A 56,669-nucleotide genomic window follows, 5' to 3' on the forward strand; every position below is an offset into this window, starting at 1 on the left:
CAGTCGTTCGTCAATCTGCTCACGATGAACGGCGTGTACGATTGCTTCGAGACGATGATTTATTCGGAGCCGATCAAGGCGGAGAAGCCGAGCCCGCGCATGTTCAAGGCGGCGATCGGCGCGATGGATTTAAGCGAACGGGACGTCGGGCGCATCGTGATGCTCGGCAACAACTTAAGCCGGGACGTGAAGGGCGCGAACGCGATGGGCATAACGAGCGTGCATCTGGATTGGACACCACGGTATCCGAAGATTCCCGCCGACGCGTCGGAGGCGCCGACGTATACGGTGTCCGATCCGCTCGAGTTCGTGGAGCTGGTCGAACGGCTCGACGCGGCGCTGACGGCTTCCGAAGCGGGTTCCGCGAGCACGGCGTCTTGAAAGGAAGAGCGGCGCCGTGAGCAAAATCGACGAAGTGGCGAAGCTGGCTCGGGTGTCGAAGGGCACGGTATCGAACGTGTTCAGCCAGAAGCGCCCGACCAGCAAGGAAGTGACGGAACGCGTGCTGCGCGCGTCTCGCGAACTGAACTACGTGCCCAATCAAATCGCACGCAGCTTAGTGACGAAGCGGACGATGGCGATCGGGCTGACGATTCCGCACGGCCGGTTTTTCTTCAGCGCGTTCCATACGCAATTCATTAACAGCGTCGTGCTCGAGGCGGCCCGGTACGGCTATCGCGTGCTGCTGGACATGATTCCGGCGCAGGATATCGCGACGCCGTTCCTCGCCAGCTATCCGATCGACGGCGCGGTCGTCATGGACCCGCGGGAGGCGGACGACCGGATCGAGCTGATGCAGCGGGAGGGCATCCCGTTCGTGACGATCGGCCGGGTGCAGGCGACGGCGCCGACGCCGACGGTCGACAACGACAATCGGAAGATCGTGCGCGACATCTGCGATTACTTGTTCGCGCTCGGCCACGGCAGAATCGCGTTCCTGAACGCGGGCGTCTCGACGACGGTGGCGGCCGACCGCCGGGAGAGCTTCCTCGAAGCGATGGCGGGTCGAGGCGTCCGGATCGAGCCGTGGATGATGTTCCACAAGCCGGAGCTGTCCGACGAGCGGTATTCCAATTACGGCTACGAAGAAACCAAGCGGGTGATCGAAGACTCGGGCGGACGGGCGACCGCCCTCATCGCGGACGACGACCGGACGGCGTTCGGCTGCCTGCACGCGCTGAAGGAGCTTGGCCTCGACGTCCCGAACGACATCTCCGTCTTCGTCATCTGCGGCGACGATTCGATGCTGACGCGGTCGACGCCCGCGCTGACGAGCATGGATCTTCGGCCGGCGGACCTCGGCGCGCGGGCGGTGACGACGCTGCTGCGCATGCTGGGCATCGTCGACGGGGACGTCGACGAGCGATGCATCGTGGACAGCGGGATCGTCGAGCGGAGCTCTTGCGCGGCCGCTCCGAATCAAGGGAGGAATCGGGTTGAACGATAACGTAATGAGGATGCGGGCATGACGACGGGGACATGGTTCGTCGATTACGAAATCTACGTCCGCATTCTCGTCAGCGGACTGCTGGGACTGTTGATCGGCTTCGACCGGACGCATAAGCATAAGCCGGCCGGCGTGAAAACGTATATGTTCGTGACGGTGGCGTCGGCGCTGATCACGATCGTCTCGATCCAGAGCGTCTCGCTCTACGGGCATATGCACGATCGGACGATGATGGATCCGATGCGCCTCGCGGCGCAGATCGTTACGGGACTAGGCTTCCTAGGCGCCGGGTTGATCATGAAGACCGGCTTCGAGGTGAAAGGGCTGACGTCGGCCGCCATGATCCTGTTCGCGGGAGGCGTCGGGATCGGCATCGGCGCGGGCTTCTACGGCATCGTCTGCTTTACCGTCGCCGCCGCCTTCGTGCTCGTCCGGGTCGGGGGCTATATCGAGAAGAAGGATCACGAATGGACCGAGCGGAAGCGAGAGCAGGAGCGGGATCGCGGGACGGGGCAAGGACAAGCGCCGCACGGCTCGGAACGGGAATCGCAAGGGCAAAGGAGCGAGACGGCATGAAGCGGACGTTCATCGGGGCGCACACCGGCTGCGGCGACGCGCCGGACAATACGTGGGCGTCTTACTTGGAGGGCGTCGCTTCCGGCGCCGACATCGTCGAAGTCGACGTGCTGACGGCGCGCGACGGCACGCTTCTGCTGCTGCATGACGACAAGCCGGAGCTGAAGTCGCATGGGTTCGCGGAGCTGAACGAGCCCGGGCTGCGCGCGCGCGTCGCGCCGCATCACGGGGAGCATGAGCTGGCGAGGCTCGACGACGTGCTGCGCCATGCGGCCGCGCATCGGATCCGGCTCAACCTCGATCTGAAGAGCCCGGAGGCGATCGACCCGGCGATGGCGCTCGTGCGGACGTATCGGGCGGAAGGGCTGGCGTTCGTCACGGGCTGCTCGGCGGGCATGCCCGAGCGGTATCCGGACGTCCCGGCGCTGTGGAACGCGCCGACGACCGCGCCTTCCGCCGGGGAAGAAGAAGCGTACGCCAAGGCCGTCTGCGAGACGGCGGTCCGGCTCGGGTACCGAGGGATCAACCTGAACAAGGCGACGTGCTCGGAGGCGGTCGTTCGATCGGCGCAGGAGGCGGGACTGATGGTTTGGGTGTACACAGTGAACGATCCGGAAGAGATGCTCCGCTTCGCCGCGATAGGCGTCGACGCCATTACGACGAGACGTCCGGCAACGCTTCGCGCTTGCTTGACGGAGGAGCGGATGGACTCGAAGGAAAGCGACGATTTACGGCGTTAACGACAGCTTAGCCCCGATTCGGTACAATGGAAGCGGATGGGAAACCGAATATCGGGGAGGATCTGCGAATGGCGCAAATTCGAAGCAAGAGAGACGCGGAATCGTTTATGAACGCGTTCGAGGAGACGGCGGCTTGGGACGAAGCGGGAGGCAAGCGGTATTTCGTCTTCGCGGACCGCGAGAGGGGCGGCAGCTGGACGCTCATGCGTTATCCGGACGGCGCGTGGACGATTCACGGCAAGGGCGAGACGTATTGCGACGACGGGGAGACGAGGCTGACGGCGGAGGAAGCTTGCGCGTTCGTATGGAAGCACCGGGCGGCCGTCAATCGAGCGATAGGGGAAGCGGCATAACGGGAAGGAAGTTCGATCGAGGTCCAAGGCGTTCCGCATCGGCGGGGCGGCTTGGACCTTTCCTTTTCGATATAGGTCGTATGGCGCAGGTCGATAGAATCTCTTATAATGGAATGAAATAGAAAGAGAGGCTGGTGTTCGGAGTGGAGTTGGAGGAACGAGAATCGATTCAGCGATGCATGCAGGGCCAGGCGTATTGTCCCGTCAATCTTCCTCGCGCGATCTGGTTTTGGGTCGCCTTCGCGCTCGTATCGGCGGCGTCCGCCGCCGCGAACTTGATCTGGCGCGATCCCGCGCTGCCGACGTTGTTCGCCATTCCGGCGATCTACCTCGGCTTGATCCGAATTCCCGTCCCGGCGTTCGCCGCCGCCAACGCGGCGTCGTGCGCGCTGATCGCGTTCGTCGCGGAGCGGGACGCCGGCGGCATCGTAACCGCGGCCGCCTTCCTCGCGGTTTCGTGCTTGGTCAGGCGTGTCGCCGCGACGTCCTTCCGGCATTACAGCCAGAAGCGGCAGTACGAGGAGCTGTTCATGGATACGATGCTGTCGTTCGCGAAGAGCATCGACACGCGCGATCCTTATACGGCGTTCCATTCGCGCAACGTCGCGGGCTACGCCAAGCGGATCGCCGAGGAGCTGAAGCTGCCCGCCGCGCAGACGGAAGCCGTCTACTTGGCCGGGCTCATTCACGACATCGGCAAGATCGGCACGCCGGAGCATATCTTGAGCAAGGAGTCGCGATTGACCGAGGAAGAATACGAGATTATGAAGCGGCATCCGGAGGCCGGCTACGACATCGTCAAGAACATCGCGAGGCTGCAGGAGCTCGGCATCGCCGATATGGTGCGGCACCATCACGAACGCGTCGACGGCAAGGGGTACCCGCACGGCTTGCGCGGGGACGCCATCCCGCTCGGCGCGCGCATCTTGGCGGCGGCGGACGCGTTCGACGCGATGACGACGAACCGCTCGTACCGGCAGAAGCTGGCCGTAGAGACCGCGGCCGAGGAGCTTCGCCGCCACAGCGGCACGCAGTTCGATCCGGCGGTAGCGGAGGCGTTCCTGCGGACGCTCGCCCGCGACGGCAAGCTGCAAGCGCAGGAGTCGCCGCGCGGACAAGCGGCGCCGGCGCAGACGGCCGCGGGCTAAGCGTGCGGATGGTCGGGAAGGTCTGCTCGGAAGGGGCGAACGGGAAAACCTCCCGCTCATCCCCGGACAAAACCGTCGAAACGATCAACGAACGGGAAATCCTCCCGCTAATTGGGCGATAACGAGCCGTTGCCGCTCCTTTCCCGCAAATAAAATGGAGCTTTTCCCGTTCGATAGGCGAATACCGCCCCGATCCTGCCGATAAAAGGGAGGATTTCCTGTTCGGGAGGTGCGCTATCGAACGAAACGAATGCTCCTGACTGCTGAACGATGTCCCTCCCGAAGGGGCATCGTTTTTCTTTTTCCCGCATATGGATGGAGTAGGAACCTTAATAGATTGCTAGAGACGAAAAGGAGACTCCGCCCATGACCCCGCTAGACAAATCCACAAGAAACGCGTTACGGCTCGGCTACAACCTCGTCGTGACCGAGAGGCGTCCGGCGTACGTCCCGCTGCCGGACGCGGACCTGTTGTTTCTTCTCGCCGTCGCTCCAAGCACCGGAACGTTCCAAGCCGGCCTCGTTCGGCTGTCAGACTGCCGCTTCGAAGAAGGGAAGGAGGAGCCGACGCGATTGCCGGCGGAGAAGCTTTACGCGGCTTCGTTCGATTTCGTGAACGGGCTTCGCGCTTCCGTCGACGAGAGCCGCCTCGACGCGTCCGCGGCCGACGCGGTCCGCGGTGTACACGAGGAGCTGCAGGACATCTTCCGGCAAGTCGCGGACGCGCTGCTGAAACGGAGAAGCGAAGCGTAACCGCAGCTTGCGTCGATCGTTCGCGATGCTTGATAATGGGAGTAACTATTTTCGAATCCGAGAGGTACTTCCATGATCGCCCAACCGTTCACCTTACAATCGATCAAGCGTCTGTGCGGACGGTTCGCGTACGAAGACGGGGAAGCGATCTACGCCGCGGGACGCGTGCGCCTCGACCGCGACGATCCGGACGCGGCGGGCTTCGGCGCCGAGGTCGCCGGAATCGGCGGCGTCCGCCGCGTGTCCGTGTCGTTCGGACCGGACGGTTCGCCGATCGCGGACTGCGACTGCGAGCCGTTCCTGCGATACGAGGAGCCGTGCGAGCATATCGCGGCTGCTCTTCTACAAATCTATGAACTCCGCAGCGATCTCCGGTCGCCGTATCGGCCGATGCCGTCCGCGGAGCAGCGCGCCGCGGACGGGCTGCTGGCGCTCTTCGCGTCGGGGCCGCCGCCGGACGGCGTCCGCCGGACCGCGCTCGGCGCGCGGAAGGAGACGCTCGACGTCGAGTGGATCGTCAAGGCGCGCGAGTACGCGGACGGGAATCGCTTGTTCGCCGTCGAGATGAAGCTCGGTCCGGGGAAGACGTACGTCGTTCCGCGCATTCGGGACTTCCTGGACGCCTATGACCGAGGGGAGGCGTACGCGTTCACCGCCCGCTTCGCGTACGAACCGCAGGCGCATCGATTCGCGCCCGCGGATGAAGCGGCGCTGCGCGAGCTCGTCCGGGCGAAGCGCTCGGAGGAGGCGTATCGCGCGGCGGGAGCGGCGGGCCTGCCGGCCGCCCGGCGATCCGACGCGGACCGGTCGCTTCCGGTGCCGCCGTACGCCTGGGAAGCGCTGGAGCCGCTGCTCGCCGCGGCGCCTTCGGTCGCGCTCGAAGCCGGCTCGGAGCGATGGAGCGGCCTTCGGACGTCGGAGGAGCCGCTGCCGCTCAAGTTCGAGTTCGACGCGATCGACGCGGACGAAGCCGCCGCGTTCGGCGAAGGCGGAGACGATGCGTTCCGGCTGGACGCGGGCGGATTGGACGGCGTCCTCGTCATGGAGACGTACGGTCTCGCCCTGCACGACGGCAAGCTGGTCAAGCTGCCCGCGGCGTCTTGCAGACGGCTGGCGGAGCTGCAGCGGCTCCTGACGTCGCTGCGCGAGCCGCGCATCCGTATTCCCGCCGATCGGATGGAGACGTTCCTGCGCGAGGTCGTCCCCGGACTGCTGTCGCTCGGCGAAGTGCGCGTCGCGAAGGCGGTGTCGGACCGGATCGTGCAGACGCCGCTGAAAGCCCGGATATACCTCGACCGCGTCAGAGACCGGCTGCTGGCGGGGGTGGAATTCCAATACGGCGACCTCGTCGTTAACCCGCTTGAGGCGCGCGCCGGCACGGCGAAGTCCGGCCGCATCTTGCTGCGAGACGGGGAGAAGGAACGGCGCATCCTGGAGCTGATGGACGCCGGCGGGTTCGTGCAGACGGAAAGCGGCTACTTCCTGACCGACGAGGCGGACGAGTTCGAGTTTCTCTACGAGATCGTTCCGAAGCTCGAACGGCTGGCGGACATCTTCGCGACGACCGCCGTGAAAGTCCGAATCGTCCCAGGTCCGAAGGCGCCCGTCGTGAAGGTCGACGTCGACGAGCGGGTCGACTGGCTCGAGATCAAGTTCGACCTCGCCGGCATCCCGGAGTCGGACATTCGGCAGCTCGTGCGGGCGATCGACGAGAAGAAGAAATATTACCGGCTCCCCTCCGGCGCCTTGATGCCGCTCGAGCGCGAACAATTCCAACAGCTGGCGCGGTTCCTGAAGGAGACCGGCCTCACGCCGGCGGAGCTGAGCGGGGCGACGGCGCGCATCCCCGTCTCCCGGGGGCTGTACTTCATGGACCTCGCGGAGCACGAGAACCGCGCCGTGAAGCTCGGGAAGTCGTTCCGGCAAGTGCTAGAGAATATGCGGTATCCCGACAACCTTGACTTCCCGGTGCCGCCGTCGCTCGACGCCGTGCTGCGGGAATATCAGAAGCACGGCTTCCGCTGGATGAAGCTGCTGGCCCATTATCGGTTCGGCGGCGTTCTGGCCGACGACATGGGGCTCGGGAAGACGCTGCAGAGCATCGCCTTCCTCGTCTCCGTCCTGCCGGACATCCGGGAGCGGCGGGAGCCCGCGATCGTCGTCGCGCCGGCGTCGCTCACGTACAACTGGAGGAACGAGCTGCAGAAGTTCGCGCCGGACGTGAAGGCCGTGCTCGTCGACGGCGATCAAGAGGAGCGCGCCAAGAAGCTCCGCCTCGCGCGCGACGCCGACGTCGTCATCACGTCGTATCCGCTGCTGCGGCGGGATATCGCGTCGTACGCCAGACGCCGGTTCCATACCGTGATCTTGGACGAAGCCCAAGCGTTCAAAAACTACGCCACGCAGACGGCCCACGCCGTGAAGCGGCTGCAAGCGAGCCATCGGTTCGCGCTGACCGGAACGCCGATCGAGAACGGCATCGAAGAGCTGTGGTCGATCTTCGACGTCGTCTTCCCGACGCTGTTCCCCGAGCGGCGGCTGTTCCGGGACATGTCCCGAAGCAGCGTCGCGAAGCGGGTGCGTCCGTTCTTGCTGCGCCGTCTCAAATCCGACGTGCTCGGCGAGCTGCCGGAGAAGATCGAGACGGTGCACGCCACGGAGCTGTTCCCGGAGCAGAAGCGATTGTACGCCGCTTATCTCGCCAAGCTGCGCCAGGAGACGCTGAAGCATCTCGACGTCGACAACTTCCACAAGAGCCGCATGCGGATATTGGCGGGCCTGACGCGGCTTCGCCAAATTTGCTGCCATCCGGCGCTGTTCGTCGAAGGGTATGAAGGCGGCTCCGGAAAATTCGAATCGCTGCTGGATTTGCTCGAGGAAGGGCGCGGCGCGGGGAAGCGAATGCTCGTGTTCTCTCAATTCACGGGCATGCTGGAGTTGATCGGACGGGAGCTCGGGCGGCAGGGCGTGCCGTATTTTTACTTGGACGGCGACACGCCCGCCGCGGAGCGCGTCGAGCTGTGCGATCGATTCAACGACGGGGAACGGAGCTTGTTCCTGATCTCGTTGAAGGCGGGAGGGACGGGACTGAACCTGACGGGAGCCGATACCGTGATTTTGTACGATCTGTGGTGGAATCCCGCCGTGGAGCAGCAGGCCGCCGACCGGGCGCACCGGATCGGGCAGACGAACGTCGTGCAAGTCATTCGGCTCGTCGCGGGAGATACGTTGGAGGAGAAAATCTACGAGCTGCAGCAGCGAAAGAAGCATCTGATCGACGACGTCGTGCAGGCGGGACCGGCGGCGTTCGGCTCCTTATCGGAGGCGGAGCTTCGCGAGCTGCTGTCGATCTAAGCCGTTATCGCAGCGCGGACAGCAGCGCCGCGTTCACCGCGTCCATCTCGTCGACGACGGAGCCGTGTCCGCTGTTATACAGCGGCTGCAAGGTCGAACCGGGGAGACCCTGCTGCAGACGCTGCGCGATCGGATACGCGACGACCTTGTCGTGTACGCCGTGGAGGATCGACGTCGGCACGCGGATCGCGCGCAGGTCGTTCGTCACGTCTTCGTCCCGCAGCGCGACGAGGAATTGGATCGTAGCGTAGGAGGCCGCTTGCATGCCCATGGAGACGAACCAGTTCAGCAGTCCCGGTCCGACGTTCCGATTGAAAAACTGGAGGCTTAGATCCTGCAGCATCTTCGGGCGGTCCGCCGCCGTCTGCCGAATGAGATCGTCGATCTGTTCGACCGGCATGCCGTACGGATTGTCGGGCCGGCGCGCGAAGGCCGGCGCGGCCGGATCGATCAAAACCAGCTTGCGGATGCGGCTCCCTTGATGCGCCGGGTGACGCGCCAAGTACCGGAGCGAGATCGGTCCCCCGATCGAGAAGCCGACTAACGCGGCATCCTGCAAGTCGAGCGCCTCCGCGACAGCGGCGACGTCGTCGCCTAACCGGTCGTACGTATAGCCGTGCCACGGCTTGTCGGATTCGCCGAATCCTCTCAAGTCGATGCCGATGCAGCGAAACCCGTAAGCGGGAAGAACGTTGAATTGATACTCGAACATCCGGTGATTCAACGGCCAGCCGTGAACGAAGACGACCGGGCGGCTGCCGCTTCCCGGGTTTATATCGTGAACGTTGATCCGCACTCCCTTTTCCACATCGATATACATGGAACATCCGCCTTCCTTTTTCTAAATACAAATATATATGCGGAGCCTAGCCGCGGTAGGAGAGATTCCCGACATGAAGGTGCAGGGCTTGAACCACTTATGCTTTTCCGTATCCGATCTCGAGCGGTCGATCGCATTTTATCGCGACGTCTTCGACGCGAAGCCGCTGGTCCGCGGGCGGAAGCTCGCATACTTCGATCTGGCCGGCCTCTGGGTGGCGCTCAATCAAGAGGACATCGACCGCGGCGAGGCGGGGCGCACGTACACGCATATCGCCTTCGCGGTGACGGAAGCGGACTTCGACGCGTTCGCGGCGAGGCTTCGGGCGCTCGACGTTAAGGTACTTCCGGGTCGCGAGAGGGACGAACGGGATCGGCGTTCCGTATACTTCCTGGATCCCGACGGTCATCGATTCGAGTTCCATACCGGTACGTTGAACGATCGATTGGCGTATTACCGGGAAGAGAAGACCCATATGCGATTTTACGAAAAGGACGCCCCCGCGTCGTCGGATCCCTCGGTCGCCGTCGCCGAAATCCGGAGCGTCGAGGGACCCGTCGCGGAACAACTGCGAACGCTCTTGATCGACGTCGTGGAAGACGGGGCGTCGGTCGGCTTCTTGCCGCCGCTGTCCGAAGAAGAAGCGGAGCGCTACTGGCGCGGCGTCGCGGGCGACGACACTGTCCTGTGGATCGCGCGTCTCGGCGAGGAGACGGTCGGCACGGTGCAGCTGCAGCTGTGCGCGAAGGCGAACGGCGCGCATCGAGCCGAGATCGCGAAGCTGATGGTAGCCCCGGGCGCGCGCCGCCGCGGGGTCGCCCGCTTGCTCATGGCGACGGCCGAAGCGCGCGCGAGGGCGGAGGGCCGAAGCTTGCTCGTGCTCGATACGAGGGAAGGGGATCCGTCGAACCGGTTGTACGCATCCATGGGGTACGTGCAGGCCGGACGCATTCCGTGTTTCGCGAAATCCGCCGACGGTTCGTTGGATGCGACGATCCTTTATTATAAAACGCTTGACCTTGACGTAACGTAAAGGTGTACCCTAAGGCTGCAAGCCGCAAGGAGGGGAACGCGCGATGGAATACACGGTGCAAAAGCTGGGCCGGCTCGCCGGCGTCAGCCCGAGAACGCTTCGGTTTTACGACGAGATCGGTCTCTTGAAGCCCGCCCGCACGAATTCGTCGGGGTATCGGATCTACGGTTCGGCGGAGGTCGACCGGCTGCAGCAAATCTTGTTTTATCGAGAGCTGGGGCTCGATCTGGATCGGATCAAGAGCATCATGACCTCGCCGTCCTTCGACGGCTCGGAGGCGCTTCGGACGCACCGGGAGCAGCTCCTCGCCAAGCGGCGGCAATTAGATGTGCTTATCGCGAACGTGGAGAAAACGATCGCGGCGGCCGAAGGGAGCATCGAAATGTCGAACGAAGAGAAGTTCGAAGGGTTCAAGAAGCAGCTGATCGAAGACAACGAGAAAAAGTACGGCGCCGAAGTGCGAGGGAAGTACGGCGACGACGTCGTCGACAAGTCGAACGCGAAGCTGGCGAATATGACGCAAGCGGAATACGAAGAAGTCACGCGTCTTGCGGAAGAGGTGACGGAGACGCTCGCGGAAGCGTTCCGACAGGGCGATCCGGCCGGGGAGCTCGCCCAGCGGGCGGCCGAGCTGCACAAGCGGTGGCTCATGTTCTACTGGCCGCAGTACAGCAAGGAGGCGCATGCCGGCCTCGCCCAAATGTACGTTGACGACGAGCGGTTCCGGGCATACTATGACGCGAAACAGCCGGGAACGGCCGAATTTTTAAGAGACGCGATCCATATTTATACCGGAACGCGGACATAGACGGAGGGAAGCGTATGGAACGCAGCGTCCGGTCGGTACCGTACGGACACGTCGAAGAGGCGAATCCGTTATCCGGGAAAGGGACGATGGTGTATTACGACACGTTCGAGGACGTAACGGACGGTCAGCTCGAGATCGCGGTCGCGACGGCGAAGTCTCGTTCGTTCGCGAAGATCGTCTTGTACCCGCTGCACGAGGAGACGGCGAAGCGGATGTGGAAGCGATCGTTCGCCCCGTATTATAAGCGAGAGGATCGCCTGTTCGACTGGCGAAGCGAGCGGGGGCTGGAGGAAACGGTCACCGTCGAAAATTGGGAGGGCAAGCGGAAGAAGTATACCCCGATCGACGCGGCGCTGCGCCATATCGCGGATATCTACCCTTCGCCGTTGTTTCTGTACGTATCGCCGGAAACCGCGAACGCGTTCGCGTCGTTCTCCTCGTTCGAGGAGTGGATCGGCAAGCTTCGGCTCATCTTGAACGATCCGCCGACGGACGTCCACCCGAAGCTGGAGAAGTTTCGCCACCGCTGGGACACCTTAGAGAGCAGCTGAGACCGTCGGCTGCTCTTTTCTTTTGCTCCGGGGGGCGCCATGAAACATCCGAGCCGCGGACGTCGTCAGAGAAGGAAAGCGGAAAGAGGAGGGGACAGCCGATGCGACGATTTCGAATCGGAATGGGGCTTGCGATGCTTCTCATATCGCTGATCGGTTTATGGACGTTCGCGCCGCCCGCGGCGAAGGCTTGCTCCTGCGTGGCGCCGGGGACGCCTGCGGAACATTTCGAACGCGCCGACGCCGTCTTCGCGGGGACGGTCTCGGAAGTGAAGCAAAATGCCCAGGGCTACATTACGAAACGCGTGTTGTTCGAGGTGGAATCTACTTGGAAAGGCGTAGACGAGACGAAGGTCGTCATCGCGACGGGCGGCGGCGGCGGAGATTGCGGCTTCGACTTCAAGGAAGGCGAGCAATATCTTGTGTATGCCTCGAACTCGAAAATGTACGGGGACGAAGAACAGCTCGTGTCGATCATATGCGATCGAACGGCGTCCTTGGGGGCTGCGACCGCGGATTTGGATTTCTTGGGCGAGGGGCGTCCGCCGGCGACGAAGGTCGATTTCGAAGGAGTATCGACGGATTCGACTCCGCGACTAGCGGTGTTTGGGGTCGTCGGGATCGTCTTGGCGGCGATTTTCCTCTATTTTGTTTGGAATCGGCGAAAGGCGGGAAAATAAAACAAAACCGCCAAGGAGCTCACTCGCATGATGAATTGGTTCGCGCTGCTTCCGTTATCGATGTCGCTTTCGCTCGCCCCTCCGCCTCCCTTCCCGCCTGCCGAGCCGGTCCTCGATCCGGGCTCCTGCTCGGCGTCGTTCGCCGATTGGATCGACGAAGCGGGGAAGGCGGCGAGAGCTCGTTATCCCGGGGCGACGATCCAAGATTACTTATATGTAGGCTGCAAGCCGCTCCCGTCGCTAGATAAAGAGTACGTCTATAAACTATGGATCCGCGAGGGCGGGCATCGTTTCGGCGCGTACGTCGCGGTACGCGTCGACGCGGCTGCCGGTCGGTCCGAGGGCGCGTCGGTCGAAGAGGTCGGTGCCGCGACGGCGCCAGCGTACGAGAAGTGGAGGAACCTGGCGATCGCTGCGGCGCGCGCTTTCGCCCCGTCGATGACCGTCGTCGATCTGCGACCGTGCTTATGCGAGGCGACGGCCGGCGGCGAGGGGACGCTGACGTACAAGGTGTGGCTGCAGGGGGGAGGCGCCTCCAAGCTGACGGACGTCACGATTCGATATCGGATGTATACCGAACGCGTGACGTCGACGAACGTCGCCGTCATCCGTTCGTGGTAGGAGAACATATCGGGAATCGCCTGACGGGCCGCGAAGCAGCGGCCCGTTTTTTCATATTCATCCGGACATGAAAATCATGTAAAATGAACCAGAGCGCTTATTGAATTGGAGGATGTGCCCCATGAGCATCGAAGTGTTGGTACAAGCCGCGTCGAGCGGCGATTTGGATACGATGAAGGCATTGCTCGAGACGAACCCGAAGCTCGCCGAGGAGACGCTGCCGAACGGCCTGAGCCCGTTGATGGCGGCGATGTATTACGGCAAGCAGCAGGCCGTCGAATGGCTGTTGGACCAAGGCGTGACGGTTACGATTCACGAAGCGGCGGCGCTCGGGGACGACGAGACGTTGAATTACATGCTCAACCTGGAGCCGTCGCTGCTGATGCAATACAGCTTCGACGGATGGACCCCGTTGCATCTCGCGGCGTTCTTCGGCGGCTTCGAAGCGGCGAAGCTGTTGATCGAACGCGGCGCGGACGTGAACGCGAGATCGACGAACGGCATGAGCAATATGCCGATCCACGCCGCTTCGGCCGGCAGCCGGACGAACCTGGTCGCCCTGCTGCTGGAGAAGGGCGCCGACCCGAACGTCCGGCAAAGCGGCGGATGGACGCCGATTCATCAAGCGGCGGACCGGTGCGACGCGGAGATGGTTCGCTTGCTGCTGCGCTACGGCGCGGATCCCGACGCGGCGCAGGACGACGGGCGGACGGCGCGTTCGATCGCGCGGGAGAAGGGGTATACCGAAGTGTTGGACGTTCTGCCGTAACGGCGGAAACCGAATCGAGGAGGCGAAGGTTGCGATGGAGAAGTTCGGACTGATCGGGAGATTGATCGCGGTTCCCGGGAAGCGCGACGAGTTGGCCGCGCTGTTGTTGGATGCGGCCGCGGCGGCGGAAAGCTTCGACGGCTGCGAGCTGTACGCGGTGCACGTCGCCGACGACGACCCGGACGGCGTATGGGTGACCGAGGTGTGGCGGGACGCGGCGGCGCATCAAGCGTCGCTTCAGCTCGAGTCCACGAAGGCGATGATCGCCCGCGGGCGAGCGTTGATCGCAGGCTTCGGCGAATCCCGGAAGCTGCGAACGCTGGGCGGCAAGGGGTTGTCATGAGCGCGAACGAACCGATCCTCCTGGATTTTCCGGAGCGCTTCGAATCCGACCGGCTGATCATTCGCTGCCCGCAGTGGGGGGACGGTCCGGCCGTGAACGAAGCGACCGTGGAAAGCTTGAACGAGCTCCGTCCTTGGATGCCCTGGGCATCGGCAGCGCCGTCCGTAGAGGAGACGGAAGCGAATTTGCGGCATGCCCGGCTGCAATTTTTGAAGCGGGAGGATTTGCGCCTGCTGCTCTTCCTGAAATCCGGCGGCGCGTGTATCGGCAGCAGCGGACTTCACCGGATCGACTGGACGGCTCGGAAGTTCGAGATCGGGTATTGGATCCGTACGTCGTATGCGGGACGAGGCTACATGACCGAAGCGGTCGAAGCGATCGCCGCCTTCGCGGCCCGCGAGCTTGCGGCGAATCGCATCGAAATCCGATGCGACGTTCGCAACGCAAGGAGCGCCAAGGTCGCGGAGCGGCTGGGGTTTACGCTGGAAGGCGTGCTTCGGAACGATTCGGCGGGCGTCGACGGCACGCTGCGCAGCACGAACGTCTACTCGAAGGCGCGCGGCGTCGAATTTACGTAAAGGCGGGATCGAGATGCGCACGGAGCAAGAGATGATGGAGTTGATCCTGTCCGTCGCGGCGGCGGACGAGCGGGTACGCGCGGTAGCGATGAACGGATCGCGGACGAACGCGAACGCGCCGAAGGATCGGTTCCAGGATTACGATATCGTCTATCTCGTCGACGACATCGAGCCCTACCTGCGGGAACCGGAATGGATCGACGTCTTCGGCGAGCGGATCGTGATGCAGACGCCGGACGACAACGCATTGTTCCCTCCGGAGCGGGAATCTCGATATGCGTATTTGATGCTGTTCGCGGACGGCAATCGGATCGATCTGACGTTGATTCCGGCCTCGGAGAGCGACGCCTATCTCGCGGAGGATAAGCTGACGGTCGTCCTTATGGATAAGGACGGGCGACTGCCGGCGCTGCCGCCGCCGAGCGACGAGGACTACCGGGTGCGGCGCCCGGGTCCGGAGCATTTTCGAGGGTGCTGCAACGAGTTCTGGTGGGTATCGCCGTACGTCGCGAAGGGCGCTTGGCGCCGGGAGATGCTGTACGCGACGGAGCATCTCGACATCGTCCGCGACATGCTGCTGAAGATGCTGGAATGGCGGGTCGGCTGGGATACGGAATTCCGCGTAAGCATAGGCAAGTCTTACAAATATTTAGAGCGTTACGTCTCGGAAGACGTCTGGCGGCGGCTGATGCGTACGTTCCCGGACGGGACGTACGAAGGCGTGTGGGCCGCGCTGTACGAGATGGGGGACTTGTTTCGCGAGACGGCACGAGAGGTGGCCGGGCTCATGAACTTCGTCTACGACGAGGAGGAGGATCGGCGCGTCTGCGAATATTTGCGGCGCGTCGAATCCATGGGGCGCGAATGAAGCGGAGGCGGTACGCGTCGGCGGTCGCAGCGCTCTTGATCGTCGCGCCCGTTGTCGTCAGCTTGCTCCATTACGGCTTCACCCGCGTCGACGACGCGTACGAGTCGCCATTCCGCAGGAGCTTGGCCGAAGCGGCGAGCGGTGGCGACGTCCTCGATATGGCGACCGTCGCACCATTCGATTGGGATCGCATGTACATGTTCCCGCCGTATACGACAAGAGATCAGATGGAGGATACCGTCGGAACGAAGTGGACGCCGCCCGTCGGATACGTCGGCTATCTGATCCATCGATCGGAGTTCGGCCGGCATGTGCTTAACGACGATTCGGTACATAAACTCGTCTTCGTTCATGGGGACGATGTCGTGCTCGATATCACCCTGGATCGTACGGTCGACTTCGCCTCGAGCCGGGGCATGGTCTTGCGAGACGAGGCGAGGTACACGCTCGAGCGAATGGAGGACGGGCGCGTCGTCGCCCGGAACACACCATAGGAGCAGGAGACTATTGAATTATGAGCGAATCCGCTGCGAAGCTGAAAGAAACGTTCAAGAACGCCCCCTATAAGTTAGGGGCGCATAGCGACCGAACCGTCCAAGTGTTGATGGAGGCGTTCCGGAACGTCGAGGAGGAGCTGGAAAGCGACATGTACGGCGCCGGCGCGGCGATCGAGGATTTCCAAGGGAAGATGGCCGCGTTCCTCGGGAAGGAGGCGGCCGTGTTTTTCCCGAGCGGCACGATGGCGCAGCAGATCGCCCTGCGCATCTGGTGCGACCGGCGAGAGCTGAAGCGCGTCGCGTATCATCCGCTATGTCATCTGGAAATCCATGAGGAAGACGGATTGAAGAAGCTGCACGGCATCGAGGCGGTGTTGTTGGCGGATCGAGACCGCGTCGTCGGCGCGGACGACGTATTGGGGATGCGGGAGGAAGTCGCCTGCGTCTTGCTCGAGCTGCCGCAGCGGGAAATCGGCGGGCAGCTGCCCCCGTACGAGGAGCTGGAAGCGATCTCGGCGTACTGTCGGGAGCGGGGCATCCGGCTTCATCTGGACGGCGCGCGATTGCTGGAGTCGCTGCCGTACTACGGCAAGACGGCCGCCGAAGTGTGCGCGCTGTTCGACAGCGTGTACTTGTCCGTCTACAAGGGAATCGGCGGCGTCGCCGGGGCCGTATTGGCCGGCGACGCTTCGTTCGCGGCGGAGTCGAAGGTGTGGAAGCGCCGGCACGGCGGCGATTTGATTAGTCTGTACCCGTATGTCCTGAGCGCCGACTATTATTTCGAGCGTCGGAAGGACGAGATGGGGCGCTACTACGAAGAGGCGAAGGAGCTGGCGGCCCGCTTTAACGCGTGCGAAGGCGTGTCGACCCGGCCGGAGACGCCGGTAACCAATATGTTCCATGTGCATCTCGCGATGCCGAAGGAAGAAGCGGAAGCTTGGCTGACGAGCGTCATCCAGGGCGCCGGCGTCGGCGTTACGTCTTACGCGAAGGAAGCGGGGGACGGAGCGAGCTATTTCGAAATCAGCATCGGCGACCGATACGGTACGATTCCTCCGTCCCGGTTGGACGGATTGTTCGAACGAATGAAAAAGGGGCTGCCCCACCAGTCTTCATGACTGGGGGCAGTCCCTTGGTTTTCGTTACCCTTGAATCGCGCTCGGATCCATCCACATGACTTCCCACAGATGGCCGTCGAGGTCCTCGAAGCTCCGGACATACATGAAGCCGTGGTCTTGCGGATCGTTCGACGCCTTGCCTCCGGCGGCCAGCGCTTTGTCGACGATCGCGTCGACCTGCTCTCGACTTTCGGCGGAGAGGGCGAGGATGACCTCCGTCGTCTTGTGCGCGTTCGCGACATCCTTCTTCGTGAACGTCGCGAAGTACTCCTCGACCAACAGCATCGCGAAGATGTTGTCGCCGATCACCATGCATGTCGCTTTCTCGTCCGTGAATTGCGGGTTGAACTCGAAGCCGACGCTCGAGAAAAATTCCGTCGTTCGTTTCAAATCTTTGATCGGTAAGTTGACGAAAATGTTGGATGTACGCAATGCCATGCTCATGCACCTCTTCATTAGATTTTTTTGGCTTTCGTTAGGTGAGTATCTGTCTTGAACATAATATACCCCATTAGGAATATTCCTGTCAAGGAATACTCATTGATTTTTTTTGCATGCGATTGAATCGCGACCTGATGTGTCCTATACTTAACTATATGGTTGAACAAAATAGCGAACGACTGGACAACGTCTTTCATGCGCTGGCGGATCCGACGAGGCGGGAGATGATCCGGCAGCTGGCCGACCGGGAGCGTACGGTCACCGAACTGGCCGCGCCGTTCGATATGTCGCTGGCGGCGGCGTCGAAGCATATCAAGGTCCTGGAGGAGGCAGGCTTGCTGAGCCGCACGGTTCGCGGACGTACCCATCTTTGTCGGTTGGACGCGGAATCTCTCGCATCCGTCTACGAATGGATCGGATTTTACGAACGGTTCTGGACGAAGCAGTTCGACGCGCTGGAGCGCGTATTGCGGGAACAAGATCGAAAGGGGGGCGATGCCACATGATTTCTTACTCGAAGACGAAAGCGGAAATTACGCGCCGGTTCGACTTTCCCGCGGAGCGGGTGTTCGACGCTTGGTTACGACCGGAGACCGCCGGGCTGTGGCTGTTCACGTCGGAGGGGAGCGATCCGTCGGGACGCATCGTCGAAATGGACCCTCGCGTGGGCGGCAAGTGGAGGATGGTCGACCGCCGCGGGGGCGTAGACTACGAAGCCGACGGGGAGTATCTCGAGATCGATCGGCCGCGCCGGATCGTCTTTACGTTCCGGATGAAGATGTTCAGCGACACGACGGATACGGTGATCGTGGAGTTCGCGCCTTCCGCGAACGGCGGCTGCGCGATGCGCTTTACGCAGGAAATTACGGTGCCGCACGACGACGATTTGTCGCCGGCGGACGTCGAGCGGATGCTTTCGGAGTATAAGGCCGGTACCGTACACGGCTGGAACGAAATGTTCGACGCGTTGGCGAAGAAGCTATAGGAAAAGGAAGTTTCCATGGGGAAGAGGCCGTCCGCGAAATATCGCGGCGGCCTTTTCGCTGTATCTGCATTAGGAGTTACTTCGCCAGATTCAATTGCCACGACACGCCGTAACGGTCCTGCACCCAGCCGAACTTGGCGCTTACGGGCGTCGGGGAAAGAGGCATCAAAGCCGCGCCGCCGTCCGTCAGCGAAGCGTAAAGCCGATCGATCTCGGCTTCGGAGTCGCATTCGACGAAGAGCGAAATCGAAGGGGTGAAGGTAAAGGCGTGCTGCGCGACGCTGTCGATGCACATGAACGTCTGCCCCTTCAACGCGAAGGTCGCATGCATAACGCTGCCTTCGGGGCCGGCTTCGTTCGGACCGAACCGATGTACGGCGCGGATTTCGGAATCGTCGAATAAGGATACGTAATAGTTCATCGCTTCTTCGGCTTGGCCGGTAAACATAAGGAACGTTGAAATTTTCGGCGTAACGGTCGTCATGATCGTCATCCTCTCCTAAAATTAGAATGTTCTATCGAATAGTTAACTGATCGGTTTAATTATAGCGAAGAAATGTCTGATAGTCAACCGAATGGTTGAATATTATTCCGAAAAGGGAGACCGCCGTCGGCGGTCTTCCGTTAGCCTTGCGTCTCTTCCATCCATCGGAGCAGCTCTTCGTCGAACGTCTCCGGCTCCTCGAGCATGGCGTAATGGCCGCTGCGTTCGAAAATTTTCTTCCTAGACGTCGGCGAGACGAGATAATCGTACGCTCCTAATCCGAGGAACACCGAGCGATCGATGAAGCGCAGCTCCTCCGTCAAGTCGACCCGGGCGAATCGTTCGTCCCACAGCCGGTCGATGATCGGAGTCGATCGGAAAACAATCTCGGATAAAACGTCTCGCTGCCGACGACGACCTGCGGCCCTTCGCCTTCGATTCGGCAGCCGAGCGCGAAATCTTCTACATACAATATTCCCTATGGGAACATGTTTTTATGTAATCTCCCTGTTCCTATTGCCTCGGAAGCCACGAATCGGCAATATTCGGTAACAGGGTGAAGCATGCCGCGGCGGATCGTCAAGCATCCATCGATTCAAAAACCGCCGACCGATTCTGCATTTACAGGCGGCATACTTCCAACGGGCAAGGCGATCCGGTCGGGCAATTGCACATGCCGCGAAGGTCGTCGATGCGGAGGATGCGAAGCTTGCCGTCGACGACGTCCAAGGTGCCGGCGTCTTTCCATTCGCTCAGCATCCGGTTGACGCTCTCCCGCGTCGCGCCGATCATGTCGCCGAGCTCGGCGTTCGTCAGCTTCAGGTCGATACGGTACGAGCCGTCCTTCTGCTTCGTGCCGCAGCTGTTGGCCATGCGGATCAACGTGGAAGCGAGCGCGCCCGGTTTTCCGTACAGCAGCAAGTCTCTCAGCTTCGACTGCACGACGCGCTGCGACAAGCCGAGCCAATACATGAATTGCAGCGACAGCCCGTCGTTGCGGGAAAACAGGGTCGACAAGTCCTTCTTCGAGAGGATGCCGATCTCGGCGTTCTGCATCGCCTGGGCGCTGTAGCCATGCTTCGAATCTTGGAAGCCGCCCATCTCGGCGATCAGGTCGCCCTTCTGGAGGACGGAGACGATCAAGTCCTTGCCTTCCTCGGTCGACTTCAGCAGCTTCACTTGGCCGGAGCGCACGTAGTACAGCTTGTCGGCCTCGTCGCCTTCCCAGAACAAGTATGTGCCCTTGGCCGCTTTCTTCCATTGCATCATCGCTTCCATCGATTGTAGCTGCTCTTCCGTCACGTATTGCGCGAAGCCTCTCGCTTGCGGCGCTGCGCCTTGTTGTTCTTGCTTCGGTTCGATATATTTAAGAGCGACTGCCATCGTTCATTCCCCCGCGTTCGTTTTCGTTACCTTAACTATAAAGCCTCGAGGCGCGGAATGTTATCGGGGAACCCTCGGAATATGGAGCGAGCGTTCCCTGATCTTTCAGTGAGAAAAATCACACCGAAGCCCCCGAACGGGCGAGGGAAATCCCCGAACCGCAAGATCAGGGTATTCCCTGAGTTACAGATCGGAAGCTTCCCGTTACAATATAAGGAGAGCGTAGAAGCGCGGAGAGGAGGGGGGAGTCGGTGTCGGACATCCCGAGCATGGAACGAGTGTTGGCCGCGCTGCGGGCTTCGACCGACAGCGACTTCTCCGCCGTCGCCCGATACGAACATGAAGTGCGATTGATCCGCTGGATCGCGGCTTCGGGACAGCGCAGCGAGCGGTACCGGCATATGCGCAAGCGGCCCGGAGAAGGCGTCGCCGGCGAGGTCATTCGATTCGGAACTGCGGTCGTTCGCGGCTACGGACCCGATGACGAGAAGCGGAGCGACGATTTCATGATGCATGCCGAGAAGCTGCTCGTCGCGGCGGCGGTGCCGATCGAGGCCGAGGACGGTCGACAAGGCGTCTTGCTGATCGGACGACGAACCCCGATTCCATATGCGGATCGGGAGCTGAATGTACTGAAAGACGCCGCCCGAGACATGAAATTACCCGTGGAAGCACAATCCTGATTGATGGGATTGTGCTTTTTTACTATGATGGTAGTAGTGTGGGATGGGAGTGAGGGAATCTATGGTACGGTTATTCATCGTTGACGATCACGCCGTCGTGCGGTCGGGCCTGAAGTCGCTGCTCGGCGAGGACCCGCAGATGGACGTGATCGGAGAGGCGGCCGACGGCGCCGAAGCGGTGCGGGATTGCGAGCGGCTGCAACCGGACGTCGTGCTGATGGATCTCAGCATGCCGAACGGAATGGACGGAATGACCGCCACGGAGCAGCTCAAACAGCGGATGCCGAATATCGCCGTCCTCGTGCTTACGATGCACGACGACGAGCAATACTTATTCCGTGCGATCCAGGCGGGGGCGTCGGGGTATGTGCTCAAGAGCGCGCCGCACGAAGAGCTGCTGAGCGCCATCCGGTCGGTCGCGGCGGGGAACGCGTATTTGACGCCCACGGCGACGAAGCGGCTTATGGGCCAGTACCTGGATAAGATGAAGCCCGGCGGGGAAGAGGCCGACTTGTTCGCGACGCTCTCCGAGCGGGAGAAGGAAGTGTTGTCCTGGACGGCGAAGGGGTATGCCAATAAGGAGATCGCGGAGATGCTGGTCGTCAGCGTCAAGACGGTGGAGTCGCATAAGGCGAACTTAATGGAGAAGTTGGGCCTGAAGACGCGTCCCGATCTGATAAAGTACGCGATGAAGAAGGGATTGCTGCAATTTGAATAGAGAGCATGGCAATTATCCGCTGGTCATCGGACAATACGCGCGCTCGCTGCTCGACCGGTTGGACGAAATCATTCAGGACGAGACCGTCCGGGAAAACTTAAGCGATTCGCTTCGGCAGCTGACGGACATCCGGTTCGCGTTGGACGAGTCGTCGATCGTCGCGGTCACGGACCGGAAGGGCAAGATTTTGTACGTGAACGACAAGTTTTGCGAGATTTCCAAGTACTCCCGCGAGGAGCTGCTCGGCCAAGATCATCGGATCATCAATTCCGGACATCACGACAAGGCGTTCTTCCGCGAGTTATGGGAGACGATCTGCTCCGGCGACGTATGGCACGGCGAAATCAAAAATCGGGCGAAGGACGGAACGCTCTATTGGGTCGACACGACGATCGTCCCGCTGTTGGACGAGAGCGAGCAGCCGATTCAATTCCTGGCCATTCGGCACGAAATCACTCGTCTGAAGCACGTCGAAGAAGAGCTGAAGTCGATGATGGTCGGGGTCATGGAAATTCAAGAGGAGGAGCGCAAGCGCATCTCCCGGGAGCTCCACGACGGGATCGGGCAGAGCCTGTTTTCGCTCCTCATCCGCATGGATAAGCTGTTGGTGGCGACCGGCAAGGAGCCGTCGACGCCCCCCTCGATCGAGCGCGAGCTGACCGAAGCGCGCCGGAGCGTCTCGCACATTATCGAGGAGGTGCGAGGGCTGGCATGGGAGCTGCGGCCGTCCGTCCTGGACGACCTGGGCGTCGTGCCGGCGGTTCGGACGTATATCGAGAATTTCACGTCGCATTACGGCGTCGAGGTCGACTTCCGCTGCGAGCTCGGCTCGCGGCTCGATAACGTGAAGGAGACCGTTATTTACCGGGTCATCCAAGAGGCGTTAACGAACGTCGGAAAATATGCCGGCGTCGATACCGTCGAGGTCGCGTTGCTCGAGCGCCCCGATCGCGTCGAAGCGGTCGTCGCGGATCGGGGCGACGGCTTCGAGGCCCGCCGGGATCGCAAAGGCGTAGGCTTGTTCAGCATGGCCGAGCGTGCGAGAGGCGTCGGCGCGAGCCTCGAGATCGATTCGCGCCCCGGCGAAGGAACGGTCGTGCGGCTGATCGTGCCGAAGTAAACGAGTCGCTGCGGAAGCAGGGACGGAGGAGAGGAGGGGAGCCGCCTGAACAAGAAAATCGTGCTCGCCGGAGGAACCGGCTTTATCGGGAACGACTTCCGGCGACGGTTCGAGCTTCTCGGCTATGCGGTCGTCGACATTTCGCGCCGTCCGGGGCATGTGTCTTGGGATGACGAGGCCGGCATCGCGAAGGCGTTGGAGGGGGCGGAAACGCTCATCAATCTGGCCGGACGTACGGTGAATTGCCGGTATCACGCCAAGAACCGGGAGGAGATCGTTCGCTCCCGCACCGAGACGACGGCCATTCTCGGGCGTGCCGTCGCCGCTTGCGCCGTTCCGCCGAAGCTTTGGATCAATTCCAGCACGGCGACGATCTATCGGCATGCGGAGGATCGGCCGATGACGGAGACGGACGGGGAGATCGGCGAAGGCTTCTCCGTGGAGGTCGCCAAGGCGTGGGAGAAAGCGTTCTTCGACTTCCGCCCGTCGCATACGCGCCAAGTCGCGCTGCGGATCGCGATCGTGCTCGGACCGAACGGAGGCGTCATGACGCCTTATCTGAATCTCGTTCGATTCGGACTCGGCGGGGCGCAAGGCTCGGGGAACCAGATGTTCAGCTGGATTCACGTGGAGGATTTATTCCGCATCGTTCGATTCGTGCAGGAGAACGAGCGGATCGAAGGCGTATTGAACGCTTCCGCGCCGCATCCGGTGACGAACCGCGAGCTGATGCGTACGATTCGCAACGCCATGGGACGGAGGTTCGGACTGCCCGCGTCGCGCCCGATGCTCGAGCTCGGCGCGCTGCTGCTCCGAACGGAGACGGAGCTGATCTTGAAGAGCCGTTGGGTCGTGCCGGGCCGACTGACGAAAGAAGGCTTCGAATTCCGGTACGGCACGTTGAAGGAAGCATTGAAGGCGATATTGCCGTAAGAGAGCCCGGGGGTCCCTAGGGCTCTTCTTTTTCTTCCGCTGACCAATCAACGAACAGGTTTAGGTAAACCGGAGAACTGATATACTGGCTAGACGGTGGATATGAAGACGGATGCGCAAAAGGTAACATAATTCCGAGTGGAATCGCGCGGACTCCGCCTTTATCGGCAAAATGTCGAATATTTCATATCTAAAGCCGACGCAGCATAGAAAATAAATGAACTTTTGCGCATATTGTCTTCTGGTCCGGGTACAGTTGAACGAATATATGACATTTTGCCGATCTTACTTTTTCCCTTTGCCCAGTTAGTTCGGACAGCCAACAAATGCAAAAATGCAGCAAATTCGTTCACAGCTTTCCTCTCGCGAGGCGGGAACTGCGAATCCGCAGTTATTTTTCGCTCCACCGCCGGTTCACTGGCCGATTACCTGCATATTCGCAGGTATTATGCATTTTCGGGCCTTTTACCGCGTATTTTACCTGCAGATTTACATTTGTATGCCTCTTCGCGTGCGCCGACCTCGCCATACGCGGACCCATTTGATAAAAAGGGAACACGACATTTCTCTATTTCCCCGGAGACGGCCTGTTTCGAACGAAAAGGAGCCGATGACGGGCCGGGGGAACGAATCTTTCCGACCGCCTTTCCTTCTGCGACGCCCCGCCGCCGAATACACTGGGTATCAATACGGTAGTAGGGGGAGGTCATCCTCAATGCAGACGTTCTATACCGTCAGACCCGGGGATACGTTGTCTTCGATCGCGAAGCGTTGGGAGGTGCCGATCGCCTCGCTCGTCGCCGCGAATCGGATCGCGTCGCCGGATGTCATCTATCCGGGACAGCAGCTGTCCGTTCCGTCCGGCGTCGCCAAGGTTCGAGTCAAGGCGGGGGATTCCGTCTATTCGCTCGCGCAGGCGTACGGCGTGCCGACGTCGGTCGTCATCGGTGCCAATCGGCTGCATCCGCCATATACGATCTACGTCGACCAGCAGTTGGCGATTCCGCCCGGCGTACCCTATTACACGGTACAGCCCGGGGATACGTTGTATGGATTAGCGGGTCGGTACCACGTATCGACGGATGGCGCCAGAAGACCGGAGCTGATTCGGGAAGCGAACCGGCTGCCTTCCGACCGGATCGTCGTCGGCATGCGATTGGTGATCCCGTACGCGCCGCCCGGCGGCTTCGGGCAAATCGCCTACATCTCGGATCGCGAAGGAACGTTCGACCTGTGGTTATACGATCCGACGAGCGGGCGATCCGCTGCGATCGGCGGCGGCCGCGCGGATCGTCATTCGGTCCCCTATTGGTCGCCCGACGGCCGACACATCGCCTACGTAGGCAAGCAAGGCGTACTCTTCGTCGTCGACGTGCAGCAAGGCGTCGTTCGGCAGATCGATCAGATCGAGCCGTACACGGGGATGTCCTGGTCGTCCGACGGGACGCGACTCGCCTACGTGAAAGGCGACGCCATCGCGATCTACGACGTCGACTCGTTCGCGCACAGGTCGATTCCGGTTCCCGGCATCAAGTCCGCGCTTTGGTTCCCGTCCGCCGACGATCGATTGTTGTACGCGGCATCGGAGCCGACGGGGAACGACGCGTTCTATGAAATCCGCGCCGACGGCACGGCGCGGCGCCCGTTGCCGGTTTCGGCCGCCGGACCGAAGAACGAAGTGTCGCTGTCGCCGGACGGCGCCTATGCGGCGTTCACGTCTCCCGGCGCAAGCATCTCGATCGTGTATGTCGCGAATCTCGCGACGGGAGGCGTCTACGCCCTGACAGGCGGTCCGATGGCTAAGAACTACGATCCGAGCTGGTCGCCCGACGGCTCGGCAATCGTCTACAGCTCCAACGAGTACGACGACCGCAAGGGCTACTATTCGACGGTTCGCATCGAACGACCGACGGGAGGCGCTCAGCGCATCGTCGCCGCTTCCGATTGCTTCGCGACCCCGGTGTCCTGGTCGCCCGACGGCCGGGCGATCGCTTACTTGTCGGGCTGCGGAGCGCGAGGGCTCGCAAGCGAGTTGTGGGTCGTGCGGCTCGACTTCCCCGCTCCCGTACTTGCCGCCGGCGGCGCCGCGGCCGGCGAGGGGATCGCGATCACGTCCGCGCGTTGGTCGCCAAAGCCGATGCCGCCGGGACCGGTCGCCGTCTACCGCAACGAGAGCTACAAGGTAAGCTTCTCGTATCCCGCGGCGTGGCGGCAGACGAGCGACACCCGGTACGAAGGAGCGGACGGCTTCTTCGAAATTTCCGCCGTCGCGAGCGAGCTGCCGTTCGAAGCGCTGTGCCGCGAGATCGCGAACCATCCGTTGCAGCCGTTCGGTTCGGCTCCGCGCATCGTGCCGGGCCGCGTGCAGGGAGAGGAGGCTTGTTACATTTTCGCATCCGACGATCAGTCTCCCGAGCTCCGCCGACAGTCGGCGCTGCTAGCGACCTATCCCGAGCCCGTCGTCATCGGCGAAGTCGTCTACCCGTACTTCATCCTGTGGGCGGATCGGGAGCATCTCGTCTCGATCGCTTCGAGTTTGACCTTCCTTAAATAGAACGCGAGCCGCCTTCGGGCGGCTTTTCCTTTGGCGTCGGAACGGATAAGCCCGGGACGATTGTGTAAAGCTGAGGGAGGGCGAGTTTTCTATTTATTAGCATAACTAATGGTTCCTATAAAATGATTCTCATTGCTTGCAGACGCCACCTGTGGTAGCTTCAAGAGAGCGAAAAAATCTTAGGGAAATACTCGGAATTCATTCGTATGCGACGAGAGGGTGTTTTTGGTTGGTACTTCAGGTGACGAACAGTCCATTCCATCAAGAGCAAGTCGATCTCTTGAACCGGCTGCTCCCGACGTTGTCGGAATCGCAGCGCATCTGGCTCAGCGGCTACTTGTCCGCGATCCAAGGCGGAGCGGTCGCTTCCGTTCCGACCGGCGCGCAGGCGACGGCGGCTCCAACGGCTCCGACGGCCGGCGCGATCTCTAAGGAGGTCACGATTCTATACGGCTCCCAGACCGGCAACAGCCAGCGGCTGTCGAAGAAGCTGGGCGAGAAGCTGCAAGCGCAAGGGTTCCAGGTGACGCTCTCCTCGATGGGGGACTTCAAGACGAATAATTTGAAGAAGGTCGAGACGCTCTTGATCGCGGTCAGCACGCACGGCGAAGGCGATCCGCCCGACAACGCGATTCCGTTCTACGAATTCCTGCACAGCAAGCGGGCGCCACGGCTGGAAGGAATGCGATTCTCCGTGCTGGCGCTCGGCGATACGTCGTACGAGAAATTTTGCCAGACGGGCAAAGATTTCGACAAGCGTCTCGAGGAGCTCGGCGCGAGCCGTCTGACGCCGCGCGTCGATTGCGACGTCGATTACGACGAGCCGGCCGCCGAGTGGATGAATCAAGTGACCGAGGCGCTGAACGCGGCATCGGGCTCGAGCTCGTCCGCCGCCGCGGCGGCCGTCGCGCTCTCGGGCGCGGGCATTCCGGGCGCGGCGGTATCGGAATATTCGCGGACGAATCCGTTCGAGGCCGAGGTGCTCGAAAACTTGAACTTGAACGGCCGCGGCTCCGATCGCGAGACGCGCCACATCGAGCTGTCGCTCGAGGGCTCGAACCTGGACTATGAGCCGGGCGATTGCCTGGGCGTCTACGCACAAAACCATCCGCGCCTCGTGGAACAATTGATCGAGGCGATGGGCTGGAACGCGGAAGAACTCGTTCCGGTGAACAAGAACGGCGATCAACGTCCGCTCCGCGAGGCGTTGTCCAGAAATTTCGAAATTACCGTGCTGACGAAGCCGCTGCTCGAGCAAGCCGCGAAGCTGAGCTCGAACGGCGCGCTGCAAGAGCTCGTCTCCGAGGGCCGCGAGGCGGACCTTCGCGCCTATGCCGCGGAGCGGGATTTGCTCGACTTGGTGCAGGATTACAATCTTAAAGGAATTCCGGCGAAGGAGTTCGCCGCGATTCTTCGGAAGCTGCCGGCTCGCTTGTATTCGATCTCCAGCAGCTCGAAGGCGAACCCGGGCGAGGTGCATCTGACGATCCGGAAGGTACAGTACGAGGCGCAAGGCCGGGAGCGTTACGGCGTCTGCTCGACGTACGTCGCCGAGCGGCTTGCGCCGGGCGATACGGTGCCGGTGTACGTGCATCAAAATCCGAACTTCAAGATGCCGCAAAACCCGGACGCCCCGATCATCATGATCGGACCGGGGACCGGGGTGGCGCCGTTCCGCGCGTTCCTCGGCGAGCGGGAAGAGATCGGCGCCTCCGGCAAGTCGTGGTTGTTCTTCGGCGACCAGCACTTCGCTACGGATTTCTTATATCAGACCGATTGGCAGCGGTGGTTGAAGGACGGCGTGCTGACCCGCATGGACGTGGCGTTCTCCCGCGATACGGACAAGAAAGTGTACGTGCAGCACCGGATGCTCGAGAAGAGCAAGGAGCTGTACCAATGGCTTCAGGAAGGCGCCAGCGTGTACGTATGCGGCGACGAGAAGCGGATGGCGCACGACGTGCACGCCGCGCTCGGCGCCATCATCGAGCGGGAAGGCGGCTTCAGTCCGGAGGAAGCGGCGGAATATCTCAGCCGCATGCAGCAAGATAAGCGTTATCAGCGGGACGTCTACTAATCGGGTTCCCGTCCTTCAAATCGCGAGAGGAGTACGAGCGACATGTCAGAAAACAACTTGCTGTCACCGAACAGCGCGCCGCATAGCGACGTAGAGGATATCAAGCGTCGAAGCAACTACCTGCGGGGCACGCTGGAGGCGACGCTGGAAGACAGAATCACCGGGTCGATCCCCGAAGACGATAATCGATTGATGAAGTTCCACGGCAGCTACATGCAGGACGACCGGGACCTGCGCAACGAGCGGAAGAAGCAGAAGCTCGAGCCGGCATACCAATTCATGCTCCGCGTCCGCGCCGCGGGCGGCGTCGTGACGCCGCAGCAGTGGCTCATGATGGACCGCGTGGCGCAGAAATACGCGAATGGCACGATTCGCCTCACGACGCGCCAGTCGTTCCAGCTTCACGGCGTGCTCAAGTGGAACATGAAGTCTACGATCCAAGAAGTGAACGAAGCGCTGCTCAGCACGCTCGCCGCTTGCGGCGACGTCAACCGGAACGTCATGTGCAACCCGAATCCGCATCAATCCGAGATTCACGGCGAGGTGTACGAATGGGCGAGCAAGGTGAGCGCGCATCTCGACCCTCGGACGCGGGCGTATCATGAAATCTGGCTGGACGAGGAAAAGGTGTTCGACAGCCGCGAGCACGAGCCGGTCGAGCCGATCTACGGTCCGGTCTACTTGCCGCGGAAGTTCAAGATCGGCATCGCCGTGCCCCCGTCCAACGACGTCGACGTCTTCTCGCAGGACCTAGGCTTCATCGCGATCGTCGAGAACGGCAAGCTGGCCGGCTTCAACGTAGCCGTCGGCGGCGGCATGGGCATGACGCACGGCGACGCGAAGACGTATCCGCAAGTGTCGCGCGTCATCGGATTTATCAAGCCGGAGCAAATCGTCGACGTCGCCGAGAAGATCGTTACGATCCAGCGCGACTACGGCGACCGTTCCGTGCGCAAGCACGCGCGCTTCAAGTATACGATCGACGACCGCGGGCTCGAATGGCTCGTCGGCGAATTGCATGCCCGCCTCGGGTATGAGCTCGAAGAAGCGCGTTCGTACCATTTCGAGAGCAACGGCGATCGGTACGGATGGGTGAAGGGGACCGACGGCAAGTGGCACTTCACGATGTTCATCCAGAACGGTCGGGTCAAAGACTTCGAGGGCTACGAGCTGATGACGGGGCTGCGCGAGATCGCGAAGGTCCATACGGGCGACTTCCGATTGACGGGGAATCAGAATCTGATCATCAGCAACGTATCGAGCCAGAAGAAAAAGAAGATCGAAGACCTGATCAAGACGTACGGTCTCCACGACGGAGCTCATCATACGGCGCTGCAGCGCAACTCGATGGCATGCGTCGCGCTGCCGACGTGCGGACTCGCGATGGCCGAAGCGGAGCGGTACTTGCCGGAGCTGCTCGGCAAGATCGAGCCGATGCTCGACGAGAACGGCTTACGCGAGGAGGACATCGTCATCCGCATGACGGGCTGCCCGAACGGCTGCGCCCGTCCGATGCTGGCGGAGCTCGGCTTCATCGGCAAGGGGCCGGGCAAGTACAATATGTACTTGGGCGGCGGCTTCGCGGGGCAGCGGCTGAACAAGCTGTATCGAGAAAACATCGGCGAGAAGGAAATTCTCGACGAGCTGAAGCCGATCTTCAAGCGCTACGCGACGGAGCGCGAGGACGGCGAGCGCTTCGGCGACTTCGTCATCCGCGCGGGTTACGTCAAGGAAGTGCGCTCGGGATTGGATTTCCACGAATAATCATAGAACGAGAAGAGTCGGCCTTTCGGGGTCGGCTCTTTTTTTTGTGCGAGCCGAGCCTAGTCGTCATTTTCCAAGGAAACGATTGACACCTACGGAACGAGACGTTATTCTAATAAAAACCGACTGGTCAGTCATTTTAAACGATTGCGGGGGAGACGCGATGCCGAAAGTCAGCGACGCGTACAAAGAGAAGAAGCGAGCGGACATTCTGCGGCATGCGCTGGCCTGCTTCGGCGAGAAGGGATTTCAGAGCGCGACGATCGACGAGATCGCCCTCCGATGCGGTATGAGCAAGGGCGCGATCTACGGTTACTTCGCAAGCAAGGAAGAGATGTACATCCGCTTGATGGAGTCCGGCACGGAGGAGATGTTCCGGATGCTTCGCGACGATTTCGCCGGCTTGCCGGCCGTCCATAAGCTCCGGACGCTGATCCGCCATTATCGGAATCAGGAGCTCACGAGCGAATGGGTCGGCGCGGGCAGGGTGCATATGGAGTTCTGGATTCATTCGGCGCGGAACGAGGACGTGAAGCGCGTGATGGTCGACCGCTACGAACGATTCGTCGCGCTTGTGGAAGAGATCGTAGAGGAAGGCAAGCGGGAGGGCGTCTTCGGGGACGTGCATGCGCGGGAAATGTCGGAATTGTTCTGGGCGATGGCCGACGGCATCTTCCTGCGGATCACGGTGTTGGATCGGCAAGAGCTGTACGAGAAATTATGGGACGACGCGGAGGAGATGTTCCTCCGAACATTGTCGCGGAACGGAGACGGAGCGGCGTTATGAAGATTCTAGTACTAGGCGGGACTCGGTTCGTAGGCAAGCATATGGTCGAGGCGGCGACGGCGCGGGGACACGAGGTGACGCTGTTCAATCGGAATCAGCGGCCGGGCGTCTTCCCCGACTTGGAGACGCTCGTAGGCGATCGGGACGGAGACTTGAAGGCGCTGGAGGGAAGAACATGGGACGCCGTGATCGACACGTGCGGGTACGTGCCTAGAATCGTGAAGAAATCGTTGGAGGCGCTTGCGAGCCGCGTCGGTCATTACACCTTCATCTCCACGTTGGACGTGTACGACCAGCCCGATGTCGTGGGCATCGACGAGAGTCATCCGCTCGCGCCGCTGTCCGACGAATCGGTCGAGGACGTTCAAGACGCATACGGCCCGTTGAAGGCGCGTTGCGAGCAGGAGGTCGAACGAGCGATGCCGGGGCGAAGCCTGATCGTCCGCTGCGGCTTGGTCGTCGGCCCGGGAGATCTGTCCGATCGATTCACGTACTGGCCTACCCGTATCGCGAGAGGCGGGGAGACGTTGGCTCCCGGCAACCCGAACGCTCCGATCCAATGGATCGACGCCAGAGACTTGGCCGGATGGGTCGTACGCATGATCGAACGGCAAGCTCATGGCGTCTACAATGCGACCGGGCCCCAACCATGGGCGACGGTCGGAGACGTCCTGAGTCGGAGCAACGCAGCGCTCGGGTCGCCTGCGGACTTCGTCTGGGTGGAGGAACCGTTCTTGCTGGAGCGGGGCGTGGGCTTCTGGATCGAGTTGCCGCTCTGGCTGCCGGAGAAGGAAAACTTAGGCGGCATCATGACGCTTAACGTCTCGAAGGCGGTCCGGGAGGGATTGACGTTTCGTCCGCTGGAAGACACCGTTCGAGACACGTTCGCGTGGGACCGGGCGAGGGGCGCCGACGTCAAGCGCGTCGCGGGACTCGACGCGGAGAAGGAGCGGCGGCTGCTCGACGAGTGGCGCCGCTTCTTGGACGCGCGGATGCAGGGGGCTTGATCGATGATAAAGATGAACCTGACTCTCGAACGGGCGACCGCTTCCTCGCTCCTCGTCGTTCACGCCTTATGGGAGGACGCCTATCGGTTCATGGCCGCGAACGGCATCGAGCAGTGGCGTCCCGAGCAAGTGACGTTGGCAGCCGTAACGTACGCCTTCGAGCGTAGCGAGATGTTTCTCGTCCGCGACGCGTCCGAGAACGTCTTCGTCGGCACCTTCTTTCTGCTCCGTTCGGACCCTCATGTCTGGAAGGGCGACGAGCGGCCGGACGCGGCGTACTTACACCGTCTCGTCGTCGGACGCCGCTACGCGGGACTTGGGCTCGGGAAGCGGATGCTGGAGCTGGCGGAAGCGTACATGCGGGACCGCGGGATCGCTTGCTTCCGGCTCGATTGCATGGCGGACAACGCCAAGTTGAACGCCTTCTACCGTTCGGCGGGCTTCGCGTACAAGGGCCGCGCGGACGGCGCCGGCTGGAGCGCGAGCTTATACGAGAAAGAGCTGAGTTCATCATAGTAAATCGATCAATCACGGCGGTCCGCCCATAGGCGGCACCGCCTTTTTTTCGTTGAACGGGAAAGGAAAGTAGCATAAGATGGAAGGAAAGGAACCAAATCCATCCAGCTGCTGGCAAGGAGGCGCGACGAGGATGACGTCTTTCAAACCGACGATGAACGTCGAGCAAGCCAAGGCGGCGCTGCAGCGTATCGAAGGCGTTCCGGTCGAGGAAGCGACGCCGATTGAGATGGGCGAGATCAGCCGCGCGTTCCGCTACGCCGTCGGCGGCGAGGAGCGCATCGTCCATTTCAAATTCGACATGTCCGGCGTCGAGAAGACGAGATATATGGCGGAGCGATACGGGCCGATCTTGGGACTGCCTCGCGTGCTGAAGACCGGTTCCGTCGACGGCATCCCGTACACGGTGTCCGAGCTGCTGCCGGGCAAACCCCTGAGCCGGCTTCGCGAAGAGGAGCTGCTTGCGGCGATGCCCGATCTCGTTCGCCGGTTTCGCGAGCTGAACCGCATCCGGGGTTCCGAGGCGGACGGATACGGCTGGATATCGGCCGGGGGGAAGGCAGTCTACCCCAGCTGGGGAGCGTTCGTCGCATCGCTGTTCAGCGAGGAGCAAGAAGGGTTCTATGCAGGGTGGACGGCGTTGTTCGATCAAGGCATTCTGGAGCGGGACGTCTTCGACGCGGTATACGCCGCGATTCGCGAGCTTCTGCCTTACGCGCCGAAGGAGAAATATTTGGTCCATGGCGATTTTCACTTCTGGAACATGTTGTCCGACGGCGCGGCGGTGACGGGCATCGTCGATTGGGAGATGGCCATGTACGGCGATTTCATGTTCGACGTAGCCGTTCTGCATCTCTGGCATCCTCAGGCGCGCTTCCCGGAGCGCGTGCGCGAAGCGTGGGAAGCGGAAGGAGAAGCGATCCCGCGGTTCGAGGAGCGGTTGCGCTGTTACCGGTTGATCAAAGGGTTGGACGGGTTACGGTTTTACGCCAAGAAAGGGGACCGGCCGGCATATGACTTTATGAAGAGCGAGCTGATGCCGCTGCTTTGAACGGGAGCGAGGTCTGTGGAGGCGAAACAGGAGCGGGAGCACCGCCATACCGGCGTGTATGGGGTATGCGTGTCGGATCAACGATTGCTGGTCATTCGGAAAAGGCTGGGTCCGTACTCAGGGCAATACGACTTGCCGGGCGGGAGACTAGAGCCTTCGGAGTCGTTGGAACAAGCGGTGATGCGGGAGTTCCGGGAGGAGACGGGGACGGCGGTTCGAGTCGTCTCCAGCATCGGCGTCTGCGATTTCCAAGTGTTGTGGACGCTAAAGGATCGCTCGACGGAACGATTGCATCATATCGCGATGCTCTATCAGGTGGAGGTTGACCGTCGGGCGGAGGTTCATCCGATCGAGGCGTTCCCCGAACAAGATTCCGACGGGGCGGTCTGGTTGCCGCCGGAGGAGATCGAGCCTCGCGCCGCCTCGCCGGCGGTCCTTCAAGCGGTCGAATGGCTTCGCTCTCATCGCTTGTCCGTCGCTAGAAGCTTGTTCGATTACAGAACGTAGAGAAAGAGAGCGCGAGTGTTCTCACGCTCTCTTTCCCTTATTGCAGGATTTGGAGAATGTTTTGCGGCGGCACGCGGGTGCTTCGAATCGTCTCGATCTGCGCGTCCGTCAAGCGTCGCCCCACGACGATGAGCGAGGACATCCGGTCGTTGTAATCCGCCAAGTCCGCGACATTCGTATTGCCGCGGAACACGCGCATCGTGCCTCGGAAATCGGTTCTCGAAAACAGCAGCAACGTCACCAGCCTGCTGTTCACGACGTTCCGAAGCCGGAAGCTGGACAGTTGCCCGTTGAAGCCGAGCGCGCGCGCATCGCGGATGGCGACGCCTCCGCGTCTCAGCTGGATGCGTCGGCCTGCGAAGTTAACGTCGGCGAACATCTCCAGTCTGACATCGCGATTGACCATAGTAGACATAACCCCTTCCCTATGAGGATATGTAGTAGTCTATGACAGCCCGGAAGGAGTGGCATGGGTAGATGCGAGGCGATAGATGACTATTTCTAGCCCGTCGGCCGATAGAAAGGGGAGGGTTCGAAGTGAAGGCGATGATGTATACCTCTTACGGAACCGCGGAACGACTCGCGCTGCAAGAAGCGGAGAAGCCGATTCCCGCTTCCGGCGAAGCGTTGATCCGAGTGTATGCCGCATCCTTGAATTCATGGGACTGGGATTTGTTAAGAGGGAAGCCGTGGTTGACCCGCCTTGAGGGGCTGAGAACCCCGAAGTACAGCATATTGGGAGCGGACATTGCCGGACGGGTGGAAGCGGTGGGCAGCGGCGTCCATGCGTTCCGTCCCGGGGATGAAGTGTTCGGGGACCTCTCCGGCTGCGGCTTCGGCGGATTTTCCGAATACGTTAGCGCTCGAGCGGACGTTTTGTCGTTGAAGCCGGCCGGCATGTCGTTCGAGGAAGCCGCGTCGGTTCCCCAGGCGGGCGTCCTTGCTTTACAGGGTTTGAGGGTCAAGGGAGGCATCAAGAGAGGACAGAACGTATTGATCAACGGCGGGGGCGGAGGCGTAGGAACGTTCGCGGTGCAGCTCGCTAAGATGTACGGTGCAGACGCGACCGTCGTCGACGCCGCCGGGAAGCTGGATAAGCTCGTCTCGATCGGCGCGGATCGAGTCGTCGACTACGCGGCGGAGGATATTTCGAAAATGGGAGAAACCTACGACCTCGTCCTAGATGTAGTGGGCAATCGATCCGCGCTGGATTTCATCCGGATCCTGCGCCCGCAAGGCTCCTACGTCATGGTCGGAGGGGCCGTCCGTCGATTGGTTCAGCTGCTTCTCCTCGGCCCGCTGCTTTCGATGGCGACCCGCAAGAAATTAAGCATCTTGATCCACAGACCGAACCCGCAGGATCTGCGGCTGTTGGGCGAGTTCTATGCGGCCGGAAAGCTTGCGCCCGTCATCGATCGATGTTACCCGCTGCGGGAGGCGGCCGAAGCTTTCGAATATTTCGGGAGCGGACGTCATGTCGGGAAAATCGTCATTCGCATGGAACCGGAGAGTTAATAAATAGGAAAATCTATTGCCAGGTCCGCTTCGCTGACCAATAATGGAGGCATTACCATTTTCAAAGCATAAGGATGATGAACCTTGGATTTCACGCCGCTGTCCCGATTTATCGACCATATCACATCTTGGCGCATTCCGTGGGCGGAGGTGCTGGTCATACACCGCAACGAGACGGTGTTCCGTTACCGGAACGGCTGCGCCGACTTGGAGGAGAAGACGCCGATCGACGACCGGCGGATCATTAACCTGTATTCGTTGACGAAGATCATGACGTGCGCCGCAGGGCTCCAACTCGTCGAGAAGGGCGCCGTGCTGCTGCAGGATCCGCTGTCGGCCTATTTGCCGGAATACGCCGAGATGACCGTGAAGAAGACGCTGCCCGACGGTACGGTCGCTTTGGAGAAGGCGGAGAGACCGATCGCGGTGCGCGATCTGTTCGCCATGACGGCCGGCTTCTCGTACGATCTCGGTGCCCCTTCCATTCGGGACGTCGTCCGACGTACGGAAGGCAAGGTGCCGACCCGCGAATTCGCGGCGGCGCTCGCGAAAGAGCCGCTGCTGTTCGAACCCGGCACGCGATGGAACTACAGCCTCTGCCATGACGTGCTCGCCGCATTGGTCGAGGTCGTGGACGGCAGGACTTTCGGCGCGTACGTGCGGGAACAGATCACCGAGCCGCTCGGAATGCGCGATACGGGCTTCGATCTTTCCGGCGAGCAGCTGAGCCGCCTGGCTCCGCAGTACGAATATAACGATGCGCTGGGGAAGCCCGTTCGCAAAGACGGGAACGGATTCCGGATCGGAACGTCGTTCGAAAGCGGCGGAGCGGGACTGCTGTCGACCGTAAGCGACTACGCGCTGTTCTTGAACGCGCTGACCAACCTGGGCACAAGCCCGGACGGCGTTCGCATTCTGTCGCCGGTGTCGGTCGAGTTGATGCGAACCGATCATCTCATCGAGGAGATGCGGGGCGATTTCTCCTGGGTGCAGCTGGCCGGCTACGGCTACGGGCTGGGCGTCAGAACCCATATCTCGAAGGCGGAGAGCGGATCGTTGAGCCCGCACGGCGAATTCGGGTGGAGCGGCGCCGCCGGATGTCTCGCCATCATCGACCCGGCATCGCGATTGACCGTCATGTATGCGCAGCATTTGCTGAATAATCAGGAGCCCTACGTCCATCCGAGGTTGAAAAACATCGTTTACGGATGTCTGTAGGCTTACACCGAAGAGGAGGAAGTCATGAATTATTACTACGCGATCGTAGCCGGAATTCTTGCGGTCGTCTCCTTCTTTACCGGCGAAATCGTATCGTACGTACTGCTCGGATTTATTCTCTTGGCGTTAAACAATATTCATAAGGTGTTGCAGGACATCTCGAGAAAGATGGATAAGAAGGACTGAACCGGAGGAGGGGAGCGACGCCTTGGACATTCCGGACTTGAATCTCTTTATGATGTGCGGCGCCTTGAACCCGGCTGCGCTTCGCGGCATGCCGCCGCCGTTCCGCATCCGAACGTGCAGGAAAGAGGAGTTGGACATCTGGAAAGCGATGCCATTCGACGATGCGGATACGGCCGAGGCCTATCGCGGCTATATGACGAATTTTTTTCAAGACGTATACGCGGGCGAAGGGGATTCGTTTTTCGAAAAGTGCTTATTCGTCTGCGATGCCGACGATAAGCCGATCGCCACATGTTTTGTATGGAAAGCCTACAACCGAGTCAACACGCTGCATTGGTTTAAGGTGTTGAAGCCATACGAAGGAAGAGGCATCGGCCGGGCGTTGCTTACCGCGGTCTTGCAGGACCTTCAGCCGGAAGATTACCCCGTCTATCTCCATACGCAGCCTGCCAGCTATCGTGCGATCAAGCTGTATGCCGACTTTGGGTTCGTCGTCTTAACCGACCCCGTCGTCGGGAGTAGACGCAACGACGTAGAAGCGTGTTTACCCATTCTCGAACGGTTCATGCCCCCGGAAAATTTCGCGAAGCTGCGATTCGCCCAAGCGCCGAAGGATTTCTTGGAAGCGGTGCATTCTTCCGAAATCCATGAGTTTTAAAAGAAGAGCGGCAGTCCGGACGTTGCCGTCCGGGCTGCCGCTCTATTCTTTTATAAAATGCCGCTCAAGCTGCCGCCGGAGGCGAACAGCCGGTCGATCCGCTTCTCGACCGACGGGTCGGGGACGAGGGGCGGGGCGTGATGAGGCTTCGTCCGCGCGTCGATGACAACGTTGTCGCAGCCCCAATGCTTGAACGCGTACCCGGCGTTCACCCCGTATATATCATGGGACGGATTGCTTCGGGTGAAGGTCGTCCATAAGAAGTTAGCCAGCGACGCGCTGACGAAGGAGCTGTCGTCGCATAACACGATCAAGGGGCATTCCGGCATCGCGCCGCGTGCGCCGAGCGCGTCCGTCAGCTCCCGCAGCTGCCGTTCGGCCTCCGTATAGCCGAAGAAGGCCGGTCCTTCCAACGCGACGACCCCCGGCAGGGCGAGCCGCGGGTTCCCGAAATCGCGCAGCTCCTTAAGCTGCTCCGGAACGTCGGCGCACAGCTCGCGCTTCTTGTCGCCGCAGGCGGCGAAGATGACTTTGCTTCCTTGGTTGAGGCCGGTACCGGAATAGTCCAGCGTGTCGATCGTCGTATTCGTCTGGAAGTGGAGATCTCGCTTCAGGTCGATCCTCTCCAGCACGTACTGTAAGAACTCCGCTTCGCGATGCGTGCTAAGCGGCTGCCTCTCCTCGGCGGCGATAAACAAATATTTGGCAAGACTCAGTTGGCCCGTGCCGAGGATCCGATTCGCGATCGTAAGCAGCTCGGCCGGTTGTCTCACCGCGGCGTAAGGGGTATATCGTTCGCTGCCGATGGCGAACAGCAGCGGGTGAACGCCTGCGGCGTCGACGGCGTGAACCTCCTTCACGCCCGGCACCTCCTGCTTCACGGCGTCGCCGGTCAACTCGTGAATGAGCGCTCCGAACGCCGTATCCTCTTGAGGCGGTCTGCCGACGACGGTGAACGGCCAGATCGCGTTGCGCTTCGCGTACACCTTCCGGACGCGCATCATCGGGAACGCATGGACTAAGCTGTAGTACCCGAGATGGTCGCCGAACGGTCCTTCCGGCTTCGTCTCTCCGGGATGAATCTCGCCCGTAATGACGAAGTCGGCGTCGCCGCTGACGCAGTAGTCGTCCACATAACCGTATCGGAAGCGGCGTCCCGATAACAGGCCGGCGAACGTCAGCTCGCTTAAGCCTTCCGGCAGCGGCATAACGGCCGACAACGTATGCGCCGGCGGTCCGCCGATGAAGATGCTCACTTTGAGCGGTTCGCCCTTCCGGTCGGCTTTATGCTGGTGAATTCCGATGCCACGGTGAATTTGGTAATGGAGCCCGATTTCTTGATTCGCCGCATACTCGTTCCCTGTCAGCTGCACCCGGTACATGCCCAAGTTGGCGTTCATAACGCCCGGCTTGTCCGGATCTTCGGTATACACCTGCGGCAGCGTGACGAAGGCGCCTCCGTCCATCGGCCAGTGCTTGATCAGCGGAAGATCGGTAATCGCCGCTTCCTCGAATCCGGCCGAGGCGTTGCCGAGTTTCAAAGGCAGCGCCTTCGTCGCCGCCGTCGCCGCTCGAACGTTCCGGAACGGCTGCTTCAACGCCTTCATCGGATCGTTGCGCAGCGCGATGACGTTTTGCGTCGCTTCCCACGTCTGCCGGAACATAAACTTGCTTCGTTCCAGCGTGCCGAACAGGTTGGAGACCGCTCGATAACGAGAACCTTTCACGTTTTCGAACATGAGTGCCGGCCCGCCCGCCTCGAATACGCGAAGATGGATCGCGGCCATCTCCAGTTCGGGATCTACTTCCTCGCGGATCCGAACGAGATGACCGTGCCGTTCCAGATCGATAATGCAAGATTCCAATGTAGAGTACATCTTAAGTTGCTCCTATCGTTAGGCAGCGGATCGCTGCGAAATATCGTAAGATGGCGTAACCTTATTTTACATGTTTGCGCCTAGCTTTGAAAGAACGGCAGGCCCGCTCGTCCTGACCATATGGGAATATTTACATGAATAGGGTATGATGGAGGAATCGAAAGTCGTAGTCGGCGCAATTAATAGATTGTTACGCAGGTCGGAGGCGAATCGACGCGGCTTTGTCCGAATTGGTCGCAGAGCGGCTATCCTCGGGCGGGGATAACGGCGAGTCTATTGAAAGCGTACCCATGAAAGAGTCGGCTATGGAGCTATACGCGGACTAATCCGCTACGCCAAAACAAGCGAGATCGCGGATTTCGAAATCATATAAGTCGTTATGACGATGACGTAGAGGTGAAGTATGGCTACTGAAAATGACATTGCAAAAGAGATAGACGTAGATCGTCTGCAGGCGATCTCTAACCGGATCTTAACGGAAGAGAGCGCAGTCCTCATGGACTGGAGCTGCCATCCGATCGGCCCGCGCGCTAACAATTTCGTAACCGCGGGGGTTTTCAGAATATCCGGAAATACCAGGTTGCGGAACGGGGCGGTCCGGGCTTGGTCGGTCATTGTTAAAGTCGTAAGAGAAGATCCTCGACGGGATGACCCCGCCCATTATAATTACTGGCGCCGCGAGATTTTGGTTTACGATTCAGAACTTCTTCGCAATTTGCCGGCGAACATCGTTGCGCCGCAATGCTATGGGATCGACGGACAGGTCGACGGATCGGTATGGTTGTGGTTGGAAGATATCCCTCATGAGCGGAGAACATGGGGATGGGACGATTATCGATACGCCGCGGGAAAGCTGGGAGAGTTCCACGCTGCTTATCTGACAGGACATCCGCTTCCCGAAGCTCCTTGGTTGAATAAACAGTGGCTGCGCTCGTGGATCAAGGAATGTATCCGTTACCGGGATGTACCGGATCCGCAAGCTATGGCATCGCTATTATCCGATCGAAGATCGGCCTCCCTGATTCAACGGTTTACTCGGTTGGAAGGTTCGATCGGCGCATGGTTACAAGCGCTCGAGCAGCTTCCAAGGACACTCTCCCACCAAGATGTTTACGAGCATAATACGATGTTGGACGCCGCCCGACAAGAGGAAGGGAAGCTTGCGGTGATCGATTGGCAATTCGCGAGTATTTCCGGAATCGGAGAAGATCTCGGCCGTTTCCTAGGGTTGGCCGTAAGCCGTGGCGATGTGCCTGTCGAACGATTTGGAGAATACCGCGAGCTCTTCATGTCGTCATACATCGGCGGCATGAAGCGCTCCGGCTGGGGCGGAGACGAAACCCTTCCGCGAATCGGTTGTTTCGCGGCTTTCGCGTTGCGTTCCGTATGGGAAGTTCCCAAGCTGCTTAAGAAACTGGAAAAACAGCCGGACTCATCGGAATGTAAACGCTTGTTTCTCGTCGCGGAACATCAATTGGACGCAGCGTCGGAAGTCGAACGATTATTGATGAATCTGGAGGTGTCCCGGCGGTGAGTAGACCGAGAGTTTGCGCCGCGATTATGAAAGACGACCGCATCTTAATGGTGCTGCACGAGCACGGGGATCAGAGCTATTGGACGCTCCCCGGAGGCGCCGTCGAAACGGGGGAAACCTTGGAAGCGGCGGTATTGCGGGAAGTAAGAGAGGAAGTAAGCTTGAACGGGACCGTCGAACGACTGCTCTTCGAAGATACGTACGCCTACGGTCCTGAACATTGTTATTTAGTCCGTGTCGACGATGGGGAAGACGCACGGCTTGGGTATGATCCGGAGTTGGCTTCAAGCGACCAAATCTTGAAGGGACTGGCATGGTTTTCGCTTGCCGCAATGAAGGACGATCGACAAGTGAAACGGGTAATTCAAAGTTTATCCGTTCCGATAAGCCAGTGGATCGGAGCGGCGGCCGTATGCGTCGATGCGGACGGCCGATTGCTCATGGTGCTGCAAGGGAAACCGGAAGAGGAGAAGCGTTGGTCCGTCCCCTCCGGCGGGATCGAACCGGGAGAAACGTTAGAGCAATGCTGCATGAGGGAAGTGTTCGAAGAGACGGGGTACAGGAGCAAGGTCGTTAAGAAAATCAAAGAAAAAACGGGATCGCACGGCACTGCGGAATATCATGTTACTTACTTCGAAGCGGAGATCGTAGACGGTACTCCGACGATTCAAGACCCGGACGGACTGATTTACGATATTGATTGGAAGAGCCGGGAGCAAATGAAAGCTCTGCCGTTTTCCTTCCCGGAGGATCGAGAATTCCTGCTGAATTATTTGGAGGGGCCATGTCGGGAAAAGAACTAGCGAACCCAAGAACGCATAAGGATTGGTTGCCTCCGCACTCGCTTGCGTGGTATGCGCAGCTCGGTAAAATGACCGGACAGTATCGTCTTCCGTGGAATTTGACGATTTCGGGGCCGAATGCCGAGGCGATTTTCGAGGAAGAGGTCTCATCTATGGTCCGGAATAAGATCGTTTTAGACATCGGGTGCGGACACGGAGAGTTTACGGTTCGTTGGGGTCCGGTGGTAAAACAAATCGTCGGCATAGACATTACCGACGATTTTATCGAAGCGGGGAAAGCGAAAGGCTTTGCGAATGTATCCTTCGTCGCGGCCGATTCGAAACAGAGGCTCCCGTTCGACGACAACGCATTCGATTGCGCGTATAACCGCAAGGGACCGACCTCCGCGTATGTCGACGTTCGACGGATTGTGAAACAAGGCGGTCGCATAATGGGCCTTCATCCAGGCGACCGGTTGTCGCCGGAGCTGCCGCAGCTGTTCCCCGACCTATTCGAACCGTTGCGCGAGGGCACGCCCGTGTTGGATAAACTGAAGGCTAATTTAGAAAAAGGGGGATTGCTCGATCAAGCCTCCATCGAAATCGTGAAGAGCGCATCCTACTTACATGAGCCTTTGGATATCGTGAAGATTTGCTGCTTCGGACAAAGGCCTTCTATCTATGAAATGGTTGTGGATACTTGGATGCCGGAAATCGAGGAGAGCTTCGAAAGACATGCCACCGAAGAAGGGTTGGCGGTTACAGGCGAAACCTATCTTGTTCGAATAAGGATGGAATGATGAAAGTACGAGACGGGGGCGTGGTGACGCTGAAGCATCGCATTGCGATCGTTGACGATCAAAATATATTGGTTGACGGCTTATCGACGATTTTAGACGTACAAGAGGATATGGAGGTGGTCGGGACGGCCGCGAACGGCGTCGAAGCGCTGGAATTGGTCGAACGACTTCGTCCGGATATCGTGCTCATGGATATTCGAATGCCGTTGCTCGATGGGGTGGAGACGACGAAGCGCATGAAAGCCGCCTATCCGGACGTCGCGATTCTCATTCTCTCGACGTTCGCCGAATCCAACGCCATCGTAGAGTGCATGGCGCACGGGGCATCCGGTTTTCTCCTTAAGGATATTCGAAGTGCCAAGCTCGTAGAGAGCATTCGCGAGGCGATCCGAGGGGAGTTGGTGCTCCCGGCGGCGATCGCGGCGAAGCTGGCCGAACGGCTGCAAAGCATGACCGCCCATATGGAAGACGGGAAGGAGAGCCGACGCTGGAAGGAAGGCGATATCAAGCTGACGGATCGGGAAGCGGAAATCGCGCGGTTGCTGCTGAAAGGGTGGAATAATCGGCAAATCGCAGCGGCGCTCTACCTGTCGGAGGGGACGACGCGGAATTACGTAAGCGCCATATACCAGAAGCTCGGCACGAACGAGCGGGCGCTTGCGCTGGTACGGCTGCGAGAGGCGTTGGGGGAGGCATGAAGCGGCGGTTTACGTCTTCGCACTACCTGTTTATGGCCGGGGCGGTTTTCTTTCAGCTGTTGGTGTATGGAATTCTCCACGCAACCGCCGTTCCGAGGCCCGATTCCGTCGTATCCTTGGAAGTACGACACGCTTGGGGAACGCAGCCGCCATCCATGGGGAGCTGGCAAGCAGGGCTTCCCTCGACCCCCGACGGCGAAGGGCATCCGTTGTGGCTGAAGCTCGAGGGGGCAAGCGGACCATGGAAGGATCCGCGGCTTGTATTTTACCCTTCCGTACCTGTGGTTGCTTTATACAAGGACGGTACGGAAGTACGGGAAGAGACGTTGAACGAGCTCGGACACGATCCCCGGTTCGTGACGGAATGGTCCGCCATGCCGTTGCAGCCGGAAGAGGCTGGCGGTCCGCTGATCCTCCGACTTGACCGGCTGGCCTCCGTGCCTTGGGCGATCGAGATGGCCGAGTCCGCCGATTGGGTAACGCATCTCTTTCGGTCGGACCTGCTGCTCTTCGTAAGCTTTATGATTCTGCTGTTCCTGGGCCTGGTCGCGATCGGCTTATACGCGGCGTTCCCGCGGGAACCGCTGCACCTCATTCTCGCCCTGTTCGCATGGTGCTTATCGCTGAACTTCCTCGTGAGGATTCAATCCAAGTCCCTCTTCCTAACGGCGCCCGACGTGTATTTCGCTTTGGGCATCGCGGGCGCGGTCGGATGGCCGATATTCGCGCTTCTGTTCTTCGAGCGAGTCGTCCATCCTTCGTTACGGAACATGACGCGGGCGCTTTGGGTCGGTTATGGGTCCCTTTGCGCGGTTGCGATCGGATGCATCGCGGTCGAACCGAAGGCGTTTCATTTTCTCGAGAACGGGTTAATGATGTTGGTCGTGCAAGCCTTGATGCTGGCGATCGTCGTGCTGATCGTTCTTTCGATTCGCCGCGAATCGAAGAACGTGGAGTACTCATTCTTCCTATTCGCTTTTACGGTGTATTTCTTGGATTTCGCGACCGCCATAGCCCTCCCGGTCCAGGGCGGCGGCGTAGCTTCGAGTTTAGCGTTGGCGCTCGGATTTACAGCCGTCATGCTGCGGCGCTATTGGGCGACCCAACGAGAGGTGCAGCAGCTGAACGCGGGGCTGGAGCGGAAGGTGCAAGACCGAACGGAGGCGTTGACGCAGGCGATTGCCGATCGGGCCGCGATGGAAGAACGCAACCGGGTCGCGCATGAAATCCACGACGTCGTCGGACATACGCTCACCGGTGCAATCGTGCAGCTGGAGGCGGGGCAGCTATTGCTCGGTCGCGATCCCGACCAGGCTCAGCGCAAGGTGGAGACCGCCCAGGAGCTTGTGCGGAAAGGGTTGGACGACATTCGCGCTTCCGTTCGCATGCTGCGGGACGACGCTTGGTCGGAGCCGATTATCGATTTGATGCAACGGGCCGCGCTGGAAACGGAACACCATGCGGACGTGGAAATTCGGCAGCGCTTCGACGCAAACTTGCCCGAGCTCTCTTCGTCGTTTAAGAGCTTGCTCTACTCCGCGCTGCTCGAGGGCATCTCCAACGGCATTCGGCACGGCGGAAGCCGTGCGTTCGAGGTGGAGCTTACGAGGGAGAAGGATCGGCTGCGCTTCCGTCTACGCAACGAAGGACGCCCGTACGCCGGCGAAGAGTTCGGATTCGGCCTGCAAGCGCTGCGCGGGCGCGCCGAGAGGCTGGGCGGTACGTTCGGCTTTCGTTCGAACGGCTCGGAAGGCGGCGCCGTGCTTGAAATCTTCTTGCCCTTACACGATCCAGCCATATGACATCACGCATGACACCGATCACTGCTCATATGATGACTTCTCTCGCTACAATGAGTTTCGAAAGCAAGCAAACTCGAAGCGAAGGGATTGTTGATGACGATGGAATTGCAAAAAGCGGCGAAGGTGTTCGGTTTTATCGGGATGTTGGGAGGTATGGCGCAAATTCCGGCTCGATTTTTCATCCAACCGGAGTATACCGGCGGCGTGGAAGGCATGATCGGCTGGACGCTTGACGCCATGGCGATGTTGTGTTCGTTGTTCTTATTTACCGGCCTCTTTCTCGTACAGCTCCACAAGATGGGACGCTTCGGCATGTTCTCGTACATTTTCTTGCTGTTGGTGACGGCGCTGTGGGCGGGCCACCAGTACGGGCTGCTTCTTTTGGCGCCGGAGCTGGTGCGGTTGGATCCCGAGATTATGTTATCCACCAGCATGCCGCCGCTCCTGTTTATGATTGCGACGCTCGGCAACATTGCGCTGAAATGGATTGCTTACCTTCTGTTCGCCGGCGTGTCGCTGAAGCACCGGGTCGTGCCGCGTTGGGCGTTAATCCTTCTGATGATCGGCATCTCCCTCGATTTCGCCCCGATGGGCGACTATTTAGAAAGAATCGTAGTCGGGATCGCATTCGTCGTGTTGGGCAGCATGCTGTGGCGCGGGATCGGCGAAAGGCAGGATCAGCCTAAGGCGACTGCGCCGGTTGCAATCTAACGCAGGGAATAAGCTGCGGGTCAACCGCGAAACGAACGGCAGCCAAGGACGCAAGCGCGTCCCGGGCTGCCGTTATTCGTCATGCAGCTTACGATTTGAAAAGCTTCGCGAATTCCCCGTACCCTTCCTCCTCGAGTTTGTCCTTCGGTATGAACCGAAGGGCGGCGGAGTTGATGCAATACCGGAGGCCGGTCGGCTGAGGACCGTCTTCGAACAGATGGCCGAGGTGCGAATCGCCTTCCTTGCTGCGAACCTCGGTTCGGATCATGTTATGGCTGACGTCGATATGCTCGGTTACGCCGGCATCGTCGATCGGCTTCGTGAAAGACGGCCATCCGCAGTGCGCGTCGAACTTGTCGCGAGAACTGAACAACGGTTCGCCGGAAACGATATCGACGTAGATGCCTTCCTCCGTATGATCCCAGTATTCGTTGCGGAACGGAGGCTCGGTAGCGTTGTTTTGGGTAACTTCGTATTGAATCGGGGAGAGTCGGCGTTTCAGCTCCGCATCCTTTTCTCGATCCTTCCAGGCTTCCTTAATGAAGCGCTCGCGGCCCGAGCCGGCGAAATATGCCTTATACCGAACCGGATTCGTCTTGTAATACTGTTGATGATAGGCCTCCGCCGGATAAAACGGAGCCGCCGGCAGGATCGGCGTGACGATCGGCTTGGCGAATCGGCCACTTTCGGCAAGGCGACGTTTCGACTCTTCCGCGAGCGTTCGCTGCTCCTCGTCATGCACGAAGATGGCCGTGCGGTAAGAGTCGCCGCGATCGCCGAATTGGCCGCCGGGGTCGGTCGGATCGATCTGCTGCCAGAACAGCTCGAGCAGTCGTTCGTAAGAGAATACCTCGGGATCGTACGTAATTTGCACGGCTTCGTAATGGCCCGTCGTATCCGAGCATACTTGCTCGTACGTTGGGTTCTCGACGTGGCCGCCCGTATATCCGGAGACGACGGAGTGGATGCCGGGCTCTTCGTCGAACGGCTTCACCATGCACCAGAAGCAGCCGCCGGCGAACGTGGCCGATTTTCGTATATCGCTCATAAATGAACACCTCGTTGTGTAGTGGAGTGAACGGTTACCGAAATTTTATCAGACTGCGGGGCATATGCAAAATGCGAATCGACCCGAACGTTCGCGGACTCAACCGTGGGTTGAGGATATCGAATTTTCGCTTAAGCGGTTATTGTTCCAATCGCAGATCGCCCATAAAATGGTTGGTGAGAGGAAGGGGGATCGCCATGAAGGAAACTTTGGCTCGGAATATCGCAAGATATCGGAAAGAAAGAGGCTATACCCAGGAGGAGCTTGGACGGATGCTCGGGCTTTCTTATCAAGCGGTGTCGAAATGGGAAAATGCGTTAACCATGCCGGACCTTGCGCTGCTTCCGGATTTATCTAAAGCGTTGGAGGTAAGCATCGAGAAGTTGCTCGGCTATATTTCGCAGGACGGTCGAATCTCCATCTACGAGGATGCATATAAAACTCCTGATTATTATTGGGGAACGGAGCCGAATACGGCCTGTTACCAAGTTCTGCGAATACGGCCGCCGACGCGACGCCTCAAGCTATTGGACATCGGGTGCGGGGAGGGGAAGGATGCCGTATTTTTCGCGAGAAACGGGTACGAGGTCACCGCGTTCGACGTCTCGGATGCGGGAATCGAGAAGACGAAGAAGCTCGCCGACAAGATCGGCGTTCACGTCAATGTTTTTAAAGCGGATTTATTGGATTTTCGCTTAGATACCCATTTCGATATTTTGTTTTCCAGCGGAGTGCTCCATTACATCAAACCCGACTACCGCGATGAAATTTTCATGAATTACAAGCAATTTACAAACCCGGAGGGCGTGCACGCCTTTAACGTCTTTCTGGAGAAACCTTTTATTGCGCCTCCCCCGGAACGGGAAGAGAATGCATATAAGTGGTATTCGGGGGAGCTGCTTTCTCATTATCATGATTGGCTTATTTTAGAGAGTTCGGAAACCGTGTTCGACTGTAACTCATCGGGGATTCCTCATAAGCATGCGATGGCGAAAATGATTTCGCAAAAGGTTCCTTAGAGATAACCTGTTAGTAAGCCTCCCGTTCGGTTTTGAACGGGAGGTTTTCCGTTAGTCGATACGCCTGGTAAGTTCGTGCTTCAGTTCTTCGATCGTCCGAAGCGTCAAATACGGTTGGATCCCGGCCGGGGAGGATTTCCCCGCAGGGTTGATCCAGATGCCCCGAATTCCTAGTTTCGCAGGCGCCGCGATCTCCCACTCATAATTATCTCCCACCATCCAGGCGTCTTCGGCGCGCACGTCAAGCAGCTCCAACGCATGTTTGTAGACAGCAGGCTCCGGCTTCCCGATCCCGAAATCCTCCTCGACGATAATCTGATCGAAGTACTGCGCCAATCGGAACCGATTGATTTTGCCCCATTGCGGCTCCGAAGCTCCGTTCGTTAGTAAAGCGAGCCGCAACCCAAAGCTTCTAGCCGTTATCAACGTATCGACAGCGCCTGGATGCAGGGTAATGAGCTCGTCGCGTAATTTACCGTAAGATCGTGCGATTTGCAGCGCCGTCTCAGGTGTTTTCAAAATTCCCGATTGGCGGAGAGCCTCGGTTATGATCTGCCTTCTGGCTTCGGGAAGTTGCAATCGACCGACTCTGTGCCGTTCCGCATCGCTCCAGTGCCAACGCGCCTGCCGCTGAATCGCCTCTACAAGTGTGGGAATTACCTCAAGATGGGTATCGGAAAGATGTAAGTTACATGCCTCCAACCAACATTGCTGCAGATCAAGGCCATGGTCGAAGGCAATTAACGTGTCGTCAAGATCGAGTAAGAGCGCTTTGGGAAGCAGATCGAACCCTCCTTATTCGTGTTCCAATTGTCACCAGTATAACATTGCTTCGGTTGATTTTGATTAACGAAACCGATCGGTTCTATAAAAACAATGAGGTGTGATTCCATCTTAAGTCGTGTTATGATTCCACTAAATGGAAGACGGGCGGTGTCTGGATGGAAATGCATGTTTTGTCCGAGCGGTTCAGGGGATTTGCCGCAAAGGAATGTAAGGGTTCTAGCAGCCTCTACGAACATCTTGCCGGGAACATCGCCGACGACGCAACGCTGCTTCGGCTGGCCGCGCAATCGAGAATGGGTCAACCCGTTCCGAACCTATTCCTAGGCGCGGTTCATTATCTTTTGTTAGAGGGCGTAGATCACCCCTTAGCGGAGTATTACCCAAGCATTGTAAGGGAGCCTCGAGAGTCTTCGACCGCCATTCATCGGTTTAAGGATTTTTGTAAGCAGTACGAACAAGAGATCATTCAGATCATCCAAACCAAGCTTGTACAAACGAACGAAGTGAGTCGCTGCGCCTACTTGTATCCGAGCTTTTGCTACATTTCTAAATTAACCGAAAGACCCTTGGCACTCATTGAGATCGGAACAAGCGCCGGATTGCAGCTTTTGTGGGATAAATACAGTTATTCTTACGTTACCGACGGTCCAAAGTACGGTAACGAATCGGCGGTCCTGGAGATCGCGTCCGAGCTCCGAGGAGATAAATCCCCGTTCCTCTTTAAGCGCAGCCCGCCAGTCGCGTCGAGAATCGGAATAGATTTGCATGTGAACGATCTCGCCGAGCCTGAAGATTATTTATGGCTGAAAGCACTGATTTGGCCCGAGCACCAAGAACGGCTATCCCGCTTTGAAAAAGCCGCGTCGTGTCTGGAAGATGAATCCTTGGAGTTACTTGAGGGGGATGGCGTTGCTTTACTGCCGGAAATAGCTTCAAACATTCGTAAAGATTCAACGTTATGCGTATTTCACACTCATGTAGCCAATCAGATGACTCATGAGGCTAGGATCGCCTTAGAGCAGCATTTTCGAGCTATCGGCAAGGAGAGAGAAGTCTTCCACCTCTATAACAATATGTGGGATCTGCATCTTCTCCATCTCGATTATTACAAAGACGGGATGGAATACAAAGAAACGCTGGCTCAGATCGACGGGCACGGCAGGTCATTCCAATGGTTACTATGAACGGGAAACTGTAGCGGGAGACTATTAGGTGCTGTATATTGTGCCGATGAGCGACGATGTCGCTAACGCGATTTTGCTATGGACTTACGAAGAACCGTACGATTTTTATAATAGTGAACGAACTCCGGATGCAGTAAGGGGATTGCTCGACGGTGACCATTATGCAATATTGGATGCGAGCAAAGAGATCGTCGGATTCTGTGCCCGAAGGAGGAGCGCGAAATGACAGCAATTCGCCAAGTACAAGTAGTTGAGCTGCCGGAAATTCATCTGATCGGCTTGAGCATCACCTCGCCGTTCAAGGGTCATCAGCCTGATAGGGTGGAAAAGATGAAACAGGAATTCCTAACGCGCAAAGACGAAATTTCCAACGCCATCCGACCGGAGCGATGTGTAAGCCCCAGCTTTTCATCGGAAGTTCTCTTTACCTATTTTGTTTGTATGGAAGCAGCCGATCTTTCCGCCATACCGGAAGGGATGATCGGGTTTACCGTGCCGCCGCACCGGTATGCCAAGGTCGTGTCCGCAGGGGATCCTTATCAGGACATCCGCGAATATTTGAAGGGAAACCGACTTCGACCGAACGAAAGAGCTCTTGCACTAGAAGTGTATCATTTTGAGAATCCGGTATGGCCGAGCGGAGCCGAAGTGTTTGTGCCGATCTTGGAATAGGCGATCATCTCGGGAGCACGACGGAGCTATCTGTATTGATGCGGCGCCATCTACTGGCCTGCTATTGTCTGGAAAGGCTTTAAGCCATAGGCGTCGGCAATGGGGCCTAACTTGTCGGGATTTCTTATGATAAAGATGCTGCGTACGAGCGTAGCTTTTACTTCGAGCGCTAGGATGCCCTGTAATTCTCCATCCGATTCGGCCAACAAGGCCGGACCTCCGTTGGTCGCGACGAGTTCGAACCGAAGCGGACCCAGCGTCCGTGCCGTGATGTTCAGCAAGCCATGAAGGTAAGCGGCGACATGCCCTGAGGATACAATCGGGTTCGTCGCCGTCCGTACGCCCGGACCTCGGTCCGTATATAATACGACGTCTTGCGAGAGCAAGCGAACGAAGGGGGCCAAGTCCCCTTCCGACAACGCGTATAATAAACACGTTACGAACGGCTTCATCGGTCGAGAAACCATCGTTACTTCAGGGTCGCGACCCACCTTGCTCTTGGCGCGGCTGTAAATTTTTCGGCATGCGAGCTCCGTGCGATCAACGACTTTCGAGATGTCTTTATAGTTCCATTCGAACACTTCCCGAAGCACATAGACGGCGCGGTCGATCGGAGGCAAGGCTTCCATCAACAGAAACGCGGCGATGGACAACCTGTCGTTCCGAAGCACTTGTTCCTCGATCGGCGCGACCGGCGAATCGACGGGCAGAAGCTCCGGAAGCCATGTTCCGGAGCCGCGTTCGTTCCGCCACCTTGCAGATTTCATCGTGTCCAAGCATCGGTTGGTAGCGATTTTGGCCAGTAACGCTTTCGGGTTATCGATCTCCCTTGAGATGTATGCACGCGCTTGAAGGAACGTTTCCTGTACGATGTCCTCCGCTTCGTGCAGCGTGCCTAGCATCTGATAGGCGAGTCCGGTCAAGAAAGATCGGTATTGCGAATACCAGTCTTCCCATCTTGCTTCGACGAGTTTCGTTTCCATTCGGGTCCTCCTTTCGATCGAGCGCCGTACACATATAGTAAATAGGCTTCGAGCGCAAAGATCAAGCCCGCAGCAGGCAAGAAGCCCGGATCGAACGCTGCGTGCACCGCCACGATGCCGAGGACGACGGGCGCGAGGATAATGAGCGCGGGCAGGATGAGCCGATTGCGAAGCAACAATACGGCGCATCCCAGTTCGATGCTTTTGTGCAGCGCCAGCAGGGCGTCCGAGCCTCGATATAAGGCGACGATCTCCGGATCCGTAGGCAGAATCGGCGGAAATCCGAGAACGAACATAAACCCGTTACATGCACCGATCAAAAAAGTGATCCCCAACAGCCACCGCGCGAGATGTTCGAAACGTGTCATAGATTTCATCCGTTTTTTCGCACTCCATTTCGTTTTTGTTTCGAATATAACGATCAGGTCGTGCGATTTGTGACCGAAGGAGGAAAAAAACATGAACGTCCACATTCGCGTATTAGAAGCATCGGATGCGGAGGCATACCGGCATGTCCGGTTGCAAGCCTTGCGGACCGACCCCGAAGCATTCGGGTCGACTTATGAGAAGGAGGCGGGGGTTCCGCCGGAGTCGATAATCGAGCGGATTCGGCCGGCGCAGAATCGATTTACATTAGGGGCTTTCCTAGATAATGGCGCGCTGGCCGCGATCGTAACCTTCGTGCGAGAAACCGGTACGAAGACCGAACATAAGGGGAACGTGTTCGGTATGTACGTGTCCCCGGAAAGCCGCGGGAGAGGCGCGGGGAAAGCGATCATGACCGAGTTATTGCGAATGGCGAAAAAGCTGGAAGGGGTCGAGCAAATCAACCTAACGGTCGTATCCGACAATGTCCCTGCCAAAAGGTTGTATGAATCCCTAGGCTTTAAGAGGTTTGGCGTCGAGCGGAACGCATTGAAATATGGTGGGCGATATTTCGACGAAGACTGGATGGCGTATCGACTGGAGCCGTTAACCGAAGAAGAAATCTTTGATCATCATCAGCATGGCCGCGATTCCCGCAGCCATCAGCGGCCCGGCGGGAACCCCTTTTAAGAAGACGATGCCGAATATGGAGCCGATGACGAGCCCGGCGATAAGATGGGGCTCGGCTTGCAGCAGCTGCAGGCCTGTCCCGTTCGTGTACGTGGCCAGCGCGCCGCCGGCCAACGCAAGGATCCCCGGCGGGCTTGTGAAGATGGAAGCGACGTCTTTCTTAGTAATTTTCCCGCTCAAAAAAGGGACTAGCACCCCGATCGTAAGCAGCATGAGCCCCGTCTCAAGTCCTCTTCGTTCGATGACGGGGAGGAGTTGATCCAGAGAGAGCAGCTTTATGATGAGGAGAATGCATGCCGAGGTTGTAACATTGCGGGACCGCCCGATCAGGCCGATAACGACTAAGCCGACAAGCAGCAATTCTCCGTCCATAGCAAGACCCCTGTCCATTTCCGTTATCACCAGTTTATGAGTGGACAGAAGCAAGATAGAACGCTTGTCGTACTTCCCGGAGCTCTGGGAACGAAACTGCCGCCGGCAGCGTGCCGGCGGCAGTCGATTAAATTCCTAGGGCTTCCAGGGGGACTTCGAACACGTGCTTAAGCACCAGTCTGGCCGCCAGAAGCGTCTCGTCGGGCATCCGTTCCATGTGAATCAGCTTTACGCCGCGGCTCGTTAACGGAATGTTGTTCTGCACCTTCTCCGTAAGAATCGAGAGGATGTCCTTGCGCACGGCGGTTAATACCCGGCCGGTCAGAAGCACGCGATCCGGGTTGAGGAACGTTACCGCATTGCTAAGCGTCGTCGCGAGGGCATCCACCATGGCGCCGTACATCCGTACGACCTCCTCGTCCCCGTTATGATAGGCGCGAGCGAGGCTGTCCAGCGTGTAACCCGTCGTCACCCCGAGACCGCTGATCGAAAGCAGCGTCGTGAGGCAGCCGACGCCCCCGCATAGACAAAGATGAGCGTCTTTCCCTGTGAAGGCTTTCACATGCCCGAACTCGCCGGCCACGAAGGTCGAGCCGGAAATCAGACGCTTCTCCGACACGATCGCGCCGCCGATGCCATAATCGAACTTTAATGTAATATTTTCCACGGAATCGGAGAGCGAGCCGTTCATATTCTCGTTGAGCGCGAGCAAATTCGCATCGTTTTCTAAATATACCGGCAACTCATACTTCTGCTCCAACACAGCCCTTACAGGGATTCGCTCGAAACCGATCCCCGGCGTCCGCAGCAACACGCCCTCTCGCGAGTCTACCAACCCTTGTACGCTGACTCCGATCCCTCTCGTACGGGCAACGTCCGGCGATTGGTCGAGCAGTTCTTCGATGACTTCGCCGAGCAGTTGGAGCAAGTGCTCCGAATTGAGGTATTTTTCGGTGCGGCGTTCTGCGCTGTAGAGAACCTCAGGGCGAAAATCACAAATCGACCCTCGAATATACTTTCCCGCCAGTTCGATACCGATGACGTAGAAGTTGGAGCTGTTGACGTACAGTTGAATTCGTTTGCGCCCGCTTCCCGCTTCTAAAGGCAGATGTTCGCCTTCGTATACGACGCCTTCTTCTAGCAGCCTGTTGACGATATTGGTAACGGTCTGTTGACTTAAGCCCGTCTTCTGCGCAAGCTCCACGCGCGAAATAGACCCGGCCGTGTAAATTAATTGTAAGACCTTCTGTTGGTTAATGGATTTTAATAGCTTGTGACTCGTGTTTTTTTGCGGATGCAAGCCAAGGACCCCGCTTTGTCGTGGGAATATGTGCTGATCATGATAATCAAACGGATTGATTAATTAATTATAAAGAAAAACGATGAGGATGGGAAGTGGGGAGGTCTTTGCAATAAAATAATATTTTTGAACGAAGGAATATTTGGACGGAAATCGAATTTGTTTTTTGAAAGCGCAACCGAACCTCGTTCCGACCGAGCGTCGCGATTGCGTCTTTGTTTCGATAATTAATAATTCCAATTGATTAAAGAATGGAGGCGATCCCTGAACTCTCGTTACGCCATGCAGTTCCTTGTAAACCATGCCGAAAGAAAATCGAAAGCCGATGGCAAAGGAGCAGTGAAATGAAGAATAAGACATGGAAACGCAGTGTGGTTGCCGCTTTGGCAGTAGGAATGTCCTTGTCTTGCATTCTGCCCATGGGAAGTCGGACGGTTGCGGAGGCGCAAGAGACTCCTTCGTCGACCAGCCCTCCTCGCATGTTAATTACTGAGATCGTACCTGACTCTACGAATGTCGGGAACGACGACGGCTTCGAATACGTGGAGGTGTATAACAACTCGAACCAACCGATCGACTTCGGCGATTATCTCATCGGATACCGTTACCCGGGCAACCCTCCGGGAACCGATGTGCCGTTGATTCCGTATGCTTCGGTCGTCATTCCTCCGCAGCGGACGATGGTGTTTTGGGGAATGAACGCGTCGTCGGAAGGGCTGACCGTGGCGGATTTCAACGCGAACTACGGTACGTCCCTAGTGGAAAACGAAACGATCGTCCGCATGCCAGGCGGATTAAACGATTTACGCGAACGGATCATCACCGTGTCGACGAGAACGGGCCGCGATGTCGTAACTGCAGCCTACAATAAGGGAGTTATCGATACGAAAGCGGATATGGGGATCAAGTATGCCGTTCCCGAACCCGGCAGTCTGGAGATGCGGCTGGTCGGCTCCACGGTCGAGCGCGGCACTCCGGGAAGCGTCGAATCCGGGCAAATTCCGAACGAGCCGGTTTCTCCGCTGCCGGACTCGACGCCGCCGGTCGTTCAAAGCGCAACGAGCATCGACAGACCGGACTTGACGAAGCCGATCGAATTCGTCGCTAGCGCGTCGGACGAGTCGTTGCTCGCGCATGTCATGCTTCATTACAAGTCGATCCGAGACGAGCAATTCCAAACCGTCAGCATGCTGAACGGGGCGAACGGCGTATTCCGGCATTCGTTGGATGTCGAAGCATGGTATGGCAGTCCGACGCTGGAGTATTATTTCGAGGCTTCGGACGGCACGAATCGGACGGCGACCGAAGTCGCGTTCGCCCCGTTGACTGGCGAAGATGCCTCCGGCGCAAGCTTGAACGTATCCGACGGCGAGGTGGTGACGGGCGTCAAGAGAATCATCGGCACCGGGGCGGGCGCGGAGCCGGAGCTGCTGGACTTGACGATCGACGGTGTCGAACCTGGAACGAAGCGTGCATTGACCGAGGCGCCTACGCTTGTCTTCGAGGCTCACGACGTCAATGCGGGACAAAGCGCCGTCACGATGAACGGGGAAGTCATCGACATCATTCCAATCAATACGATGGACTACGCTACCGTCCGCGTGCCGATCAGCCCCGGAAATTTCGAGTACGGACGGGCGAATACGGTCGAGATTCGGGCCGGCTCGACGAAGAGACCTTATTACGAGGAAGCTCCCGAGGCCGGATTGGACGACTTCTTCATTCGTAATATCCGATTGGAGTTAGCGGACGGAACCGAAATAAGAGACCCGAGATACGCGGATCCTGCGTTGCTGCTCGACATGGGAGACAACGGACGGTTCCTGCCGATCGTATCCGCACAGTTCGAAATCCCCGAGGACAAGTGGGCTTGGACGCCCGCGGCGGAGAAAGCGCTGACGGCGCCCGCCTATTTCGTCTTCGAGGCGAACGACATTAACGCGGGCCAAAGCGTGGTGACCTTCGGCCGCGAGGTGCTGCACTTGATTCCATTCGATACGACGGGCTACGCCACGGTCGTCGTGCCCGTCCGTCCTGAGTTATTCCATCGCGGGGAACGTCATCGGTTCGCGATCCGGGCGGGATCGGTCAATCGGCCTTATTACGAAGAGGCGCCGGAGGGCGGGTTGGACGACTTCGATATTCGCAACGTGCGTCTCGTCTTGGCGGACGGAACCGAGCTGCGAGACCCGAAGTATGCAGACCCGACGCTGAGGTTCGATATGGGGGATAACGGCAGATTTCTGCCGATCACGTATTTCGACTTCCAGATTCCGGACGATCAGTGGAAGGCGCTGTCGTACCTGTGGGACACGGCGGGGGCGACCGACGGCCCGCATCAGGTGCAGTTATCGGAAGCGGGAGCGTCCTATGCGGCGGCGAACGTATTTACAGACAATCAGGG

61 protein-coding genes and 2 pseudogenes (2 of these 63 cut by a window edge) are annotated in these 56,669 nt (G+C 59.1%); 50 read left to right on the plus strand and 13 right to left on the minus strand.

The genetic code is table 11. From position 1 onward, the window contains the following. From FE782_RS18515 to FE782_RS18550, 8 genes are all read left to right on the plus strand, one after another. Positions 1-381 carry the 3' portion of an HAD family hydrolase gene (locus tag FE782_RS18515; protein WP_138195729.1) on the plus strand. Its footprint begins 195 nt before the window's first position, so 381 of the gene's 576 nt are visible here — the last part of the coding sequence; the start codon falls outside the window, past its left edge; the stop codon is at positions 379-381. A gap of 16 nt (positions 382-397) precedes the next feature. Next, on the plus strand, positions 398-1,447 hold the full coding sequence (locus FE782_RS18520) for a LacI family DNA-binding transcriptional regulator (RefSeq protein WP_138195730.1): 1,050 nt from the start codon (positions 398-400) through the stop codon (positions 1,445-1,447). 18 nt (positions 1,448-1,465) lie between these two features. Continuing rightward, the gene (locus FE782_RS18525; RefSeq protein WP_138195731.1) at positions 1,466-2,023 is read left to right on the plus strand and encodes an MgtC/SapB family protein; all 558 of its coding nucleotides are present in this window, start codon (positions 1,466-1,468) and stop codon (positions 2,021-2,023) included. Then, positions 2,020-2,763 carry a glycerophosphodiester phosphodiesterase gene (locus FE782_RS18530; RefSeq protein ID WP_158299452.1) on the plus strand — a complete coding sequence of 248 codons (744 nt, stop codon included), beginning with the start codon at positions 2,020-2,022 and terminating at the stop codon, positions 2,761-2,763. Before FE782_RS18525 ends, FE782_RS18530 begins: the two co-directional genes overlap by 4 nt. Before the next feature lie 68 nt (positions 2,764-2,831). Continuing rightward, complete coding sequence (locus FE782_RS18535; protein ID WP_138195733.1) at positions 2,832-3,116, plus strand: hypothetical protein; 285 nt, start codon at positions 2,832-2,834, stop codon at positions 3,114-3,116. A 143-nt stretch (positions 3,117-3,259) separates the two neighbouring features. Next, a complete protein-coding gene (locus FE782_RS18540) occupies positions 3,260-4,264 on the plus strand; it encodes an HD-GYP domain-containing protein (protein WP_138195734.1) in 1,005 nt (334 codons plus the stop codon). A 366-nt stretch (positions 4,265-4,630) separates the two neighbouring features. Beyond that, on the plus strand, positions 4,631-5,017 hold the full coding sequence (locus tag FE782_RS18545) for a hypothetical protein (protein ID WP_138195735.1): 387 nt from the start codon (positions 4,631-4,633) through the stop codon (positions 5,015-5,017). Positions 5,018-5,089: 72 nt separating this feature from the next. Continuing rightward, entirely contained in the window at positions 5,090-8,371 is a 3,282-nt protein-coding gene (locus FE782_RS18550) for a DEAD/DEAH box helicase (protein WP_238392556.1), read from the plus strand. A 4-nt stretch (positions 8,372-8,375) separates the two neighbouring features. Here FE782_RS18550 and FE782_RS18555 read toward each other — a convergent pair whose 3' ends face one another. Then, positions 8,376-9,191 (minus strand): alpha/beta fold hydrolase, encoded by an 816-nt coding sequence (locus tag FE782_RS18555; protein ID WP_138195736.1) that lies wholly within the window; start codon positions 9,189-9,191, stop codon positions 8,376-8,378. Between the two features lie 73 nt (positions 9,192-9,264). Here FE782_RS18555 and fosB point away from each other — a divergent pair. The 12 genes and pseudogenes from fosB to FE782_RS18610 all read left to right on the plus strand — a co-directional run. After that, positions 9,265-9,678: pseudogene (gene fosB / locus FE782_RS32645) on the plus strand (metallothiol transferase FosB); the annotation flags it as partial. Continuing rightward, entirely contained in the window at positions 9,667-10,224 is a 558-nt protein-coding gene (locus FE782_RS18560) for a GNAT family N-acetyltransferase (protein WP_138195846.1), read from the plus strand. The pseudogene fosB and the gene FE782_RS18560, both read left to right, overlap by 12 nt. 43 nt (positions 10,225-10,267) lie before the next feature. After that, positions 10,268-11,032 carry a MerR family transcriptional regulator gene (locus FE782_RS18565; RefSeq protein ID WP_138195737.1) on the plus strand — a complete coding sequence of 255 codons (765 nt, stop codon included), beginning with the start codon at positions 10,268-10,270 and terminating at the stop codon, positions 11,030-11,032. Between the two features lie 14 nt (positions 11,033-11,046). Continuing rightward, on the plus strand, positions 11,047-11,583 hold the full coding sequence (locus tag FE782_RS18570) for a hypothetical protein (RefSeq protein ID WP_138195738.1): 537 nt from the start codon (positions 11,047-11,049) through the stop codon (positions 11,581-11,583). A gap of 101 nt (positions 11,584-11,684) precedes the next feature. Continuing rightward, positions 11,685-12,263 (plus strand): hypothetical protein, encoded by a 579-nt coding sequence (locus tag FE782_RS18575; RefSeq protein ID WP_138195739.1) that lies wholly within the window; start codon positions 11,685-11,687, stop codon positions 12,261-12,263. 27 nt (positions 12,264-12,290) lie between these two features. Beyond that, positions 12,291-12,884 (plus strand): DUF3889 domain-containing protein, encoded by a 594-nt coding sequence (locus FE782_RS18580; protein ID WP_138195740.1) that lies wholly within the window; start codon positions 12,291-12,293, stop codon positions 12,882-12,884. Positions 12,885-13,005: 121 nt separating this feature from the next. Next, positions 13,006-13,653, plus strand: coding sequence for an ankyrin repeat domain-containing protein (locus FE782_RS18585; protein WP_158299453.1), 648 nt, complete (start codon positions 13,006-13,008; stop codon positions 13,651-13,653). Between the two features lie 34 nt (positions 13,654-13,687). Continuing rightward, complete coding sequence (locus tag FE782_RS18590; RefSeq protein ID WP_138195742.1) at positions 13,688-13,996, plus strand: putative quinol monooxygenase; 309 nt, start codon at positions 13,688-13,690, stop codon at positions 13,994-13,996. Continuing rightward, positions 13,993-14,574: a GNAT family N-acetyltransferase gene (locus tag FE782_RS18595; protein ID WP_138195743.1), complete on the plus strand. Its 582-nt coding sequence runs from the start codon at positions 13,993-13,995 to the stop codon at positions 14,572-14,574. Before FE782_RS18590 ends, FE782_RS18595 begins: the two co-directional genes overlap by 4 nt. Positions 14,575-14,587: 13 nt before the next feature. Then, positions 14,588-15,442: an aminoglycoside 6-adenylyltransferase gene (locus tag FE782_RS18600; RefSeq protein WP_138195744.1), complete on the plus strand. Its 855-nt coding sequence runs from the start codon at positions 14,588-14,590 to the stop codon at positions 15,440-15,442. After that, a complete protein-coding gene (locus FE782_RS18605) occupies positions 15,439-15,936 on the plus strand; it encodes a hypothetical protein (protein WP_138195745.1) in 498 nt (165 codons plus the stop codon). The genes FE782_RS18600 and FE782_RS18605 overlap by 4 nt, the downstream gene beginning before the upstream one ends. A 20-nt stretch (positions 15,937-15,956) precedes the next feature. Continuing rightward, positions 15,957-17,057, plus strand: coding sequence for a threonine aldolase family protein (locus FE782_RS18610; protein ID WP_138195746.1), 1,101 nt, complete (start codon positions 15,957-15,959; stop codon positions 17,055-17,057). Between the two features lie 24 nt (positions 17,058-17,081). Here the strand turns inward: FE782_RS18610 and FE782_RS18615 are convergent, their stop codons facing one another. Beyond that, positions 17,082-17,495: a VOC family protein gene (locus FE782_RS18615; protein ID WP_138195747.1), complete on the minus strand. Its 414-nt coding sequence runs from the start codon at positions 17,493-17,495 to the stop codon at positions 17,082-17,084. A 158-nt stretch (positions 17,496-17,653) separates the two neighbouring features. On the opposite strand from FE782_RS18615, the gene FE782_RS18620 reads away from it, so the two are divergent. Continuing rightward, a complete protein-coding gene (locus FE782_RS18620; protein WP_138195748.1) occupies positions 17,654-18,004 on the plus strand; it encodes an ArsR/SmtB family transcription factor in 351 nt (116 codons plus the stop codon). Then, entirely contained in the window at positions 18,001-18,483 is a 483-nt protein-coding gene (locus tag FE782_RS18625) for an SRPBCC family protein (protein WP_138195749.1), read from the plus strand. Before FE782_RS18620 ends, FE782_RS18625 begins: the two co-directional genes overlap by 4 nt. Positions 18,484-18,559: 76 nt before the next feature. Here FE782_RS18625 and FE782_RS18630 read toward each other — a convergent pair whose 3' ends face one another. The 3 genes from FE782_RS18630 to FE782_RS18640 form a co-directional block, all read right to left on the minus strand. Beyond that, on the minus strand, positions 18,560-18,967 hold the full coding sequence (locus tag FE782_RS18630; protein WP_202914561.1) for a VOC family protein: 408 nt from the start codon (positions 18,965-18,967) through the stop codon (positions 18,560-18,562). A 140-nt stretch (positions 18,968-19,107) separates the two neighbouring features. Then, entirely contained in the window at positions 19,108-19,290 is a 183-nt protein-coding gene (locus tag FE782_RS18635; RefSeq protein ID WP_138195751.1) for an alpha/beta fold hydrolase, read from the minus strand. Positions 19,291-19,588: 298 nt separating this feature from the next. Then, a complete protein-coding gene (locus FE782_RS18640) occupies positions 19,589-20,350 on the minus strand; it encodes a Crp/Fnr family transcriptional regulator (RefSeq protein ID WP_138195752.1) in 762 nt (253 codons plus the stop codon). Positions 20,351-20,601: 251 nt separating this feature from the next. On the opposite strand from FE782_RS18640, the gene FE782_RS18645 reads away from it, so the two are divergent. From FE782_RS18645 to FE782_RS18700, 12 genes are all read left to right on the plus strand, one after another. After that, positions 20,602-21,033, plus strand: coding sequence for a GAF domain-containing protein (locus tag FE782_RS18645; protein ID WP_138195753.1), 432 nt, complete (start codon positions 20,602-20,604; stop codon positions 21,031-21,033). Positions 21,034-21,094: 61 nt separating this feature from the next. Continuing rightward, positions 21,095-21,751, plus strand: a complete 657-nt coding sequence (locus FE782_RS18650; RefSeq protein ID WP_138195754.1) for a response regulator — start codon at positions 21,095-21,097, stop codon at positions 21,749-21,751. Then, complete coding sequence (locus tag FE782_RS18655) at positions 21,744-22,871, plus strand: PAS domain-containing sensor histidine kinase (protein ID WP_138195755.1); 1,128 nt, start codon at positions 21,744-21,746, stop codon at positions 22,869-22,871. Before FE782_RS18650 ends, FE782_RS18655 begins: the two co-directional genes overlap by 8 nt. A gap of 45 nt (positions 22,872-22,916) precedes the next feature. Then, a complete protein-coding gene (locus tag FE782_RS18660; protein WP_138195756.1) occupies positions 22,917-23,804 on the plus strand; it encodes a TIGR01777 family oxidoreductase in 888 nt (295 codons plus the stop codon). A gap of 715 nt (positions 23,805-24,519) precedes the next feature. Then, positions 24,520-26,358 (plus strand): LysM peptidoglycan-binding domain-containing protein, encoded by a 1,839-nt coding sequence (locus FE782_RS18665; RefSeq protein WP_158299454.1) that lies wholly within the window; start codon positions 24,520-24,522, stop codon positions 26,356-26,358. 229 nt (positions 26,359-26,587) lie between these two features. Continuing rightward, positions 26,588-28,432, plus strand: a complete 1,845-nt coding sequence (locus FE782_RS18670) for an assimilatory sulfite reductase (NADPH) flavoprotein subunit (protein WP_138195758.1) — start codon at positions 26,588-26,590, stop codon at positions 28,430-28,432. Between the two features lie 42 nt (positions 28,433-28,474). Next, positions 28,475-30,196 (plus strand): assimilatory sulfite reductase (NADPH) hemoprotein subunit, encoded by a 1,722-nt coding sequence (gene cysI, locus FE782_RS18675; RefSeq protein WP_138195759.1) that lies wholly within the window; start codon positions 28,475-28,477, stop codon positions 30,194-30,196. A 163-nt stretch (positions 30,197-30,359) separates the two neighbouring features. Continuing rightward, the gene (locus tag FE782_RS18680; protein WP_138195760.1) at positions 30,360-30,983 is read left to right on the plus strand and encodes a TetR/AcrR family transcriptional regulator; all 624 of its coding nucleotides are present in this window, start codon (positions 30,360-30,362) and stop codon (positions 30,981-30,983) included. Next, complete coding sequence (locus FE782_RS18685; RefSeq protein ID WP_138195761.1) at positions 30,980-31,990, plus strand: NAD-dependent epimerase/dehydratase family protein; 1,011 nt, start codon at positions 30,980-30,982, stop codon at positions 31,988-31,990. Before FE782_RS18680 ends, FE782_RS18685 begins: the two co-directional genes overlap by 4 nt. A gap of 3 nt (positions 31,991-31,993) precedes the next feature. Beyond that, positions 31,994-32,506, plus strand: a complete 513-nt coding sequence (locus FE782_RS18690) for a GNAT family N-acetyltransferase (RefSeq protein WP_138195762.1) — start codon at positions 31,994-31,996, stop codon at positions 32,504-32,506. A gap of 133 nt (positions 32,507-32,639) precedes the next feature. Then, a complete protein-coding gene (locus FE782_RS18695; RefSeq protein ID WP_138195763.1) occupies positions 32,640-33,557 on the plus strand; it encodes a phosphotransferase family protein in 918 nt (305 codons plus the stop codon). A 15-nt stretch (positions 33,558-33,572) separates the two neighbouring features. Next, a complete protein-coding gene (locus FE782_RS18700; RefSeq protein ID WP_138195764.1) occupies positions 33,573-34,064 on the plus strand; it encodes an NUDIX hydrolase in 492 nt (163 codons plus the stop codon). A gap of 37 nt (positions 34,065-34,101) precedes the next feature. Here the strand turns inward: FE782_RS18700 and FE782_RS18705 are convergent, their stop codons facing one another. Continuing rightward, the gene (locus FE782_RS18705) at positions 34,102-34,470 is read right to left on the minus strand and encodes a hypothetical protein (RefSeq protein ID WP_138195765.1); all 369 of its coding nucleotides are present in this window, start codon (positions 34,468-34,470) and stop codon (positions 34,102-34,104) included. A gap of 140 nt (positions 34,471-34,610) precedes the next feature. Here FE782_RS18705 and FE782_RS18710 point away from each other — a divergent pair, with 140 nt between their 5' ends. The 4 genes from FE782_RS18710 to FE782_RS18720 all read left to right on the plus strand — a co-directional run bounded on the left by FE782_RS18710 (position 34,611) and on the right by FE782_RS18720 (position 37,641). Beyond that, positions 34,611-35,579, plus strand: a complete 969-nt coding sequence (locus FE782_RS18710; RefSeq protein WP_338016902.1) for an NAD(P)-dependent alcohol dehydrogenase — start codon at positions 34,611-34,613, stop codon at positions 35,577-35,579. A gap of 84 nt (positions 35,580-35,663) precedes the next feature. After that, a complete protein-coding gene (locus FE782_RS18715) occupies positions 35,664-36,797 on the plus strand; it encodes a serine hydrolase domain-containing protein (RefSeq protein ID WP_138195767.1) in 1,134 nt (377 codons plus the stop codon). A 24-nt stretch (positions 36,798-36,821) separates the two neighbouring features. After that, a complete protein-coding gene (locus tag FE782_RS32650) occupies positions 36,822-36,983 on the plus strand; it encodes a hypothetical protein (protein ID WP_202914562.1) in 162 nt (53 codons plus the stop codon). A gap of 22 nt (positions 36,984-37,005) precedes the next feature. Continuing rightward, positions 37,006-37,641: a GNAT family N-acetyltransferase gene (locus tag FE782_RS18720; RefSeq protein WP_238392558.1), complete on the plus strand. Its 636-nt coding sequence runs from the start codon at positions 37,006-37,008 to the stop codon at positions 37,639-37,641. A 50-nt stretch (positions 37,642-37,691) separates the two neighbouring features. Here the strand turns inward: FE782_RS18720 and FE782_RS18725 are convergent, their stop codons facing one another. Beyond that, positions 37,692-39,518: a UbiD family decarboxylase gene (locus FE782_RS18725; protein WP_138195768.1), complete on the minus strand. Its 1,827-nt coding sequence runs from the start codon at positions 39,516-39,518 to the stop codon at positions 37,692-37,694. A gap of 403 nt (positions 39,519-39,921) precedes the next feature. Here FE782_RS18725 and FE782_RS18730 point away from each other — a divergent pair, with 403 nt between their 5' ends. From FE782_RS18730 to FE782_RS18755, 7 genes and pseudogenes are all read left to right on the plus strand, one after another. Continuing rightward, entirely contained in the window at positions 39,922-41,052 is a 1,131-nt protein-coding gene (locus FE782_RS18730) for a phosphotransferase (protein ID WP_138195769.1), read from the plus strand. Then, positions 41,049-41,384: pseudogene (locus FE782_RS32935) on the plus strand (NUDIX domain-containing protein); the annotation flags it as partial. The gene FE782_RS18730 and the pseudogene FE782_RS32935, both read left to right, overlap by 4 nt. A 51-nt stretch (positions 41,385-41,435) precedes the next feature. Continuing rightward, positions 41,436-41,855 carry an NUDIX hydrolase gene (locus tag FE782_RS32940; RefSeq protein WP_238392567.1) on the plus strand — a complete coding sequence of 140 codons (420 nt, stop codon included), beginning with the start codon at positions 41,436-41,438 and terminating at the stop codon, positions 41,853-41,855. Further along, positions 41,753-42,634 (plus strand): class I SAM-dependent methyltransferase, encoded by an 882-nt coding sequence (locus FE782_RS18740; RefSeq protein ID WP_238392559.1) that lies wholly within the window; start codon positions 41,753-41,755, stop codon positions 42,632-42,634. The genes FE782_RS32940 and FE782_RS18740 overlap by 103 nt, the downstream gene beginning before the upstream one ends. Next, positions 42,634-43,332 carry a response regulator transcription factor gene (locus FE782_RS18745; protein WP_138195772.1) on the plus strand — a complete coding sequence of 233 codons (699 nt, stop codon included), beginning with the start codon at positions 42,634-42,636 and terminating at the stop codon, positions 43,330-43,332. Before FE782_RS18740 ends, FE782_RS18745 begins: the two co-directional genes overlap by 1 nt. Positions 43,333-43,487: 155 nt before the next feature. Then, on the plus strand, positions 43,488-45,134 hold the full coding sequence (locus FE782_RS18750) for a sensor histidine kinase (protein WP_158299455.1): 1,647 nt from the start codon (positions 43,488-43,490) through the stop codon (positions 45,132-45,134). 99 nt (positions 45,135-45,233) lie between these two features. Next, entirely contained in the window at positions 45,234-45,845 is a 612-nt protein-coding gene (locus FE782_RS18755; protein ID WP_138195774.1) for a hypothetical protein, read from the plus strand. Between the two features lie 88 nt (positions 45,846-45,933). Here FE782_RS18755 and msrA read toward each other — a convergent pair whose 3' ends face one another. Further along, positions 45,934-46,893 carry a peptide-methionine (S)-S-oxide reductase MsrA gene (gene msrA / locus FE782_RS18760; RefSeq protein ID WP_138195775.1) on the minus strand — a complete coding sequence of 320 codons (960 nt, stop codon included), beginning with the start codon at positions 46,891-46,893 and terminating at the stop codon, positions 45,934-45,936. A gap of 197 nt (positions 46,894-47,090) precedes the next feature. On the opposite strand from msrA, the gene FE782_RS18765 reads away from it, so the two are divergent. Beyond that, positions 47,091-47,912, plus strand: a complete 822-nt coding sequence (locus FE782_RS18765) for a helix-turn-helix domain-containing protein (protein WP_138195776.1) — start codon at positions 47,091-47,093, stop codon at positions 47,910-47,912. 51 nt (positions 47,913-47,963) lie between these two features. Here FE782_RS18765 and FE782_RS18770 read toward each other — a convergent pair whose 3' ends face one another. Continuing rightward, positions 47,964-48,695: an HAD family hydrolase gene (locus tag FE782_RS18770; protein ID WP_138195777.1), complete on the minus strand. Its 732-nt coding sequence runs from the start codon at positions 48,693-48,695 to the stop codon at positions 47,964-47,966. 158 nt (positions 48,696-48,853) lie between these two features. Here FE782_RS18770 and FE782_RS18775 point away from each other — a divergent pair, with 158 nt between their 5' ends. Next, positions 48,854-49,882 carry a DUF2332 domain-containing protein gene (locus FE782_RS18775; protein WP_138195778.1) on the plus strand — a complete coding sequence of 343 codons (1,029 nt, stop codon included), beginning with the start codon at positions 48,854-48,856 and terminating at the stop codon, positions 49,880-49,882. 222 nt (positions 49,883-50,104) lie between these two features. Beyond that, on the plus strand, positions 50,105-50,554 hold the full coding sequence (locus tag FE782_RS18780; protein WP_138195779.1) for a GyrI-like domain-containing protein: 450 nt from the start codon (positions 50,105-50,107) through the stop codon (positions 50,552-50,554). Positions 50,555-50,604: 50 nt separating this feature from the next. On the opposite strand, the gene FE782_RS18785 is transcribed toward FE782_RS18780, so the two are convergent. Then, complete coding sequence (locus FE782_RS18785; protein ID WP_158299456.1) at positions 50,605-51,537, minus strand: sigma factor; 933 nt, start codon at positions 51,535-51,537, stop codon at positions 50,605-50,607. After that, a complete protein-coding gene (locus tag FE782_RS32350) occupies positions 51,474-52,010 on the minus strand; it encodes a hypothetical protein (protein WP_162388364.1) in 537 nt (178 codons plus the stop codon). The genes FE782_RS18785 and FE782_RS32350 overlap by 64 nt, the downstream gene beginning before the upstream one ends. Between FE782_RS32350 and FE782_RS18790 the strand changes: the two genes are divergently transcribed. After that, positions 51,997-52,593 (plus strand): GNAT family N-acetyltransferase, encoded by a 597-nt coding sequence (locus FE782_RS18790; protein WP_138195781.1) that lies wholly within the window; start codon positions 51,997-51,999, stop codon positions 52,591-52,593. The genes FE782_RS32350 and FE782_RS18790 overlap by 14 nt on opposite strands. On the opposite strand, the gene FE782_RS18795 is transcribed toward FE782_RS18790, so the two are convergent. Together FE782_RS18795 and FE782_RS18800 are read right to left on the minus strand one after the other, a co-directional pair. Beyond that, complete coding sequence (locus FE782_RS18795; protein WP_138195782.1) at positions 52,510-52,965, minus strand: DUF441 domain-containing protein; 456 nt, start codon at positions 52,963-52,965, stop codon at positions 52,510-52,512. The genes FE782_RS18790 and FE782_RS18795 overlap by 84 nt on opposite strands. A gap of 127 nt (positions 52,966-53,092) precedes the next feature. Next, on the minus strand, positions 53,093-54,265 hold the full coding sequence (locus FE782_RS18800; RefSeq protein ID WP_138195783.1) for an ROK family transcriptional regulator: 1,173 nt from the start codon (positions 54,263-54,265) through the stop codon (positions 53,093-53,095). 479 nt (positions 54,266-54,744) lie between these two features. Between FE782_RS18800 and FE782_RS18805 the strand changes: the two genes are divergently transcribed. Continuing rightward, positions 54,745-56,669 carry the 5' end (the start) of an FIMAH domain-containing protein gene (locus FE782_RS18805; RefSeq protein WP_158299458.1) on the plus strand. 2,416 nt of this gene lie beyond the right edge of the window, so 1,925 of the gene's 4,341 nt are visible here — the first part of the coding sequence; its start codon is at positions 54,745-54,747; the stop codon falls past the right edge of the window.

Origin of the sequence: Paenibacillus antri, assembly GCF_005765165.1 — a bacterium.
Lineage (GTDB): Bacteria > Bacillota > Bacilli > Paenibacillales > YIM-B00363 > Paenibacillus_AE > Paenibacillus_AE antri.

Bases quoted from the DNA above. Each gene is read 5' to 3' on its own strand.
- FE782_RS18755 (WP_138195774.1), top strand. From the start codon at position 45,234: ATGGAATTGCAAAAAGCGGCGAAGGTGTTCGGTTTTATCGGGATGTTG.
- FE782_RS18550 (WP_238392556.1), top strand. From the start codon at position 5,090: ATGATCGCCCAACCGTTCACCTTACAATCGATCAAGCGTCTGTGCGGA.
- FE782_RS18710 (WP_338016902.1), top strand. From the start codon at position 34,611: ATGATGTATACCTCTTACGGAACCGCGGAACGACTCGCGCTGCAAGAA.
- FE782_RS18780 (WP_138195779.1), top strand. From the start codon at position 50,105: ATGACAGCAATTCGCCAAGTACAAGTAGTTGAGCTGCCGGAAATTCAT.
- FE782_RS18590 (WP_138195742.1), top strand. From the start codon at position 13,688: ATGGAGAAGTTCGGACTGATCGGGAGATTGATCGCGGTTCCCGGGAAG.
- FE782_RS18665 (WP_158299454.1), top strand. From the start codon at position 24,520: ATGCAGACGTTCTATACCGTCAGACCCGGGGATACGTTGTCTTCGATC.
- FE782_RS18560 (WP_138195846.1), top strand. From the start codon at position 9,667: ATGCGATTTTACGAAAAGGACGCCCCCGCGTCGTCGGATCCCTCGGTC.
- FE782_RS18565 (WP_138195737.1), top strand. From the start codon at position 10,268: ATGGAATACACGGTGCAAAAGCTGGGCCGGCTCGCCGGCGTCAGCCCG.
- FE782_RS18685 (WP_138195761.1), top strand. From the start codon at position 30,980: ATGAAGATTCTAGTACTAGGCGGGACTCGGTTCGTAGGCAAGCATATG.
- FE782_RS18610 (WP_138195746.1), top strand. From the start codon at position 15,957: ATGAGCGAATCCGCTGCGAAGCTGAAAGAAACGTTCAAGAACGCCCCC.
- FE782_RS18775 (WP_138195778.1), top strand. From the start codon at position 48,854: ATGGAAATGCATGTTTTGTCCGAGCGGTTCAGGGGATTTGCCGCAAAG.
- FE782_RS18705 (WP_138195765.1), bottom strand. From the start codon at position 34,470: ATGGTCAATCGCGATGTCAGACTGGAGATGTTCGCCGACGTTAACTTC.
- cysI (WP_138195759.1), top strand. From the start codon at position 28,475: ATGTCAGAAAACAACTTGCTGTCACCGAACAGCGCGCCGCATAGCGAC.
- FE782_RS18615 (WP_138195747.1), bottom strand. From the start codon at position 17,495: ATGGCATTGCGTACATCCAACATTTTCGTCAACTTACCGATCAAAGAT.
- FE782_RS18745 (WP_138195772.1), top strand. From the start codon at position 42,634: ATGAAAGTACGAGACGGGGGCGTGGTGACGCTGAAGCATCGCATTGCG.
- FE782_RS18580 (WP_138195740.1), top strand. From the start codon at position 12,291: ATGATGAATTGGTTCGCGCTGCTTCCGTTATCGATGTCGCTTTCGCTC.
- FE782_RS18530 (WP_158299452.1), top strand. From the start codon at position 2,020: ATGAAGCGGACGTTCATCGGGGCGCACACCGGCTGCGGCGACGCGCCG.
- FE782_RS18725 (WP_138195768.1), bottom strand. From the start codon at position 39,518: ATGTACTCTACATTGGAATCTTGCATTATCGATCTGGAACGGCACGGT.
- FE782_RS18605 (WP_138195745.1), top strand. From the start codon at position 15,439: ATGAAGCGGAGGCGGTACGCGTCGGCGGTCGCAGCGCTCTTGATCGTC.
- FE782_RS18695 (WP_138195763.1), top strand. From the start codon at position 32,640: ATGACGTCTTTCAAACCGACGATGAACGTCGAGCAAGCCAAGGCGGCG.
- FE782_RS18595 (WP_138195743.1), top strand. From the start codon at position 13,993: ATGAGCGCGAACGAACCGATCCTCCTGGATTTTCCGGAGCGCTTCGAA.
- FE782_RS18625 (WP_138195749.1), top strand. From the start codon at position 18,001: ATGATTTCTTACTCGAAGACGAAAGCGGAAATTACGCGCCGGTTCGAC.
- FE782_RS18680 (WP_138195760.1), top strand. From the start codon at position 30,360: ATGCCGAAAGTCAGCGACGCGTACAAAGAGAAGAAGCGAGCGGACATT.
- FE782_RS18575 (WP_138195739.1), top strand. From the start codon at position 11,685: ATGCGACGATTTCGAATCGGAATGGGGCTTGCGATGCTTCTCATATCG.
- FE782_RS18620 (WP_138195748.1), top strand. From the start codon at position 17,654: ATGGTTGAACAAAATAGCGAACGACTGGACAACGTCTTTCATGCGCTG.
- FE782_RS18570 (WP_138195738.1), top strand. From the start codon at position 11,047: ATGGAACGCAGCGTCCGGTCGGTACCGTACGGACACGTCGAAGAGGCG.
- FE782_RS18785 (WP_158299456.1), bottom strand. From the start codon at position 51,537: ATGGAAACGAAACTCGTCGAAGCAAGATGGGAAGACTGGTATTCGCAA.
- FE782_RS18535 (WP_138195733.1), top strand. From the start codon at position 2,832: ATGGCGCAAATTCGAAGCAAGAGAGACGCGGAATCGTTTATGAACGCG.
- FE782_RS18795 (WP_138195782.1), bottom strand. From the start codon at position 52,965: ATGGACGGAGAATTGCTGCTTGTCGGCTTAGTCGTTATCGGCCTGATC.
- FE782_RS32650 (WP_202914562.1), top strand. From the start codon at position 36,822: ATGAATTATTACTACGCGATCGTAGCCGGAATTCTTGCGGTCGTCTCC.
- FE782_RS18650 (WP_138195754.1), top strand. From the start codon at position 21,095: ATGGTACGGTTATTCATCGTTGACGATCACGCCGTCGTGCGGTCGGGC.
- FE782_RS18630 (WP_202914561.1), bottom strand. From the start codon at position 18,967: ATGACGACCGTTACGCCGAAAATTTCAACGTTCCTTATGTTTACCGGC.
- FE782_RS18640 (WP_138195752.1), bottom strand. From the start codon at position 20,350: ATGGCAGTCGCTCTTAAATATATCGAACCGAAGCAAGAACAACAAGGC.
- FE782_RS18600 (WP_138195744.1), top strand. From the start codon at position 14,588: ATGCGCACGGAGCAAGAGATGATGGAGTTGATCCTGTCCGTCGCGGCG.
- FE782_RS18545 (WP_138195735.1), top strand. From the start codon at position 4,631: ATGACCCCGCTAGACAAATCCACAAGAAACGCGTTACGGCTCGGCTAC.
- FE782_RS18555 (WP_138195736.1), bottom strand. From the start codon at position 9,191: ATGTATATCGATGTGGAAAAGGGAGTGCGGATCAACGTTCACGATATA.
- msrA (WP_138195775.1), bottom strand. From the start codon at position 46,893: ATGAGCGATATACGAAAATCGGCCACGTTCGCCGGCGGCTGCTTCTGG.
- FE782_RS18765 (WP_138195776.1), top strand. From the start codon at position 47,091: ATGAAGGAAACTTTGGCTCGGAATATCGCAAGATATCGGAAAGAAAGA.
- FE782_RS18525 (WP_138195731.1), top strand. From the start codon at position 1,466: ATGACGACGGGGACATGGTTCGTCGATTACGAAATCTACGTCCGCATT.
- FE782_RS18730 (WP_138195769.1), top strand. From the start codon at position 39,922: ATGGCTACTGAAAATGACATTGCAAAAGAGATAGACGTAGATCGTCTG.
- FE782_RS18690 (WP_138195762.1), top strand. From the start codon at position 31,994: ATGATAAAGATGAACCTGACTCTCGAACGGGCGACCGCTTCCTCGCTC.
- FE782_RS18790 (WP_138195781.1), top strand. From the start codon at position 51,997: ATGAACGTCCACATTCGCGTATTAGAAGCATCGGATGCGGAGGCATAC.
- FE782_RS18750 (WP_158299455.1), top strand. From the start codon at position 43,488: ATGGGGAGCTGGCAAGCAGGGCTTCCCTCGACCCCCGACGGCGAAGGG.
- FE782_RS32350 (WP_162388364.1), bottom strand. From the start codon at position 52,010: ATGTGGACGTTCATGTTTTTTTCCTCCTTCGGTCACAAATCGCACGAC.
- FE782_RS18585 (WP_158299453.1), top strand. From the start codon at position 13,006: ATGAGCATCGAAGTGTTGGTACAAGCCGCGTCGAGCGGCGATTTGGAT.